The sequence below is a fragment of the Acetatifactor aquisgranensis genome, assembly GCF_943193215.1.
Taxonomy (GTDB): Bacteria; Bacillota; Clostridia; order Lachnospirales; family Lachnospiraceae; genus Acetatifactor; species Acetatifactor aquisgranensis.
This window is the reverse complement of the sequence record NZ_CALPDH010000016.1, coordinates 57,672-115,342: the sequence shown is the minus strand read 5'-3', so window position 1 is coordinate 115,342 and position 57,671 is coordinate 57,672. Positions and strand designations below refer to the sequence as shown.

At 53.9% G+C, this 57,671-nt stretch carries 47 protein-coding genes (2 of these 47 cut by a window edge); 40 read left to right on the top strand and 7 right to left on the bottom strand.

What is annotated here, in order from left to right:
• Positions 1-366: the 5' portion of a bacteriohemerythrin gene (locus tag NFS35_RS14980; protein ID WP_251207929.1), read on the bottom strand. It extends 39 nt beyond the left edge of the window; the window shows 366 of its 405 coding nt (coding positions 1-366); it begins with the start codon at positions 364-366; the stop codon falls past the left edge of the window.
• Between the two features lie 119 nt (positions 367-485).
• Here NFS35_RS14980 and ptb point away from each other — a divergent pair, with 119 nt between their 5' ends.
• From ptb to dcm, 6 genes are all read left to right on the top strand, one after another.
• Positions 486-1,562, top strand: a complete 1,077-nt coding sequence (ptb, locus tag NFS35_RS14975) for a phosphate butyryltransferase (RefSeq protein ID WP_330640247.1) — start codon at positions 486-488, stop codon at positions 1,560-1,562.
• 23 nt (positions 1,563-1,585) lie between these two features.
• Positions 1,586-2,653 carry a butyrate kinase gene (gene buk, locus NFS35_RS14970; RefSeq protein ID WP_251207927.1) on the top strand — a complete coding sequence of 356 codons (1,068 nt, stop codon included), beginning with the start codon at positions 1,586-1,588 and terminating at the stop codon, positions 2,651-2,653.
• 295 nt (positions 2,654-2,948) lie between these two features.
• Positions 2,949-3,803, top strand: coding sequence for a TrmH family RNA methyltransferase (locus tag NFS35_RS14965; protein ID WP_251207926.1), 855 nt, complete (start codon positions 2,949-2,951; stop codon positions 3,801-3,803).
• Positions 3,800-4,495 carry a polysaccharide deacetylase family protein gene (locus NFS35_RS14960; RefSeq protein WP_251207925.1) on the top strand — a complete coding sequence of 232 codons (696 nt, stop codon included), beginning with the start codon at positions 3,800-3,802 and terminating at the stop codon, positions 4,493-4,495. Before NFS35_RS14965 ends, NFS35_RS14960 begins: the two co-directional genes overlap by 4 nt.
• The gene (locus NFS35_RS14955) at positions 4,495-4,947 is read left to right on the top strand and encodes a very short patch repair endonuclease (protein ID WP_251207924.1); all 453 of its coding nucleotides are present in this window, start codon (positions 4,495-4,497) and stop codon (positions 4,945-4,947) included. Before NFS35_RS14960 ends, NFS35_RS14955 begins: the two co-directional genes overlap by 1 nt.
• A gap of 47 nt (positions 4,948-4,994) precedes the next feature.
• Complete coding sequence (gene dcm / locus NFS35_RS14950; RefSeq protein ID WP_251207923.1) at positions 4,995-6,404, top strand: DNA (cytosine-5-)-methyltransferase; 1,410 nt, start codon at positions 4,995-4,997, stop codon at positions 6,402-6,404.
• Positions 6,405-6,571: 167 nt separating this feature from the next.
• Here the strand turns inward: dcm and uxaC are convergent, their stop codons facing one another.
• Together uxaC and NFS35_RS14940 are read right to left on the bottom strand one after the other, a co-directional pair.
• Positions 6,572-7,981, bottom strand: coding sequence for a glucuronate isomerase (gene uxaC / locus NFS35_RS14945; RefSeq protein ID WP_251207922.1), 1,410 nt, complete (start codon positions 7,979-7,981; stop codon positions 6,572-6,574).
• Between the two features lie 57 nt (positions 7,982-8,038).
• Positions 8,039-9,046: a LacI family DNA-binding transcriptional regulator gene (locus NFS35_RS14940; RefSeq protein WP_251207921.1), complete on the bottom strand. Its 1,008-nt coding sequence runs from the start codon at positions 9,044-9,046 to the stop codon at positions 8,039-8,041.
• Between the two features lie 504 nt (positions 9,047-9,550).
• Here NFS35_RS14940 and NFS35_RS14935 point away from each other — a divergent pair.
• The 9 genes from NFS35_RS14935 to NFS35_RS14895 all read left to right on the top strand — a co-directional run bounded on the left by NFS35_RS14935 (position 9,551) and on the right by NFS35_RS14895 (position 20,485).
• Entirely contained in the window at positions 9,551-11,272 is a 1,722-nt protein-coding gene (locus tag NFS35_RS14935; RefSeq protein ID WP_251207920.1) for a tagaturonate reductase, read from the top strand.
• The gene (locus NFS35_RS14930; protein ID WP_251207919.1) at positions 11,257-12,942 is read left to right on the top strand and encodes a UxaA family hydrolase; all 1,686 of its coding nucleotides are present in this window, start codon (positions 11,257-11,259) and stop codon (positions 12,940-12,942) included. The genes NFS35_RS14935 and NFS35_RS14930 overlap by 16 nt, the downstream gene beginning before the upstream one ends.
• A 77-nt stretch (positions 12,943-13,019) precedes the next feature.
• Positions 13,020-14,414, top strand: coding sequence for a family 4 glycosyl hydrolase (locus NFS35_RS14925; RefSeq protein WP_251207918.1), 1,395 nt, complete (start codon positions 13,020-13,022; stop codon positions 14,412-14,414).
• Between the two features lie 316 nt (positions 14,415-14,730).
• A complete protein-coding gene (locus tag NFS35_RS14920) occupies positions 14,731-15,609 on the top strand; it encodes a PHP domain-containing protein (RefSeq protein ID WP_251207917.1) in 879 nt (292 codons plus the stop codon).
• 127 nt (positions 15,610-15,736) lie between these two features.
• On the top strand, positions 15,737-16,513 hold the full coding sequence (locus tag NFS35_RS14915; protein ID WP_251207916.1) for a hypothetical protein: 777 nt from the start codon (positions 15,737-15,739) through the stop codon (positions 16,511-16,513).
• Positions 16,514-16,602: 89 nt separating this feature from the next.
• Positions 16,603-18,204: an O-antigen ligase family protein gene (locus NFS35_RS14910; RefSeq protein ID WP_251207915.1), complete on the top strand. Its 1,602-nt coding sequence runs from the start codon at positions 16,603-16,605 to the stop codon at positions 18,202-18,204.
• The gene (locus NFS35_RS14905) at positions 18,191-19,039 is read left to right on the top strand and encodes a class B sortase (protein WP_251207914.1); all 849 of its coding nucleotides are present in this window, start codon (positions 18,191-18,193) and stop codon (positions 19,037-19,039) included. The genes NFS35_RS14910 and NFS35_RS14905 overlap by 14 nt, the downstream gene beginning before the upstream one ends.
• A gap of 112 nt (positions 19,040-19,151) precedes the next feature.
• Positions 19,152-19,988, top strand: a complete 837-nt coding sequence (locus NFS35_RS14900) for a sugar phosphate isomerase/epimerase family protein (protein WP_251207913.1) — start codon at positions 19,152-19,154, stop codon at positions 19,986-19,988.
• 59 nt (positions 19,989-20,047) lie between these two features.
• Positions 20,048-20,485 carry an RbsD/FucU family protein gene (locus tag NFS35_RS14895; protein WP_251207912.1) on the top strand — a complete coding sequence of 146 codons (438 nt, stop codon included), beginning with the start codon at positions 20,048-20,050 and terminating at the stop codon, positions 20,483-20,485.
• A 44-nt stretch (positions 20,486-20,529) separates the two neighbouring features.
• Here the strand turns inward: NFS35_RS14895 and NFS35_RS14890 are convergent, their stop codons facing one another.
• A complete protein-coding gene (locus NFS35_RS14890; RefSeq protein WP_251207911.1) occupies positions 20,530-21,345 on the bottom strand; it encodes a helix-turn-helix transcriptional regulator in 816 nt (271 codons plus the stop codon).
• Positions 21,346-21,542: 197 nt separating this feature from the next.
• Here NFS35_RS14890 and NFS35_RS14885 point away from each other — a divergent pair, with 197 nt between their 5' ends.
• The 6 genes from NFS35_RS14885 to NFS35_RS14860 all read left to right on the top strand — a co-directional run bounded on the left by NFS35_RS14885 (position 21,543) and on the right by NFS35_RS14860 (position 29,737).
• Entirely contained in the window at positions 21,543-23,321 is a 1,779-nt protein-coding gene (locus NFS35_RS14885) for a glycoside hydrolase family 43 protein (RefSeq protein WP_251207910.1), read from the top strand.
• Positions 23,322-23,486: 165 nt separating this feature from the next.
• Positions 23,487-24,635 (top strand): glycoside hydrolase family 88 protein, encoded by a 1,149-nt coding sequence (locus NFS35_RS14880; protein WP_251207909.1) that lies wholly within the window; start codon positions 23,487-23,489, stop codon positions 24,633-24,635.
• A 171-nt stretch (positions 24,636-24,806) separates the two neighbouring features.
• A complete protein-coding gene (locus NFS35_RS14875) occupies positions 24,807-26,003 on the top strand; it encodes an alpha/beta hydrolase family protein (RefSeq protein ID WP_251207908.1) in 1,197 nt (398 codons plus the stop codon).
• Positions 26,004-26,032: 29 nt separating this feature from the next.
• A complete protein-coding gene (locus tag NFS35_RS14870; RefSeq protein WP_251207907.1) occupies positions 26,033-27,424 on the top strand; it encodes a glycoside hydrolase family 28 protein in 1,392 nt (463 codons plus the stop codon).
• Positions 27,425-27,819: 395 nt separating this feature from the next.
• Positions 27,820-28,779, top strand: coding sequence for an ABC transporter permease (locus tag NFS35_RS14865; RefSeq protein ID WP_251207906.1), 960 nt, complete (start codon positions 27,820-27,822; stop codon positions 28,777-28,779).
• Between the two features lie 25 nt (positions 28,780-28,804).
• Positions 28,805-29,737 (top strand): carbohydrate ABC transporter permease, encoded by a 933-nt coding sequence (locus NFS35_RS14860; protein WP_251207905.1) that lies wholly within the window; start codon positions 28,805-28,807, stop codon positions 29,735-29,737.
• A gap of 92 nt (positions 29,738-29,829) precedes the next feature.
• Here NFS35_RS14860 and NFS35_RS14855 read toward each other — a convergent pair whose 3' ends face one another.
• Positions 29,830-32,154, bottom strand: coding sequence for a helix-turn-helix domain-containing protein (locus tag NFS35_RS14855; RefSeq protein WP_251207904.1), 2,325 nt, complete (start codon positions 32,152-32,154; stop codon positions 29,830-29,832).
• Positions 32,155-32,458: 304 nt separating this feature from the next.
• On the opposite strand from NFS35_RS14855, the gene NFS35_RS14850 reads away from it, so the two are divergent.
• The 13 genes from NFS35_RS14850 (at position 32,459) to NFS35_RS14795 (ending at position 47,387) form a co-directional block, all read left to right on the top strand.
• Positions 32,459-34,192 (top strand): extracellular solute-binding protein, encoded by a 1,734-nt coding sequence (locus NFS35_RS14850; protein WP_251207903.1) that lies wholly within the window; start codon positions 32,459-32,461, stop codon positions 34,190-34,192.
• Between the two features lie 120 nt (positions 34,193-34,312).
• The gene (locus NFS35_RS14845) at positions 34,313-37,879 is read left to right on the top strand and encodes a hypothetical protein (RefSeq protein ID WP_251207902.1); all 3,567 of its coding nucleotides are present in this window, start codon (positions 34,313-34,315) and stop codon (positions 37,877-37,879) included.
• Positions 37,880-38,066: 187 nt separating this feature from the next.
• On the top strand, positions 38,067-39,650 hold the full coding sequence (locus NFS35_RS14840) for a transglutaminase domain-containing protein (protein WP_251207901.1): 1,584 nt from the start codon (positions 38,067-38,069) through the stop codon (positions 39,648-39,650).
• A gap of 200 nt (positions 39,651-39,850) precedes the next feature.
• Entirely contained in the window at positions 39,851-40,588 is a 738-nt protein-coding gene (gene cuyB, locus NFS35_RS14835; protein WP_251207900.1) for a cysteate racemase, read from the top strand.
• Positions 40,576-40,707 (top strand): hypothetical protein, encoded by a 132-nt coding sequence (locus NFS35_RS29020; protein WP_275564691.1) that lies wholly within the window; start codon positions 40,576-40,578, stop codon positions 40,705-40,707. The genes cuyB and NFS35_RS29020 overlap by 13 nt, the downstream gene beginning before the upstream one ends.
• Positions 40,708-40,709: 2 nt before the next feature.
• The gene (locus NFS35_RS14830; protein ID WP_251207899.1) at positions 40,710-42,224 is read left to right on the top strand and encodes an amino acid adenylation domain-containing protein; all 1,515 of its coding nucleotides are present in this window, start codon (positions 40,710-40,712) and stop codon (positions 42,222-42,224) included.
• 134 nt (positions 42,225-42,358) lie between these two features.
• Positions 42,359-42,607, top strand: coding sequence for a hypothetical protein (locus tag NFS35_RS14825; RefSeq protein ID WP_251207898.1), 249 nt, complete (start codon positions 42,359-42,361; stop codon positions 42,605-42,607).
• Between the two features lie 31 nt (positions 42,608-42,638).
• The gene (locus NFS35_RS14820) at positions 42,639-42,869 is read left to right on the top strand and encodes a phosphopantetheine-binding protein (RefSeq protein WP_251207897.1); all 231 of its coding nucleotides are present in this window, start codon (positions 42,639-42,641) and stop codon (positions 42,867-42,869) included.
• Between the two features lie 27 nt (positions 42,870-42,896).
• On the top strand, positions 42,897-44,486 hold the full coding sequence (locus tag NFS35_RS14815) for an MBOAT family O-acyltransferase (RefSeq protein WP_251207896.1): 1,590 nt from the start codon (positions 42,897-42,899) through the stop codon (positions 44,484-44,486).
• Between the two features lie 186 nt (positions 44,487-44,672).
• The gene (locus NFS35_RS14810) at positions 44,673-44,969 is read left to right on the top strand and encodes a type II toxin-antitoxin system RelB/DinJ family antitoxin (protein WP_251207895.1); all 297 of its coding nucleotides are present in this window, start codon (positions 44,673-44,675) and stop codon (positions 44,967-44,969) included.
• Positions 44,970-44,975: 6 nt separating this feature from the next.
• Complete coding sequence (locus NFS35_RS14805; RefSeq protein WP_251207894.1) at positions 44,976-45,395, top strand: putative toxin-antitoxin system toxin component, PIN family; 420 nt, start codon at positions 44,976-44,978, stop codon at positions 45,393-45,395.
• A 72-nt stretch (positions 45,396-45,467) separates the two neighbouring features.
• Positions 45,468-46,517, top strand: coding sequence for an SGNH/GDSL hydrolase family protein (locus tag NFS35_RS14800; protein ID WP_251207893.1), 1,050 nt, complete (start codon positions 45,468-45,470; stop codon positions 46,515-46,517).
• 204 nt (positions 46,518-46,721) lie between these two features.
• On the top strand, positions 46,722-47,387 hold the full coding sequence (locus tag NFS35_RS14795; RefSeq protein ID WP_251207892.1) for a hypothetical protein: 666 nt from the start codon (positions 46,722-46,724) through the stop codon (positions 47,385-47,387).
• A gap of 168 nt (positions 47,388-47,555) precedes the next feature.
• Here NFS35_RS14795 and NFS35_RS14790 read toward each other — a convergent pair whose 3' ends face one another.
• Together NFS35_RS14790 and NFS35_RS14785 are read right to left on the bottom strand one after the other, a co-directional pair.
• Positions 47,556-48,194: a helix-turn-helix domain-containing protein gene (locus NFS35_RS14790; RefSeq protein WP_251207891.1), complete on the bottom strand. Its 639-nt coding sequence runs from the start codon at positions 48,192-48,194 to the stop codon at positions 47,556-47,558.
• Positions 48,195-48,352: 158 nt separating this feature from the next.
• A complete protein-coding gene (locus NFS35_RS14785) occupies positions 48,353-49,210 on the bottom strand; it encodes an AraC family transcriptional regulator (protein ID WP_251207890.1) in 858 nt (285 codons plus the stop codon).
• 307 nt (positions 49,211-49,517) lie between these two features.
• Between NFS35_RS14785 and NFS35_RS14780 the strand changes: the two genes are divergently transcribed.
• From NFS35_RS14780 to NFS35_RS14755, 6 genes are all read left to right on the top strand, one after another.
• Positions 49,518-50,810: an ABC transporter substrate-binding protein gene (locus NFS35_RS14780; protein ID WP_330640243.1), complete on the top strand. Its 1,293-nt coding sequence runs from the start codon at positions 49,518-49,520 to the stop codon at positions 50,808-50,810.
• 28 nt (positions 50,811-50,838) lie between these two features.
• Positions 50,839-51,705, top strand: a complete 867-nt coding sequence (locus NFS35_RS14775) for a carbohydrate ABC transporter permease (RefSeq protein WP_251207889.1) — start codon at positions 50,839-50,841, stop codon at positions 51,703-51,705.
• Positions 51,702-52,547: a carbohydrate ABC transporter permease gene (locus NFS35_RS14770; RefSeq protein WP_251207888.1), complete on the top strand. Its 846-nt coding sequence runs from the start codon at positions 51,702-51,704 to the stop codon at positions 52,545-52,547. The genes NFS35_RS14775 and NFS35_RS14770 overlap by 4 nt, the downstream gene beginning before the upstream one ends.
• Before the next feature lie 175 nt (positions 52,548-52,722).
• Positions 52,723-54,936 carry an alpha-galactosidase gene (locus NFS35_RS14765; RefSeq protein WP_251207887.1) on the top strand — a complete coding sequence of 738 codons (2,214 nt, stop codon included), beginning with the start codon at positions 52,723-52,725 and terminating at the stop codon, positions 54,934-54,936.
• Between the two features lie 344 nt (positions 54,937-55,280).
• The gene (locus NFS35_RS14760; RefSeq protein WP_251207886.1) at positions 55,281-57,455 is read left to right on the top strand and encodes a glycoside hydrolase family 95 protein; all 2,175 of its coding nucleotides are present in this window, start codon (positions 55,281-55,283) and stop codon (positions 57,453-57,455) included.
• A gap of 51 nt (positions 57,456-57,506) precedes the next feature.
• Positions 57,507-57,671 carry the 5' end (the start) of a family 78 glycoside hydrolase catalytic domain gene (locus NFS35_RS14755; protein ID WP_251207885.1) on the top strand. It continues 1,755 nt past the right edge of the window, so 165 of the gene's 1,920 nt are visible here — the first part of the coding sequence; its start codon is at positions 57,507-57,509; its stop codon lies beyond the right edge, outside the window.

Genomic DNA, 57,671 nt, shown 5'->3' with positions numbered 1-57,671 from the left:
TATATGGTCTATGAGCCAGGTAATCAGGAAGCCCAGGAGCTTCTCGACGATTTCGTTCTGATTGTCCACATCCTCCAGGCAATCGGGGTCAAACTGCATCAGATTGTCTTCGAATTTGCGGTGCAGAACCATATGGCTGTCAATTTCGGCGTAATGGATGCTTCTCATGAAAGCTTCCTCGTGAGCGAAATGGGTCTTGGTGTAATCGATGAGCTCGGAAATCAGGCTGTTGAGTTTTTCCGTCTTGTCGTAGACAAGGGGGTCGGTGAGCAGGTCCTGGGTCTCCTGGGCCAGCTCGAACAATCTGGAGTGTTCCTGATCGATGGATTCGATTCCCGTAAAGTATTCTGGTTTCATTTCGTACATAATTACATCTCCTTTTTTCGTATGGTGAAATTTAGGCTTTGAATCCCATACATCAGTTTACTGCTTTTCCGCGGTATAGTCAATGGCTTTCACTCTTGCATTTTGCGGGTCTGTGTGCTATGATTCTTAGTAACAGAAGCAATGAACCGAGCTTTTCATCCAACCGGAGCAGGTATCCGGTTACTGTTTTGTGTCCGGAAGCAGACAGTTCTTACAGAACACAATCAGACAAAAAGAACATGCCCCGTCAGGGCAGAAAGGAAGAAGACAAGAAAATGAAGCAGGGTTTTGATGACATTATGGCAAGGGTCAAGGAATGCGGCAAGAAGACATTATCCGTATCCGTGGCACAGGATTCCGCGGTTCTGGAGGCCGTGAAGGAGGCGAAGGCAAGGGGGATTGCGGACGCGATCCTGGTAGGCGACGAGAGTAAGATTCGCGGGATAGCCGCGGAGATCGGCATGGATCTGACAGATTATGAAATCATCGACGAGCCGGATATGATCGCGGCTTCTCTGAAGGCCGTGAAGCTGGCCCATGAGGGCAGGGCCGATATGTATATGAAAGGAGTCATCGACACCAAGGACTTCCTGAAGAGCGTCCTGGACAAGGAGGTAGGCCTGCGCACCGGAAAGCCCCTGTCCCATGTGGCGGTGTTCGAGGTTCCCGGCATTGACAGGCTGCTGTTTTTGACGGATGTGGCTTTCATGACCTACCCTACGCTGGAGGACAAGGTGCATATTATCGAGAATACGATTCCCGTCTGCAACGCCTGCGGCATCGATACCCCTAAGGTAGCGCCTCTGGCAGCGGTGGAAGTGGTGAACCCGAAGATGCCCGCCACCGTGGAAGCGGCGGAACTGACCCGGATGTGCGGGGAGGGCCGGATAGCCGGCTGCATCATCGACGGCCCCCTGTCCCTTGACCTTGCAATCGATCCGGAAGCCGCGAAGCACAAGGGAGCCACCCATCGGAAGATTCAGGGAGACGCGGACGTGCTTCTCTTCCCGGACATCCACGCGGGCAATCTGGTGTACAAGGCCATCGTACATATGGTGGATATGAGAAACGGCTGCATCCTTACGGGCACCAAGGTTCCCGTGATTCTCACCAGCCGCTCCGATACTTTCGAGACCAAGGTGAACTCCATCGCCCTGGCGGCAGTGGTGTCCGAGGAACTTCAGAAGAAAGCGTAATTATAAATCAGGAGGAAGAGAAGATGTCCATTAAAAGCTTGATCATTAATCCGGGTTCCACCTCCACGAAAATCGGCGTGTTCGAGGACGAGAATCTGTTATTTGAAGAGACGCTGCGGCATTCCACTGAGGAAATCAGCCAGTATGCCACCATTGTAGACCAGAAGGATTTCCGCAAGAAGATTATCACGGATCTGCTGGAATCCAAGAATTTCGATTTAAAGAGCCTGAACGTAGTGGTAGGCCGCGGCGGTATGCTGAAGCCTATCTGCGGCGGTACCTATGCCGTGACCGAGGAACTGCTGGCGGATCTGAAAGTCGGCGTACAGGGACAGCACGCCTCCAACTTAGGCGGTATCCTGGCAAAGGAAATCGCGGATTCCATCGGCGTACCCGCCTATATCGTAGATCCCGTGGTGGTGGACGAGCTGATGCCCATCGCCAGGTACTCCGGCGTGCCGGAACTGCCCAGAGGCAGCATCTTCCACGCTTTGAACCAGAAAGCAGTGGCAAAGCGCTATGCGGCGGAAATCGGCAAGGACTATGAGTCCCTGCGCCTGATCGTGGTCCATATGGGCGGCGGTGTATCCGTGGGCGCCCATGAGAACGGAAAGGTCATCGATGTGTTCAGCGCCTTTGACGGAGACGGCGCTTTCTCACCTGAGCGGGCAGGCGGCGTGCCATGTGGAGCGCTGGTAAAGATGTGCTTCTCTGGCAAATATACCGAGAAAGAAGTATACGGAAAATTGATAGGAAAAGGCGGATTTAACGCATATCTGGGCACCAACGATATGCGGGAGGTTACGAAGCGCGCCAATGAGGGCGACGAGAAAGCGGCGGAAGCCAAGGAAGCTTTCCTGCTGCAGGTGTCCAAGGACATCGGTTCCATGGCCTGCGTGCTCAACGGCAAGGTCGACCAGATTATCGTCACGGGCGGCATCGCTTACGGCGCCGATGTGGTGGCCGTACTGAAAGAGCGGGCGGAATGGATCGCGCCTTTCACCGTATATCCCGGTGAGGACGAGCTGCTTGCGCTGGCACAGGGTGCTCTGCGCGTAATGAATGGCCGGGAAGAGGCGAAAACCTATTAGGAACTGTCGGAAAATAACTGATGCAACTTCTTTAGAAGAAAGCCCAAAAATCCAAGGAAAACGGCTAGAAACTCGCATCAGTTATTTGTAGACAATTCCTTAATGCGCCAATGGAATTGCAGTGATTCTGTTAAGAGGGCATTTCAGATGACTCAGGGGCTGTTGCATGGAGCGGTATCTATCTGCTTTCCAAAATGTGACAGCCCTTTTTATGACAGGCCGCAGACTTCCCCGTCTTTTTCCGGACGGAGAGGAGACGGGCGGAAACCGGCCGGAGGCGGCGAAGAGGACAAGAATGGCAACGACGGATATTTATACACGGAATAACATATATCAGCATTTTCAGGTGCTGAAGACCAACCGCAACAAAAGGTACAAGGCCGGGGAATTTTTTGTGGAAGGGGTCCGCAGCATCAATGAGGCGGTGCGGCAGGGATGGCATGTGAAGTCCTTTTTGTTCGGGACAGGCAGGCTTTCCGACTGGGCAGACAATCTGCTGAAGACGGTGAGCACAGAAGTGAACTATCGTTTGACGGCAGAACTGATGGAGGAGCTCAGCGGCAAGACGGATACTTCTGAACTGATGGCTGTCATTGAGATGCGGGAGGACAAGCTCAAAGAGAGCTATCTGTCCGAGAATCCTTTCATCGTTCTCTTTGACAGGCCTTCCAACAAGGGAAATCTGGGCACGATGATTCGTTCCTGCGATGCCCTTGGGGCGGATTTGCTGATTATGACCGGACACGGCGTGGATTTGTATGACCCGGATGTGGTGGTGTCGGCCATGGGTTCTTTTTTCAAGCTGCCTGTGGTCAGAGTTTCGGACAACAATGCGCTGTGGAATTTCGTGGCGGATGTCAGAAAGAGATATCCCGCTTTTCAGATAATCGGGACTACGGCGCATAAGCAGGTTCCGGTCTACGGCGTGGATCTGACCGCGCCTGTGATGCTCATGATCGGAAATGAGACCATGGGGCTGAACCAGAATTTTAAGGACATGTGCGATGTCCTTTGCACGATTCCCATGGCGGAGGATTCCTATGCCTCCTCCTTTAATGTGAGTTGTGCGGCATCTGTGATGATGTATGAACTGACGAGACAGAGAAGTGCAAAAAGACCCGCCGGGGCGGGCGGAAAGGAGACGATATGATGGAATGGAAAAAGGCGCTTACCTTCAGCTACGACGATGGCGTGACCCAGGACAAGCGGCTGATAGGGCTTTTGAACAAATATGGAATGAAAGGAACTTTCAACCTGAATTCAGAGCTGCTGGGAAAAGACGGCTATCTGATCAGGGAGGGTGCGCATGTCGATCATATAAAGGTAGACCCTGCACAAGTGCGGGATATCTATGCCGGGCATGAGATTGCGGCCCATACCCTGACCCATCCGAATCTGGCAGAAGTGGAGGATGACGAGGAAATCGTGAGACAGGTGGAGCGGGACCGGGAGAATTTAAGCCGGATAGCGGGATATGAGGTAGTCGGCATGGCATATCCGGGAGGCGGCGTGAACTTTACGCCTCATGTGGCCCGGCTGGTGGAGCAGCGCACGGGGATTCAATATGCACGTACTACAATAGCGTCTTACAACTTCGACAGACAGGATGATTTGTATCAATTCTGTCCGACAGTATACCACATCATGGAGCCGGATAAATTGTTCGAGCTGGGAAAGCAGTTCCTGGAACTGAAGCCGGAGAGACAGCAGATTCTGTATGTCTGGGGACATAGTTACGAATTTGACTTCAGGAATGCCTGGGAGCAGTTTGAGCGTTTTCTGGAAATGATGTCGGGACGGGATGACATATTCTACGGTACCAATCGGGAAGTGCTGCTGTAATGCGCACATTTAAGAACGTCACTGAGACGAGAAGCAAGACCATGAGCCATATCCGCGGAAAGGACACTTCCATCGAGGTGGCTCTGCGGAAGGCTCTGCGGGAAAAGGGCTATCATTATCGAAAGAATTACAAAGCACTGCCTGGCAGTCCCGATATCTGTCTGACGAAATACAAGCTTGCCATTTTCTGCGACAGCGAGTTTTTCCACGGAAAGGACTGGGAAGTGCTGAAGCCCAAAGTGGAAAAAGGAAATAATGGGGAGTATTGGGTCAGGAAGATTCAGGACAACATAGAGCGGGACAGTGAAATCGACAAGCGCCTGCTCTTCATGGGATGGACAGTGATACATTTCTGGGGAAAGGATATCCTCAAGAAGACGGATGAGTGTGTCCGGACCATAGAGGAAGTCATCTTCGACATCCGGCTTGGGGAGGCAGACGGAGAAGCGTGACGGTCCTGAAAGCGTGATGCGATAGAAAAAGGAAAGGAAATGTTCCGATGGAGAGGACGGTCTGTGAACTGTTTGCAGGAGTGGGCGGATTCCGATGCGGCCTGAACGGCATTCGGACGCCGGAGGATATGAGAATGGAAGGGGGGCATTCCATAGGAGAGAAATGGCGGACAGTGTGGTTCAGCCAGTGGGAGCCCGCGGAAAAGAAGACCCAGTATGCCCATGACTGCTATGTGTATCACTTTGGGACATGTCTGGACAATGCCGGTCATGACACTACAAATGTAGATATCGAAGAGGTGGACAAAAGCCTGATACCGGATTTCAATCTATTAGTTGGCGGTTTTCCGTGTCAGGATTATTCCGTGGCTTCGTCTTTGGCTACATCCAGGGGGCTGGAGGGAAAGAAAGGCATTCTGTGGTGGTCGATCCGGGAGGTCCTGGAAGTCAAGCGTCCTCCCTTTGTGCTGCTGGAAAATGTGGACAGGCTCCTGAAATCCCCGGCCAGTCAGCGGGGCAGGGATTTCGGCATCATGCTGGCCTGCTTCCGGGATGAGGGGTATACGGTGGAATGGCGTGTCATCAACGCGGCGGACTATGGGCTTCCGCAGAGGCGCAGGAGGACTTTCCTTTTTGCCTGTAGAGAAGATACGGTTTATTGTGGCAGACAGGAGAGGGCCGTGGGCTATGAGCGTTCCAGGGCAGATGAGGAGGCACGCAGGGACAGCGCAGCGGCTGTGATATCCAGAGAGGGTTTCTTTGCCGGGACATTTCCGGTGGGTTCCGTGGAGCCGGGGCAGGTCAAAATGAGGGAGCTGCCGGTAAGCATTGGGGAGCTGTCGGCATCTTTCCAATTCGGCTTCGAGAACGCGGGCATGATGAAAGACGGCGTCATCTATACGGCGAAGACCGTCCCGGAATACCAGGGGAAACGGATGACACTGGGGGATATCATGGAGTCCGGGGATGTGGAGGAGACATACTTTATACCGGAGGAGAGGCTGTACTACACTTCCCCGGAGATTACCCGCAGCGATGAGTCCGTGCAGAGCCTTTCTAAGGAACAGAGGAATACCTGGCAGTATCAGAAAGGGGCCAAAAAGCTTCTGCGGAAAGCGGCTAACGGGCATTCCTATGTCTTTTCGGAGGGAGCGATTCCCATGGTGGACGAGTACGACAAGCCCGCCCGGACCATGCTGACCTCCGAGGGGAGCTTCAGCAGGACTACTCATATCGTAAAGGATAAGCGGACGGGAAGAATCCGGCTTCTGACAGCAGGGGAGACAGAGCGGATTCAGGGATTTCCCACAGACCACACGAAGTACTGCCTGACAGAGGGAAAAGTGGTGGAGATGCCGCTGAACAAGCGCAGGTTCATGATGGGCAACGCGCTGGTGGTGGGGCTGGTGGAGCGGATGGGAGAGGCCCTGGAGAAAATATTCGCGGACGAGGATTAGAGTGGTAACTTACCCGGCGGGACTGATGAAGGAATGTTAATACAGGGTGCAAGACCTTTGGTGATTTGACAAAGGTCCTGCACCCTGTTTTGGAGTTGCTATTCAATCAAGGTTACTGCGGATTAGCCTGTTGTGTCAGAGACGGCTGCTGGTACAGTTTGCGATTCCTAAATATCAAACTTAAAATACCTCTTTGCATTGTAATAAGAGATATCCTTGACGATTTCGGACAAAGTATCCATATCAGCCGGGAAGCCGCCGCCTTCTACCCAGTAGCCGATGAGGTTGCAGAGGACTCTGCGGAAATACTCATGCCTGGTGTAGGACAGGAAGCTTCTGGAATCTGTGAGCATTCCCACGAAGCCGGAAAGGTTGCCCAGGTTCGCAAGGGAAATCAGCTGCTCCCGCATGCCTGTCTTGTGATCGTTGAACCACCACGCGCTGCCCTGCTGAACCTTGGCCACGGCGCTGGAGTCCTGGAAACAGCCGATGATGGTGCCGATGGACTGGTTGTCGTTGGGGTTCAGGCTGTACAGGATGGTCCTGGGAAGCTCGTCGGTCTTGCAGAGAGCGTTCAGGAAATCCGCCATCTGCGCGGAGGGAGCGTCGTTGTTGATGCAGTCGTAGCCGGTGTCAGGGCCCAGCAGCCCGTACATTTTGGTATTGTTGTCGCGCTTGCAGCCAAAGTGGAGCTGCATCGCCCAGTCAAGTCTGTGGTATTCTCTGCCCACGAATACCATGAAAGCCGTCTTGAACTTCAGCTGTTCTTCCCTGGTGGGAATCATCCGGTTCAGTCTCTTCAGGAAAATGGCCTCGATTTCGTCATCGCTGGCAGGATAGTACATGACATATTCCAGGCCGTGATCGGAGACATTGCAGCCCATGGAAGCGAAATACTCCATCCGCTGCTTCAGGGCGGCTTTCAGGGCGGCGAAACTGTTGATTTCGCTTATGCCGGTGACTTCGCAGAGCTGATCCAGATAGTTCAGGTAATCCGGTTTCTCGATATTCATGGCCTTGTCAGGCCTCCAGGCGGGAAGCACCTTTACGTCAAAGGTGTCGTCCCCCGCGATTTTCTTGTGCCATTCCAGGGAATCGATAGGATCGTCCGTGGTGCAGATCAGGGTCACATTGCTCTGCCTGATCAGATTGCGGGCGCTCATGGAGGGCTCAGCCAGCTTTTCATTGCACAGCTTCCATACTTCGCCTGCCGTCTTCTTGTTCAGCACGCCGTGATAGCCGAAGTATCTCTGCAGCTCCAGATGGCTCCAGTGGAACAGGGGATTGCCGATGGCCTTGCCCAGGCATTCCGCCCATTTGCAGAATTTCTCATAATCGGAGGCGTCCCCGGTGATATATTTCTCCTCCACGCCGAAAGAGCGCATCAGGCGCCATTTGTAATGATCGCCGCCCAGCCATACCTGCGTGATATTATCGAAACGGCGGTCTTCCGCAATCTCTTTCGGATTGATATGGCAATGGTAATCCAGTATTGGTGTGTTTTCCGCATAATCGTGGAACAGCTTTTTGGCTGTCTCCGATTCCAACAGGAAATCCTTGTCCATAAATTCGTTCATGTTCTTTTCCTCCATTCATGATTTTGATTTTATATCGATGTTTTTTCGTTCCATGGGTTACTTGCGGGTGGTGCCTCTTCTTATGATTTCGCCGGAGAAGACGGTCTTCTTCGGCATCTCTCTTTCCTCCAGGATGCCCAGCAGAGTGGTGATCAGGTGCTGACAGAGGGTCTCCAGCTTATTGTCGATGCTGGTCAGTTCCGGTTCGCAGCATTCGGTGAGCATGGAATTGTTGTATCCTATGACGGAAAAGTCCTCCGGAATCCGATACCCTGCCTCCGCGGCGTATTTGACGGCGGCAAGCGCCAGCGTGTCATCCGCGGCAATGACGCCATGGAACCGGGCGCCTTTGTCCCGTACTGCATTCAGATGTCTGACCATGGCGTGGATATCCTCATGGGAGCCGCGATAGAACTCTGTCAGAGGCTCCTGCCCGGGATGTGCCTCCGCCATTGCAGCCCGGAAACCGGCCAGTTTTTTCTTACCGCTGTAGGACTGGGAATTGTAAAAGTACAGGATGTCCTCAATGCCGTCGGAGAGCATCTGCCGGGTGGCCTCGTACATGGATGTGTAGTCATCGGACATGACGCTGTATACATTGGGCGCGTCCATGGAGGCATTCAGCAGCATCACCGGAATCTGGGCGGCGGCTTCCGCGATGTACCTGTTGTCCTGATCCTTTTCGTAGACGAAATTGGAGCCCGCCAGAATGATGCCGTCTACCTTTTTCGTAATCAGCAGATTCATGGAGGCCGTTTTGGAGGCCAGCTCATAGCCTGTACAGCACAGCAGGCTGTCGTAGCCGCTGGCCCTAAGCTTCTGCTCGATATAGTAGACTGCCTTGGCAAGGTACAGATCGGAACTGTCCGCGCACATGATACCGATGGTCTTCATGGTATTCAGCCCTAAGCCTCTTGCGAAAGCATTGGGAGTGTACCCGTACTGCTCGATGACATCCAGCACCTTTTGTCTGGTCTTCTCGCTGACGCTGCTGCTGCCGTTGAGCACGCGGGAGACAGTAGCGATGGAGACGCCGGCCTTTTCGGAGATATCGTAAATCGTCATTGGTCTTCCTCATCGGCACAGGAATCTATATAAACGGCATTTATACTGCTTAACAGTTAAAATTTCCGAGTAACCTGACCACATAACGCCGGCCACATACGTTTAACCAATGCGGTATGGTGAATTCTGGCATTATGCAGTATAAGGCAGAGAAGAATCCTGCCCCATTGCATGGCCCCGTGCCGGACGCGATGCATACTGGCGGTCACAAAAAACTACCATGCAACCAGACTCGCGAGAGGAAGATTCTGCGGATATGGCGGAAAATCCCACCGCTCGTGAGTGTAAGTAGTTTCAAAAAAGTCCTATTAAAATTATAGCAAATGCAGCTTTTTTTGCAAGATATTTTTTTAACAAATAGATTTGATTATTGACGTAAAAAATATTTGGATGTATGATAGGAAATGTAAGCGCTTACATAGCGATGAACATGGAAGAAAAGCATTCCATGGAAGAAAGGTCATTCCATGGAAGAAAAGCATTCCATGGAAGAAAGGTCATTCCATGGAAGAAAAGCATTCCATGGAAGAAAAGCATTCCATGGAAGAAAAGCATTCCATGGAAGAAAAGCATTCCAGGGGGATTCGGACAGGAGGCAAAGCTATGGAGATTTTGGGGAAAGCAATGACGGGAAAAAAAGAAAGGCCTGTCAAAGTGGTGCAATTCGGGGAGGGCAATTTTCTCCGAGCCTTTGTCGACTACATGATTGACATTGCCAACGAGCAGGGAAAATTTGACGGGGATATCGTGCTGGTGAAGCCCAGAGAATCCGGAGACCTGGAGAAGTTCCACAGGCAGGACTGCCAGTATACCGTGTCGCTACGGGGAATCGTTGACGGCGAGGCAAAGGTCTGTAACAGGCAGGTTACCAGCATTGCGGATGCCGTGAGCGCCTATGGCGAGTATGAGAAATTCATGAAGTTGGCCGAACTGGATGCGCTGCGGTTCGTGGTGTCCAATACCACGGAGGCCGGCATTGTGTTTGATGCCGGAGATAAATTTGAACAGAATCCTCCCAGGACATTTCCGGGCAAGCTGACGAAGTTTCTGTACCATAGATATGAGACTTTCGCGGGAGATAGGGGCAGGGGACTGGTAATGCTGCCAGCGGAGCTGATAGATGACAATGGCGGTGTGCTGAAGAAATGCGTCCTGCAGTTCATAGAACTCTGGAATCTGGGCGATGGGTTCAGGACTTGGGTGGAGGAGGCATGCATCTTTACTTCCACGTTGGTGGATCGCATCGTCACGGGATATCCCGGGGACACGGAGCAGGAGCAGTGGGAGGCGCTGGGGTATGAGGACCATATCATGGTCGTGGGGGAGCCCTTTGCGCTGTGGGTCATTGAGAGTCCTGAGGACATCAGCGGGGAATTTCCCCTGCCGGAGGCGGGGCTCCCTGTGATTTTTACGGAAGACCAGAAGCCCTATAAGCAGAGAAAGGTGCGTATCCTCAATGGCGCCCATACCTCTTTTGTGCTGGCCTCTTTCCTGTGCGGCTATGATACGGTAAAGGAATCCATGGAAGACAGGGATATTCGGGATTTTATGGAGAGGACGATTTTTGATGAGGTGATTCCTGCGCTGACGCTCCCGGAAGAAGAACTGGAGGAGTTCGCCAAAGCGGTAATCCAGCGTTTTGACAATCCTTATGTGAAGCATTCGCTGCTTTCTGTTTCTCTGAACTCCGTGTCCAAGTGGCGGACCAGATGCATGCCAAGCCTTTTGGGGTACGTGGAGAAGTTCGGCAGGCTTCCGCAACGGCTGGCCTTTTCTCTGGCGGCGCTGCTGGCGTTTTATGGCGGTTTGGAAAGCGGGTTTTCCAGGGAAGAGAGAGACTTTGGGGGAGAGGAGCGTCCCACAGAGGAGATGTGTCTTATGGAAGAAAGACATCCCAGGGAGGGCGCGCCTTCCATGGAAGAGGGACGTGTTAAGGAGGATGGATTCTCTGCAGAAGAAAGGCGTTTTCCGGAAATCCGCGGCGGAGCGCTTTTAGCCCATAGGAATGGGGAAGAGTATCGCATCATGGATGACATGGAGGTGCTGGAATTTTTCCGGGATAACTGCGGGAAGGGCAGCAGAGAGTTCGTGGAAGCATTTCTGGGGAAAGAGGAGTTCTGGGGGCAGGATTTGAACCGGACAGAAGGATTGACTGATACGGTCAAGTATTTTCTGGATGATATCAGAGAGAATGGCATGAGGGCGGCATTATGCAGAATTTCATAAAGATACACGAGAAGGATAATGTGGTGGTGGCACTACAGGATATTCCGGCCGGAACAAGGCTGGACATTTTGGCAGGCGGGAATGCTTTAGAGCATGAGGGAATCCTGAAAGGAAAAGGTGCTTTGGGGCAGGAGGACAGCCTCAGAGAGGAAGCAGAGGGCAATCTGCCGGAAGGTGGCGGCAAGATTTCGGTTATCGCGCGAGAGGAGATTCCCGCCGGACATAAGATGTCAGTCTGCGATATTCTCACAGGGGAAGAGGTCATCAAGTATGGCTATCGCATCGGGAATGCAATGGCGGATATCAGGGCGGGTGACTGGATTCATACCCACAATTTGAAGACAGCATTGGGGGATTTGCCGGAATACTCCTACGAGCCTGTCTTCGGAGAGGCCGAGGTGAAAGAAAGCACGAAAGGAACAGAGAGTGAAAGGATTTCTGAAGGGGTGGGCGAAGATACATTAGAGTCGTCTTTCATGGGATACAGGCGTCCTGACGGCAAGGTGGGCATCCGCAACGAGATTTGGATTATCCCTACGGTAGGCTGTGTGAACAATGTGGCGTCCGCAATCGCGAAGAAAGCCAATGAGTGGCTTTTGGCAATGCCGAAAGGGACGCCATACCAGCCCAAAGGAACAGCAGTGGATGAAGTCATCGCTTTCCCCCACCCCTACGGCTGTTCCCAGATGGGGGAAGACCAGGAGCATACCCGGAAGATTCTTGCCGATCTGATCAGCCACCCCAATGCCGGAGGTGTGCTGGTGCTGGGACTGGGCTGCGAGAACAGCAATATTCAGGAACTGAAGCCTTATCTGGGTGATTACGATGAAAACAGAGTCAGGTTTCTGGTATCTCAGGAATGTGAGGACGAAGTGGCGGAGGGTCTGGAAATCATAGGGAGCCTTATCGAGCAGGCATCCTCATTCCGGAGAGAGCCTGTCAGCGTGAGCGAACTCGTAATCGGCCTGAAATGCGGCGGCAGCGACGGTCTGTCCGGCATCACGGCGAATCCGCTGGTAGGGCGCTTCTCCGACAGGCTGGTATCCCGGGGAGGAACCACTATCCTCACCGAGGTGCCGGAGATGTTCGGTGCGGAGACCATCCTCATGAACCGCTGCGCCAATGAGGAACTGTTCCGCCAGACTGTGGATTTGATCAATGATTTCAAGAACTATTTCAAAAGCCATGGCCAGACCATTTATGAGAATCCCTCGCCGGGGAATAAAAAAGGCGGGATTTCCACGCTGGAGGACAAGTCCCTGGGCTGTACCCAGAAATCAGGAAGCGCCCTGGTGCGGGGCGTGCTGCAGTACGGCGAGAAAGTGCAGATTAGGGGACTGAATCTGCTCAGCGCGCCGGGAAACGATTTGGTGGCATCTACGGCGCTGGCCGCCGCGGGAGCGCATATGGTGCTGTTCACCACAGGGCGGGGCACGCCTTTCGCATCGCCTGTGCCCACGGTAAAGATTTCCACTAATTCCGCTCTGGCAGAGAAGAAGTCAAAGTGGATTGACTTCAACGCGGGTGCCCTGGCGGAGGATGGCTGCATGGACAGGGAGACGGACAGACTGTTTCGCTATGTGGTGGAGGTGGCCTCCGGCAGAAAAGTCCGCAGCGAGGAGGAGGGCTATCACGATATGGCGATTTTTAAACAGGGAGTGACTTTGTAGGGAGGTTGTGTATAAAGAAATCCATGAGTTCGTTAAAGGACATGATTATAGAATCACAGAAAGGGGCAGGTGTTAATATGAAGTACAATGGCAACAAAGTGGAAGACATCAAAATCGCCTATTTGGGCGGCGGCTCCAGAGGGTGGGCCTGGGGGCTGATGAGCGACCTGATGACTTATGAAGATATCAGCGGTACGGTGTATCTGTATGACATCGACATGCAGGCGGCGAAGAACAATGAAATCATCGGAAACAAATTCAATCATGCCCTGGGAGCCAGGACCACATGGTATTACGCCGCGGTGGAGACTTTGGAGGAGGCCCTGGCGGGGGCTGATTTCGTCATCCTGTCCATCCTGCCAGGCACCTTTGACGAGATGGAGTCGGACGTACATGCGCCAGAGAAGTACGGCATCTACCAGTCCGTGGGCGATACCAGCGGCCCCGGAGGGATATTGCGTGCCATGCGCACCATCCCCATGTACGAGGTCATCGCGGAAAGCATCAAAAACCGCTGCCCGAAAGCCTGGGTCATCAACTATACCAACCCCATGACCCTCTGCGTGAAGGCCCTCTACCGGGTATTCCCGGAAATCAGGGCTTTCGGCTGCTGCCACGAGGTGTACGGAACCCAAAGGTTCCTGGCGGAGGTGGTGGAAGAGGTACTGGGCGTCCCGGCGGTGGAACGCCATGAAATCAAGGTCAACCCTGTGGGAGTGAACCATTTCACCTGGCTCACGGAAGCAAGATACCGGGATGTGGATCTGTTCCCGGTTTACCGCACATACTGTAATGAGCACCCGGACGGCCGGGGCGGGGAAAGCCCCGCGGACAATAACTGGATGAACAATGCTTTTGCCTGCGACGAGAAAGTGAAGATGGATCTGTTCCGGCGGTTCGGATGGATCGCGGCGGCGGGGGACAGGCATCTGGCGGAGTTCTGCGAGGGGAAATGGTATCTGGAGAGCCCGGAGCGGGTAAAAGAGATGCACTTTGGGCTGACGCCTGTGTCATGGCGCAAGGAGGATCTGGAGATGCGCCTGGCACGGAGCGCCCGGCTGGTCAGCGGGGAGGAAGAGGTGGAGATAAAAGGCACCGGCGAGGAGGGCGTGAACCAGATTCGGGCCCTGCTGGGTTTGACCGAACTGGTCACTAATGTCAACATCCCCAACCAGGGCCAGATTCCCAACCTTCCTCTGGGGGCGGTGGTGGAGACCAATGCGGTGTTTCGGGCGGGCAGCCTGACACCGGTCTTCGCCAGGGAGATTCCGCAGTCCGTCTATCCGCTGGTGGTCAGAATCTGCGGGGAGCAGGAGATGCTGTCGGATGCAATCGCCAGACGGGATGTGGAGGGAATCTTCCGGGCCTTTGCGAACGACCCGCTGGTGACCTGCGGCCTGGCGGACGCGAGGAAGCTGTTTGAGGAGATGTGTGAAAATACAAAGGCATATCTGACGATGTATGGGATATAGCTCAGATTTTCCAGAGCTCTGCCGCTAAGTTAGTGCGGATTTTTTGAATGCCGGAAAAAACGAGGTTGCTATACCCCCGGAGTTCCCGGATGTCATGCGGGATAGGGGCCAGGCTGTCCGGAACTATAAAATGATGAGGTCTTCTTTCAGGCGGGGGCTGCCGCAATAAGGATGCGAAAACCCCTGCAGTTTCCGCGAGAGTCCGCGGACTGCGGGAAAAAAGAAAATGATTCTTGAAATCCCTACAAGCTGAGAGTATACTAAAAACGGCGACCAAAGGGAAAGCGGCAAGGCGCAGAAAGGTGTTGACGAAATTATGATGACAGACATGTTCGGGCAGATTAGACTGAAGGTGAACCTTCATCTCCATACCACGGAATCCGACGGCCGGAAGACGCCGGAAGAGGCCTCGGCCATATACCGGGAGGCAGGCTATGACATCATCGCGGTGACGGATCACTGGAAATACAGGGAAAGTGGGGCAATCGGCGGCCTGCGCATCCTCTCCGGGGCGGAGTACAATGCGGGAGGCGGCAACGGCGCGGAGGGCGTGTTCCATATCCTGGCGCTGGGCTGTAGCCGGGAACCGCGTATCCACAGAGAAGCCGGGCCCCAGGCCATAATCGATGAAATCAATGGCTGCGGCGGCATGGCAGTGCTGGCCCACCCGGCGTGGTCGCTGAACACGGTGGAGCAGACGAAGGGGCTGGAGGGAATCGGGGCCACGGAAATCTACAACACGGTATCAGACGCGGGGGAATCCTCCCGCCCTTATTCCGGGGATTTCGTGGACGCATCGGCCTGCAGGGGGCGGCTGTATCCCCTGATCGCCGATGACGATACCCATTATTACAACGGAGAGGATGAGACGTCCTCCTATATCATGCTGGCCTGCAGTCCGGAGGCCTCGGATGCCGAACTGCTGGAGGCGATTCGGAGAAAGGCGTTCTACGCCACCCAGGGCCCGGAAATCCATCTTCTCCGGGAGGGGAACCGCATCGCCGTGAGATGTACCCCGGCTGTCCGCATCTCCTTTTTCTCCAATGCGGTCTGGGCCAGGGACAGGTGCGTCCGCGGCAGCAACCTGACGGAGAGCTCCTGTGAAGTCCAGTCTTTCGAGACATTCATCCGGGCGGAGGTGACGGACGCGGATGGAAAGAAGGCCTGGAGCAATACCATAGATTTACGGCAATAGACGAAATAGAATATATTTCTTCCTAAATTTTTCCAAAAGGCTTGACTTTTTTCCGGGGGGGTAAAATAAATATATAGTAGGGCATGTTCCCTATATCTATTATTATTATTCCAGGAGGGAAAGAAAAATGAAAAAACGTGTACTTTTAGCCTTGACAATGGCGATGGCAACGGCTGCAATGTTCGTTTCTCCGGCCATTGCTGACATCACAGGTCTGCCGAGCATGGTAGTATCTGCAACCAGCAATAACACCACTGTGACAACGCCCGGAGCGTCTTCAGAAGGAGAGGCGACGGCTTCTGTTGTGACTACATCTACCGGAGCCACAGTGGAGAGTTCAGTCGTGGTAAAGAATACGATGGGAGTTGCAGCAGCGGTTACGACATCTGAGAATGTCCTGTTCAGAGCAGCCGGACTGAATGCGGGCGAGTATGTAGTTCCTACTTTTGCCGGAATGGCTGGTGAGGCGGCTTACAGGATAATCAGCGATACAGCGCTGCAGTTAGGTACCAGCGATTTCTATGCATTCGATCTTACGATGCAGATTTATGGAAGAAATGTTGAAGACGCCAAAGTGACTCAGCTGAGCGCTCCTGTTAGATTTGTCGTAGCAACCCCGTATGACGGAAATGTATACGATATGGCGGTTATCCGCATCCATAATGGCGTTGTGACGATTCTGCCCGATTTGGACAGCGATCCTGCAACAGTTACATTTGAGACTGACAGGTTCTCTGCTTATGCAATAGCTCCTGTTGCCAAGGGTTCGCTGAGCAGTCTTTCAAAGGATTCCGTTCCCAAGACTGGTGATGAGTTGCCTGTAGCAGTGCCTGTTACCGCTACTGTATGCCTTGCAGCGGTTGCTATGACAGTAGTTGCCCTGAATAAGAAGAAAAGAGCATAATCTTTTTAAATAGGCAAGGCTGTGAATGGAGGAGGAAAGTCATCTTTCCCCCTCCATTTTTCGGTAGAAGAGCCTGGAGGATGGGATAAATGGAGACGAAATATGCAGGTTTTCAGAAGATGGTTGCGTCCGCATATCTGTTGTTGATTTTTGCGGCGCTGCCGCTTTATATGAAAGACGGCTTCTATATGCTGGCCGATGCGAAATACCTCTTTTTCCGGAGTGTATCGCTGATTTTTCTGCTGTTGTGGTTGGCCGGTGCCGCTGTGCGCGGCATTTACAGGCGGCGGCACGGGAGGTGTTCCCTGAGGAAGAAACCGGGGGAATGGAGCGAGATATGGGGCATGTATTCCGGAACAGATGTTTTTGCAATCTGCTTCGCAGTGTTTTCCATGCTGTCGTATCTGTTCAGCGCCTACAAGGACACTGCGCTCATAGGCTTCTCCGGCTGGTATATGGGGCTGCTGACACAGCTTTTCCTGGTGGGGGGATATTTCCTGGTGAGCAGATGGTACGAGAGGGAGAAAATGATTTCCGGCATTGTCTGGCTCAGCATGTCCGCGGTGTGCCTGCTTGGGGTGCTGAACCGTATAGGATACGACCCCCTGGGTACATTTGAGGGGATGAACTGGTGGGAGTGGAACCGGAGGAACCTTCTTTCTACCGTTGGGAATATCAATTGGTACTGCGGCTATCTGGCGGTGACAGTTCCGCTTCTGCTGTATTGCTTCTGGGCAGGGGAGGGATGGAAACGGATTCCTGCCTGGGCTGCTGCCTTTGTTGGAATAGGCGCAATCTTTCTGCAGGGGAGTTCCAGCGGATATATAGCCATGGGGGCAATGTATGTCGTCCTCCTGCTGGCCTCTCTGAAGGATATGAGAGCGTTTTTGCGTTTCTTGGAGACTGCGGTATTGGTGCCGCTGCTTTGCTTCTTGATGTGGCTGACCCGGCTGCACTTGATACTCACCTATGACATGGAGGAGACGATTGAAAAGGTAATCACGCCTGTGTGGGGGATTCCTCTGGGGATACTGGGGGCGGGAATCGTGGCGCTTCGGATGATTTACAGGAGAACGGGCAGAAACTGGCTGGAGAATGGAAGGGTGCTTAAGGGTGTGCTGGTGCTGGGAGTGGTGCTGGTGCTTGCCGGTGTGCTGGTACTTGCGGGATGTCAGGTATCAGATTCTGTCTGGCATTTTTTTGGAAGTTCCGGATTTTTGCGGTTTGATGCTGAATGGGGTAGTATGCGGGGAAAACTCTGGACGGCTGTATGGAATGGATTCTGCAGGACTGATTTTGTGCGAAAGCTATATGGTGTGGGTCCGGACTGTTTTGCGCGCTATTTCTATGAGGTCGAAATGATTGACATAGAGACAACCGGGAAATGGATGGAGGCGGTATATGCCAATGCGCACAATGAGTGGCTGAACATGCTGGTAAATGAGGGAATTCTTGGATTGATGGCTTATCTGGGCTTTTTCCTCTCGGCATTTCGCAGATTTTGGAAGAACAGCAGAGAGAATCGGAGGATGATGGCTGGTATGATGGCTGTGGGCGCCTATGTGGCGAATCAGTTTTTCAGCTTTGGACAAGTGGTATCTACTCCGCTCATTTTTCTGGTAATTGCGGTATGTGAGAATGAGTGCCGGAGAAAAGAAACCGAGAAAGGGAATCAAGATGGAAGAGAATAAGGAAAATGCAGGTACAGATAAGTGGAAGATAATCGCGGTTGCAGGCCTGGTTGTGGCGGTGGCAGCAGCAATCGTGATGATATGTCTGTTGCGTAACTTTTATGGTCAGGAGATGGAGTCAGAGACTAAAATGGAGGAATTGAGGGTAGAACTGGAACCTGAAAGTATAGCGGAACCCACAGAAGAACCAGAGGTTCAGCCATCTCCGACTCCTGCGCCTCTGGAGAAGAATCCTTATGCAGATCTTTTTCTGCAGAACGGGGACATGGCGTTTTGGCTGGTGGTAGATGGGACGGCCATTGACTATCCTGTCATGCAGACTCCGGAGGATGAGAATTATTATCTGAACCGTGATTTTTATGGAAATGAGGACAAAGCAGGCTGTCTCCTTTTAGATGTTGATAGTCAGCCTTTTGGAGAAAACCAAACCACGAACCTCATCATTCACGGACATAATATGAAAGCGGGAACCATGTTCGGAGGCCTGATGCAATATGAGGATGAAAATTATTGTGCAGAGCATAAGCATATGGAAATCTATACAAGGACGGATAAGAGAGAATATGAAGTCATATCTGTCTTTTACAGTCAGGTTTATTATCCTACGGATTTAGTATTCAAGTATTATAATTTCTTCAAGGCGGACAATGAGATGGAGTTTGACTACTTCTATGACAATATAAAGGAAATGTCATTGCATGATACAGGAGTGACAGCTGAACTGGGAGATCACTTCCTGACGCTGTCCACCTGTGCCTATCATGTGGAGGACGGACGGTTCGTGGTAGTAGCAAAAGAAATAAACAGGGAAGAGAAATACGAGTCTTTGGACTGAGTGTTATGGGTGAAAGAAAAATTGCTTGATTTATCCGTAAAAGCGTATTATCCTTTTTACAGGAGAAATAACTTGTCACAGGAAATATCGCTAAAAAACGGAGGAATGAATCATGCAGTTAGGAATCAGATTACATGACACGACGAAGCTGCCTTTCGAGGAGCGTATCGCAGATGTGCACAGGCTGGGTTTCGCATGCGGCCATCTGGCCCTGTCGAAGGCAATAGATGAGTTTCCCACCACGGATGAGGCTCTGACGCCGGGACTCGCTATGTACATAAAGAACGTGTTCGCCAGGAATCAGGTGGACATCGCCGTGCTGGGATGTTATTTAAATCTGGCGAATCCCAATAAGGAGCAGCTGGCAGAGACGGTCCGCCATTATCTGGCGCATATCCGATTTGCGTCATGGCTGGGCTGCGGCGTGGTGGGAACGGAGACCGGCGCGCCTAACGAGACCTATACTTTTACGCCGGAGTGCCATACGGAGGAGGCGCTGCAGACTTTTATAGAAAATTTAAAGCCTGTCGTGGCATACGCCGAGAAGATGGGAGTGGTGATAGGCATCGAGCCGGTCTACCGCCATATCGTGAGCACGCCCGGGCGGGCGCGGAGAGTGCTGGACGAGATAGCTTCTCCGAATCTGCAGATCATCTTCGATCCTGTGAACCTGCTGGATGCGGCAAATTATGAGGAGAGGGATTCTGTCATAGGAGAGGCCGTGGAATTGCTGGGATCCGATGTGGCGGTGGTCCATCTGAAGGACTGTGTGCTGCGGGACGGAAAATTAGTCTCTATGGGATGCGGACAGGGAGAGATGGACTACAGACCTATCCTGAAATTCATGAAAGAGCACAAACCTTTCATCCATGCCACGCTGGAGGACACAAGGCCGGAGAACAACCAGAGAGCGAAACATTACATCATGAGGATGTATGAGGAGGCATAGGGGCGGATATAGAAGATGAGGGCTGTTCAAGTCACTGCCCAAATAAGGAGACAGATAGTATGCTGAAAGGAATTCCCAAAATCTTATCCCCGGAACTGTTGAAAGTGCTGTGCGAGATGGGGCACAGCGACAGGCTGGTCATCGCCGATGGCAATTTCCCGGCAGAATCCATGGGGAAGGATGCCATTGTCATCCGCATGGACGGCCATGGGGCCTGCGAAGTGCTGGAGGCGATCCTGCAGCTGTTCCCGCTGGATACCTATGCGGAGCATCCCGTGAACCTGATGCAGGTCATGCCCGGGGACATGGTGGAGACGCCCATCTGGAAATCCTATGAGAAAATCGTAGGAAGCGCAGACGACCGCGGAGCCGGCGCAATCGGACAGATTGAGCGCTTTGCTTTCTATCGGGAGGCCAGGAGCGCGTATGCCATCATCGCTACGGGGGAGCGCGCCCTGTATGCCAATATCATGCTGCAGAAAGGCGTGGTAGTTTAGAGGGGGCAGCCCAAAGCGCTGTTGCGTATGGCGATATAGCAGAGTCAGTAGAGCGATACCCGCTCCCCGCCCTGCCTGCGATGACTCTCCCGGTACTGGCTGGGGGTCATGCCGGTCTGCTTCTTGAACTGGCGCATGAAGTGCAGCTCATTGTCATAGCCGCAAAAAGAGGCAAGGGAGGAGATGGACATCTCCGAAATGCACAGATAGAGCTGGGCATGCTTTATCCGGGCCTGTATGATGTCCTGGATGCAGGTGGTTCCGAAAAATTGTTTATATAAGTGCTGAAAATGGGATATGCTTAGGTGGAGCCTTTGGGCCAGCCGGGGTGTATCCCATTTTTGATAGGGGGCATTCAGAATCTCCATGCGCAGCTCATTCATGGGATAATAATATTTATGGTTCATATTGCCGTCAGGGACCGTTTGCAGCTGGCTGGCCAGGGAATAAAGCAGTGCATGCATCAGGGAATCTGTCACCTGACGGCTGTGGGAATGGGCAGACAGTTTTTCCTGTACAATCAGCCTGACATAATCCGTCAGCGTCCCCAGAAAGGGAAGCGTAAAGGGGCGGCCGACAGGAATTGCAAGTTCATGGAGCAGATTCGCGTCCTCCCCATGCAGCTCGAAGTGAATCCAGTCATCATTATAGTGGGAATTCCTGCAACCATAATGGACAGGGGAATGCACCCCGTAAATCATTACCGTGTTCGGCGGGAAATCCTTTATCTTTCCATTGACTTCAAAAAAACACTCCGTCTTGATGAACAGTAAAGCATAATCCTCATAACCGCCAGGATAGGAACGGTTGAATGCCATTTTATGCATGGAGTCATAGCCGCATAGATTCACTGTAATCATGTCAGCCTCCTTATCTCCCCGCAGCCGCGGGCAATACCTGGACGACGTCCCGTCTCCTGCCAAAAGCACCAGGGACAGCACCCTGATGATGATTCAAAATACAGAAAATGTCAGTTGATTACATTTTATGAAATAGAAAAAAATATGTCAATATGATAGAGTGTAAGAAAAGAAGAATTACAGAAGGAGGAATCTCCATGATTCACAATCCCATCCTGCGCGGTTTCCACCCGGATCCCTCGATTATCCGGGTAGGAGAGGACTATTACATCGCCACATCCACCTTTGAATGGTGGCCGGGAGTGCGCCTCCATCATTCAAAAGATCTGATTCACTGGAATCTGATAGAATATCCCCTCACCCGAACTTCCCAGCTGGATTTGCGGGGAGTAGGGCCTTCTCAGGGGATATGGGCTCCCTGCCTGACTTACGACAAAGGCATCTTCTATCTGGTCTATACGGTGGTAAAGGCTTTCTACTGCAACATGTACGACACGGAAAACTATCTGGTGACGGCGCAGGACATTCACGGCCCCTGGTCAGAGCCGGCGGCGCTGAACAACTTCGGCTTTGACCCCTCGCTGTTCCACGATGACGACGGCCGCAAATACATGGTCAGCATGGTAACGGACCACAGAGTGCCGAAGAAATATGTGGGGCGGCTGGTGCTGCAGGAGTTTGACGCGGCCAACAGACGAATGACCGGGCCGGTCAAAGATATCTACCGGGCGGACGGCATCTTTCTGGAGGGGCCTCATATTTTCAAGCGGAATGGCTGGTATTATCTATTCAGTGCGGATACCGGCACAGGGGAGGCTCACGGACAGACTATACAGAGAGCCAGGGATATCTGGGGGCCTTATGAGATGTACCGGCCGGAGGACACATACAGACAGGAGGGGGAGGCGTACTCAGTATTGACTTCCCGCCATCACGAGGATATCCTGCTCCAGAAAGCCGGGCATTGCGATTTGGTGGAGACGCCGGAGGGGGAATGGTACGCGGTGCATCTGTGCGGCAGGGCCTCAGAAGACCGGAATCCGGAGGATGCGGAGCGCTTCGCCGGGGCCAGGCGCTACATGCTGGGCAGGGAGACGGCCATCCAGAGGATGCACTGGACCCGGGACGGGTGGCTGGAGCTGGCGGATGGCGGCAACGTGCCCAGGGAGACGGTGGAGCCGCCGCGTTGTGGGAATGTACCCTGTGAGGAGGCAGAACCGCTGGATCGCATAGACTTGCCCGGGAGTACAGCAGGGATATCAGGACATGGAAACATGGTTCGGGAGAGTGCTCCGCTGCGGACGGGTACCATGCAGGATTCGGCTCAAGATGCAAAGTTCGCGGAGCATGATTTTACAAGAGATGACTTTGATATGCCGACTCTGCATCTGGACTATCAGTCCCTGCGGATTCCCCTGGACGGACATTACATCTCCCTGACGGAGCGCCCGGGATGGCTTAGGATGTATGGGAGAAGCGGCCTTTCCTCTCGGTTTTCACAGACCCTGATCGCCAGGAGAGTGACGGAATACCATATGGATGCAGGGTGCTGTGTTGCGTTTGAGCCAGAAGTCTTCAAGCAGATGGCAGGGCTGATTTTGATGTATGATACGGACAATTACCTGTATCTGCACATCTCCCGTGACGAGGATGTGGGAAAATGCATCACCCTGCTGAGGGCGGAGAACAAAAGGTACGAGTATCTGACGGACTATATCCCGATAGAAGAGAACCGCGATATCGAACTGAAGCTTTCGCTGCGAGGAACTTGGGTGCAGTTCTTCTGCGGATTCCGCGGAGAGGCCATCCAGCAGACAGGCCCGCGCATCAATGGCAGCTTTCTGTCGGATGAAGCCTGCACGGAGGGGTGGTTCACCGGGGCCATGGTGGGAATCTGCTGTCAGGATTTGACGGGTTTCGGAAAATATGCGGATTTTGACTGGTTCGAAGTGCAGGCCGGTCAGGTATTGAACTGAAAGGATGCCATGCACGAAAGCGCATGACGGAACCGTAACAAAAACAGCTCCTGCCCAACTGGCGCCCGGAGAAATTATCGGCTGCACTATAGACGGGAATTGCTCTGTCAGGTCATGGCACCGGATGGGCAGGAGAGGAATTAAAAGAGGAGCAGGAGGTAAATCATGCAGCGTTACGAAGAATGGGCGGATACCATAATCGAAAAAATACGCGGAAAAATGGAATGGGTCAGTGAAAAGAACAAGAATAAGATCCCCTACAGGACCGACGGGAACGGCGACTATGACGACAGGTCAGACCCCGCAAAGGAGTGGCGCATCGATGACGGCCTGAACTGGTGGACCAACGGCTTCTGGGGCGGCATTATGTGGCTCTTGTACCAGGATACGGGCGAACAGAGGTATGCTGAGATCGCCCGCGTCTCGGAGCAGAAGATGGAACAATGTTTCCGGGATTTCTACGGCCTGCACCATGACGTAGGATTCATGTTCGTACCCACTGCGGTGGCGGACTACCGTCTCACCGGGAATCCGGGCTCCAGAAGAACCGCCATGCACGCGGCCAACCTGCTGGCGGGGCGCTTTAACCCTGTGGGGAAATTCATCCGGGCATGGAATGATCTGGAGGAGGACACCAGAGGCTGGGCCATCATCGACTGCATGTTCAACCTCTCTCTCTTGTACTGGGCCAGCGAGGAGAGCAAAGACCCCAGATTCCGCCAGATCGCCATGATGCACGCGGACACCGTGCAGAAGAATTTTATCCGGCCTGACGGCTCCGTATGCCATATCGTGGAGTTCGATCCGGAGACAGGCAGGATGCTGCGAAGCCTCGGCGGCCAGGGCTGCTGCGAAGGCTCCGCCTGGACGAGAGGCCAGGGATGGGCGCTGTACGGTTTTACAATCAGCTACCTGCACACAGGAAAGCAGGAATATCTGGATACGGCAAAACGTGTGGCGGATTACTGCCTGACGCATATCCCGGAGAGCGGTATCATCCCTGTGGACTTCTGCCAGCCGCCGCAGCTGGCCTATGAGGATTCCTGCGGAGCCTGCGTGATTGCCGGAGGCCTGCTGGAACTGGCGAAGAATCTGCCGGAGGGAGAACGGGAAAAATATGAGGACGCGGCAATTAAGATTCTCCGGGCCATAGCGGACAGCCGGGCGGACTTCGGCGAGACCTGCGATGCCATTGTGCTAAACTGCAGCGGCGCCTACCATTCCCCGGAGCATCATTTCACCATGAGCTATGCGGACTATTATTTTATAGAAGCCGTCTATAAGGTGAAAGGCACAGGCAGTCTGTTGTGGTAATCCGCAAATTATATACTCGGTGACTGAATCTTGCACACAAACCAGATAAACGGCACGACTTGCTGAGTTTAACGGCTGGCAGGAATTAAATGCCGTTTATACAGATAAAAATTCCGCGAAGCGGGAACTGTGCATCAGCAGTAGGAACAGCAGCGGAGAAAGGAGACAGGAATGGCCGGGATGTATTCTTATAAAAAATTCTTCCAGAATCTGTATGCCGATATGGGACAGCAGTATAAGTTTCAGGCGCAGACTCCGGAGGAAATCACGCAGTGGAAACAGGAGTTTAAACAGGCGCTGAAAGAAACGCTGGGGCTTGACATACTGGAGGAAATTAGCGCCAGATGGATAAAGCCTGAAAAGCAGCCGGAAAGCGGGAATGGGATGGGGACTATGGATTCCTTTCCCTGGCCGGTGGAGCAGCTGGAATGTGTGGAGGAAGAGGGCTATACCAGGTACAAATTCCGGATGGAGACCCTGCCCCAGGTATACATGCCTTTCTACATGCTGGTGCCGGAGGGAGCATCCGCACAGAAGCCATGCAGGGCAATGATAGCCATTCCGGCGCACGGAGCCAATAAGGACACCGTAGCAGGCGTACCTGCGGGCAGAGCTGTCCGGGAGAAGCTGTCCAGGTCTCCCAAAGAGGCATACGGCCTTGCTCTTGTCAAAAGAGGCTATGTGGCGCTGTGTCCTGACCCGCCGGGGTATGGGGAGAGGACAGAGCCTCTTTCAGGGGAGGCAAAGGCGTTCGCGCCGTCTTCTTTGGAAACCACAGATAAGGAAACTGTGCCAGGTACCGTAGATGGAGAGGACTCGCCAGGCGACGATTCTCTGGGATGCTCCTGCAAGGATTTGGCCCAGACGGCAGAAGCTTTTGGCCTGAGCCTGACGGCCCTGGAGATATGGGATTTGATGCGGCTGACAGACTTTGCGGTGAAACAAAAAGAAATAGACGGAAAACGGATTGGATGCATGGGCTTTTCCGGGGGCGGACAGTACGCCATGTGGCTGGCGGCCATGGATGACAGGATGCAGGCAGCGGTGGTCAGCGGCTATGTGCACGGATATTATGACAGTATCCTGGATGTGCACCTGTGTCCCTGCAATTATGCGCCAAGGCTCTGGCGGCTTGGAGACATCAGCGATATCTGTTCCCTGATTGCCCCCAGACCTCTGTTCGTGGGGAATGGCCTTGCGGATCCGCTGAACGGATACCGCGGAATCGCGGGGCCCGGGGAGCAGGTGGACAGAATCAGAGAGGCTTACCGGCTGTACGGTCAGGAAGAGCGGCTGGCGCATGTAACGCCCGAGGGCGGCCATCAGTGGTATGGGGAATGCTACGACTTCCTGGATGAGATGCTGTGAAGAGCACAGGGGAAAGGCAGGGCGCTTGTATGGATAAATCATATTCAGGCGGAAAAGGACAGGATGTTATATTTGATGTAAGGCGATACGGGGCGAAAGGAGACGGTGCCGCCAGGGATACGGCAGCCATCCAGCGCGCCATCGACGAGTGCGCCCGGGCAGGCGGCGGGACAGTGCTTTTGGCAGGCGGCGTATTCTTGTCGGGCGGCCTGTATCTAAGGTCCAATGTGATGCTGGAAGTGTCGGTTTCAGCTACGCTGCTGGCAAGCGGAGATATCGCGGACTATGGGACGGACACTCATCACAACCGCTATCGGAACGAGGAGGCGCTGGACAGATGTTTTCTGTTCGCGGCGGACGCGGAGAATATCGGCATCGTGGGATATGGCCGGATTGACGGCAATGCGGAGGCCTTTCCCAACGAGGGAAGCATTTACAGGCCCATGCTGTTACGCGTGCTAAGGTGCAGGCACATTTTCGTGGAGAATGTCCGGCTCCACAATGCGGCGGCCTGGACCACGGCTTTTTTGGACAGTACGGATATCCGGATCCGCGGTGTTGACATCCGAAACGAGCGCAGATACAATGGGGATGGTCTGGATTTTGACGGATGCAGCCATGTCTTTGTGTCCGACTGCCGCATCCGGGGAACAGACGACAATCTGTGCCTGCAGTCTTCCTCAAAAGAGTACCCGGTGGAAGATGTGCATATTGTGAACTGCGAATTCACTTCCCTGTGCGCCGGCATCCGCATCGGATTGAAATCCATCGGCAGCATAAGCAATGTAGTGATTTCCAACTGCACTTTCCGGGACGTCTGGCGGGAGGGTATCAAGATAGAATGCAGCGAGGGCGGCAGAATCTGCGATATCGTGGCGCGGGGAATCACCATGAAAAATGTGTCCAGGCCGGTGTGGATTCTCCTGAACAACCGCTTCGAGCCGGAGGACTATGGAAGTTCCCTGGAACTTACCGAAATACCGTCAATCGGCACTCTGCGCAATATCCTGATATCCGATATGACGATTACGGATGAACGGGAGATGGAGCATACCCATTATCGTTTTACGGACGATTGTATGGGGAGCCCGCGCTTCGGCGGCATGCGGATAGACGCGGAGGAGAATCATCCCATTGAGAATGTGATTTTGAAAAATATACTCTATACCGCCATTGGCGGCGTGAAGAAAAGCGAGATTCCCTCAGAATATCCCAAAGTGCCGGACAGGAAGAAAGAGGCAGAGGGAATCTTTTCGGAGAATTACTATCCTGACTGGAGCCGCGCGGTATTCCTGGATTGCCGGAATGTCAGGAACCTGATGTTGGAGGATTGGATTCTCCACAAAAAAAGGCCGGACGAAAGGGAAAGCGTCATCGTGGAAAAATGTACGGTAATACGGCAAGATATCAATGAAATATAGACAGAAAAAGGAAAGGAAAAAACATGGGACTGGAAAAAATCGCGAAAGGAATCTGGAAAGGGCGTATGGTACCGCTCCTATGGGGGCAGCGACCAGGAGGCAGTCAGCCATCTGGCACAGGGTTTCCGGGAGGAGAAGAGGCCCGTGGATGTGCTGGGTCTGGAGCCCGGCTGGCATTCCCACAGTTGAGAGGGAACGTTATCGGATTATACTGCCGGAATCATAGTCATTGTTACATTTTATACCAATCCATTAACTTTTAAACCGTCAAAACAGAGAGCACCTGGCGATATGAATTTTGATTCTGCCGCAGGTGCTTTACTTATTGGATTTTATTCTGCGGAAAAATGTTCTAAAATAGGCCTTAACATTTATGAAAGAAAGAGGGAAAGAGTATGAAATCTGCTACGAAACAATCAAAAAAGAAAAAAGGCGGCTTTCTGGCGGGACTGGCTTACGACATCAAGCATAATCCTTATCTGTGCCTGCTGTGCCTGCCGGCCATTCTGTGGTTCTGTATCTTCGCATACAGCCCGCTGGTCTACCTGCTGACCGCTTTCAAGAAGTACCAGCCCACACAGGGACTGTGGGGAAGCGAATGGGTGGGGCTGAAGAACTTTCAGGCTTTCTTCGGCTCGGATGCGTTTTTCCGCGTCACGTTCAACACGATTTTCCTGAACGCCCTGTTCATCGTGACTTCCATGGTGGTCTCCATCTTCATTGCCATCGCCCTTTCGGAGGTGGGCAACAAGATGTTCAAAAAGATTACCCAGTCTGTAGTCATCCTGCCCCACTTCATCTCCTGGACCGTAATCGCCCTGCTGTGCGAGGCGCTGCTGAAGACCCAGAACGGCTTCATCAACAATTTCCTGACCTCCATAGGCCTGGAGAAAATCAACTTCTATCAGGACGCCGGCGTATGGCCCGCGCTGCTGGTGTTCCTGCGGATCTGGCAGGGGGCGGGCTACGGCTCCATCGTATACCTGGCCACCATAGCGGGCCTGGATCAGGAAATGTTCGAGGCCGCCAGAGTGGACGGCGCCACCAGGGGCCAATGTATCCGCTACCTGACCCTGCCGCTTTTGAAGACCACGGCCATCATGCTGTTCATCATGAATATCGGTAAGATTTTCAACGGCGATTTCGGCATGATCTACAACCTGGTGGGGACCAACTCCATGCTGTACCGCACCACGGACGTCATCGACACCTATGTGTACCGCATGCTGGTGGAATCCACGAATATAGGCCAGTCCGCGGCGGTGAGCTTCTACCAGTCAGTCATGGGCTTCGTCATCGTCATGGCCACCAACGCGCTCACCAGGAAGCTGGATCCGGATTCCGCTTTATTCTAAAAAATACTTTATTCAGGAGGCTAATATGGCAAAACAAATTTCCGATGAAACATATGCTGCAAAATCAAAGATAAAAATGACCACAGGGGACAAAGTCCTGAACGGATTCTTCTATCTGTTCATTACCCTGTTCTCCATCGCGTGCCTGATTCCTTTCATTCTGGTGGTGTCCTCCTCCCTGACGCAGGAGCAGACCCTGAACCAGTACGGGTATTCCCTGTGGCCCGGAGAGTTCTCGCTGGATGCCTACAGGCTGGTGACAGTGAGCTCTGACATCCCCCAGGCATATCTGGTGACTATATTCATCACCATGTTCGGCACCTTACTGTCCATGCTGTTCACCTGCGCCGTGGCCTATGCCATGAGCGTGAAGAACTTCAAGAGCCGCTCCGCGCTGGCGCTGTTCATTTACTTTACCATGCTCTTCAACGGCGGCCTGGTGGCCAACTACCTGCTGATGACCAAGACCCTGATGCTCCAGAACACCATCTGGGTGCTGATATTCCCGGCCATCTGCAATGCATGGAACATCCTGCTGATGCGTAACTTTTTTAACGGAATTCCGGATTCCCTGGCAGAATCCGCCAAGATAGACGGGGCCAATGACATCATCATCCTTTTCAAGATCATCCTCCCCATTTCCCTGCCGGGCATTGCCACCATCGGACTGTTCTACGCCTTAAGCTACTGGAACGAGTGGTACAAATGCCTGCTGTACATCGACTCCAACCACGGCCAGTACTACACCCTGCAGTACCTGATCCAGAGGATTCTGCGCCAGGTGAACTATGCGGCCAGCCAGCCTGCGGAGGCGGTGGGGCTGAACTCCGTGTCCCTTCCCACTTATGCCTACCGCATGGCTACCATCGTGGTCTCCACAGGGCCTATCATATTGCTGTACCCATTCCTGCAGAAGTATTTCGTGCAGGGCCTGACAGTGGGGTCTGTGAAAGGATAGCGAAACAGTTGTAATGTCAAAAAAGTCAGAAAAGCAGCCGCGGGATATTGCAGGAGCGCAATACCGGCGGCTGCCTTTTACCTGTCTTCCGGTCAGTCTTTCTTCATTTTCTTGCGGTAATCCCCGGGCGTCATCCCGGTATGCTTTTTCACAAAGGTGAAGAAATAGTTCTTTGTAGAAAAGCCCAGCTTATCGCTGATTTCCGACAGAGACATATCCGTATTCAGCAGCAGATTGCAGATCAGAGCCAGCTTTTTCTGGGTGATATAGGAGGAGAGGGAATCCCCGGTATTTTCCTTGAACACATTCCGCAGATAATTCACCGACAGATGGACATGGTCTGCAAGGAATACCACCGATAAGTCGGGATTGTAGAGATTGTCCTCTACCAGGCCTATGATTTCGCCTATCAGTTCTTTCTTGCCGGAGTCGGCTTCCTTGGTCTTGGACAGCTGCTCGATGTCGCCTGCGCACCTTTCCGCCAGACGGATTTCTATGGCATTCAGGGTGCTCTGCTCCAGAGACTTGTAATCCCATTCACCGTCTGCCGCGATATAGTTCATCAGCTCCAGGCGCTGGAGGGAAGTGACCAGCTGCAGAATATGAAAGAGAATCTGCTCAATGCGGTAGGTGCGTATAGCGGCGACGAAATCATGCACATATCGGGAGGCGGTCTCCGGGGAAAGGGATTTGACGGCATTGAGCAGGGAATCGCTGATTTCATAAGGATAGAGCTGCTCCAGGGCAGGAGTCAGCCGCAGATTGGCGGCTGCAAGGATGGATCCGTTCCCTGTAACGAAACGCCGGGAGAAGGCCTCGTAAGCGCTCTGATAAGATAATGACAGCTCTGTCAGTTCTTCCACAGTATCTCCGATTCCTGCGGAGAAAGTAATCTTATAATGCTTCAGAATGAAGCTCTGGGCCTCCTGCAGAAGCCGGATGATTTCTTCCGTGTTGGGCTCGTTGAAGTTCAGCAGGAAAATGACGAAAGGCGATTCTGTCTCGATATGCCGTGCAATGACCGTGGAGGACAGCAGCTCCTCCGTCACATTCTGGACCACATACTTTAACAGGCTGGTCTCGGCATGGACTCCGGACTGATCGGATGTGAAAGAATCGATTCCCAGCAGCAGGATCAGGTTGTTCTTCTCGCCCAGGCTGGCATTCAGCGCCTCCAGTTCCGCGGAGTACTGGCCAAAGGCACCGGAGGCGTCCGTCAGCAGGGATTTTAAGAGCTTTTTGCTCTGCTCTTTCATATAGGCGTGGCTGACCTGCTGAAGGTCTGTGTTGATGTTCAGAATCTTCCGGTAAGCCTGGGACAGATAATCAAAATCATTGCCTGGCGCCGGCGATTTGTCATCTGACAGAGCGGATTCCTCAGGAGACAGCACCGGATGGGCGGCTATGTAAGTCTTCAGCTGTCTGAGAGGATTGTAGATGATCCAGCTCAGCAGGAAGGACAGCGTAAGCCCGATGGCCAGGTAGATGGCGGAATAGTGCAGTAAGGTGGAAAGCGTAGAGTTTTCCGGATAAATCTGCATACTGCTCAGGCTGCAGATATATGTGATGCCCAGCCCGATATTCTTGATGTATTTGATGGATTGGGGGGGCTGTCCGGCCGGATGATACAGGAAAGAACCCCGGTTCTCAGCGGACTCCTGAATCTGGCGGTACAGCTCATTGTCTGTATAGTCCGTGCCGAACAGGTCCTGGTCTGAGGCGGACATTACTTTTCCGGCGCTGCTGACCAGAATGATATCGATATATTCGCTGTCGTTCAAAGAGAGCATGCCGCAGTAGGTCTCATAGTCCAGGTTCACCACCATGGCGCCGGCAGGGTTGGAATAGAATGCCATGGAGAGGACAGGAACATCCCGCCGGATGGTGCCGCTGAGATTGCAGTCGATGAACCGTGGATAGCAGAACAGAGGCCTCATGCCGGGAGTCATATCCGCCAGCATCTCGAATACCCCGCTGTCGATATGGTTGTCGATGGAAGTCCGGCCGCTGTGGTCCAGAATGGTCCCTGTCTGAAAATTAATGAAATAGACGGACTGCACCAGCGAACTTGCCATGCGGATATTGTCATGGAGTTCCAGCGCCTCCAGGGCCAGCGCATTATCATAATTATTTCCATACAGAATATTGTTCATAGCTGCCCTGTCCAGGATGGTGTAGCAGTTGTTGATGATATCTTTCAAGGTGGTCTGGTTCACATTGTAGGCCTGGGTGATGGCATAGTCCTGCATGCCTTCCAGTGTGTGGCTGTAGTCCTTGTTCACGAGCAGGAACAGGACGATGGTGAAGAGGAGGAAAATGACGCAGGTAGCCAGGAGATAGGAATACAGAACTTTCTTATAAAAAAGGCTGCTGCGGTATTCCTGGTTCATTGTCTTGACGATGCGTTTGAGGTTCATGGCAGGGGGCTCCTTCCGATGTGGGATAAGTGCAGTTTCTATTATACCTTTTTGAGTGCCTTTAGAGATAGTTCAAAAGTTAATACCTGAAATCTTTAAATATTATACCATTCCCGGATTGCCCTGTACAAGGGGTTTGAATCGTTAAGATACAGAATTTCGTTATTTTGTGAAGTTGAAAAGTCGAAAAAGTGATAGTATCATAAAGACACACCTGCAGGAGGGCGCCCATGCAGGAGGATGCGAATCTGCGGACAGACGCAGATTATCTATCGAAAAAAAGAGAAAGTGAGGAAACATATTTATGAAAAAGAAATGGCTCGCGCTTGCCTTATCAGCAGTGATGGCGGCAGGTACTTTGACAGCATGCGGCTCCGACGGCGGAAATGCCTCTTCCGATAATCAGGACAGCTCACAACAGGAGTCCTCACAGGATTCCCGGGAGAGCAGTGAAGAAAGTTCCGGAGAAAGTTCCGAAGAGAGTTCTGAGGAAAGCACAGGCGGAAGTTCCGCCTCTTCCGGCGAGACAGTGACCATCAAATTCCTGCATAAAGGACCCAAGCCGGAGGGCTGGGATGCGGTCTATGAAAAGTATCTGGAGATGACGAAAGATACCCTTAATATCGAACTGGACATCAACTGGGTAGAGCATGCGGATTACAAGGATAAGCTGAATCTGGAGATTACCTCCGGATCTGAGTGGGATCTGGTATTCGACGCTTCCTGGGTACAGCTGAAGAATCTGGCTCCCGAAGGATATTATGCGGATCTGTCCGGCTACTTCAATAATCCCGAGGAATATCCCGGACTTGCCAGGGCTTTCTCCGCGGAGACCATGGAATCCAATATCTGGTTCGATTCCATGTGCTATATCCCTCTTTATGAGGTATATGGAAACGGTATTCCCTGTATCTGGTACAGGCTTGACTGGGCCAAGGAGTGGAATATCGGCACCGACGGAAAGATTGAAAGCTATGATGATATGGAGAAGTACTGGCAGGCAGCCGTGGACAATGGCAAAATCGGTTATGGCGCCACACAGGCCAGAGGATTCTTCCAGCAGCTGTCCCTCCGCGGCGAAGTGTATCCCGGTTCCGCGGAAGCAGGCCTGCAGCAGTTCTCCGCAGCAGGCCTGACGATCTGGACATATACCAAGGACAATCAGCTGGTAGCCTATGCGGTAGAGGGTTCAGGCGATGAGAACTTCAAGGATTTCCCCGAAGGATGGCAGTATGATTTCGGTATGGACAGATACGAGAAGTTCTCAGAGTGGCAGGATGCGGGCTACATCGATCCAGACTCTTTAAGCTGTACCGATGCGGCTACCCCTTTTGAGAGCGGCCTGAGCGCTTCCTATGTGGGTACCCTGGACGACTATGTGGGTGTAAAGGACATGGAGAAGACTCTGGGTGAGGGTACCGTAGGCTTCTTCGTATACTATGACGGCATCCGGAACATGGAAAAGGGAGCCATCGCAGTGGACTACGCCGGAAACAACGGCCTGTGCGTTCCCGCCAACTCCGACAAGATAGATTCCACCATGAAGTTCCTGGATTGGCTGTTCGGCTCTCAGGAGGCCCATGACCTGTTCCAGTTAGGAATAGAGGGCGTGGACTTCCAGTATGGAGAGACCGAGGGAACCTATGAGACGCTGACTTCCTACAGTTCTGACTTCGGCGGTTACGGATGGACCTGGAATCCGGAATATGCCCTGATTTCCGCGGCATATGACGATGAGGCGCTTGCCTACAGACAGTATGAATACGATCCGGAGAGCTTCAGCTCCCTGCCGATTCTTGGTTTCCATTTCGACACCACGGATGTGGATCTCTCCACGGCAGTGGCTCAGTGTAAGGCTGTGACGGACATGGTTTCCACGGTAAAACTGCACGGAATCAAGACTGACGGCAACGGCGTGTCCTATGACACTATCACAGAGATGCTGAATGCCAATACGTCCTCCGCTATGGAAAACGGCGGACAGCAGGTGGTAGATGCCCTGGTAGAGCAGCTGACCGCGTTCCTTGCAGCAAAATAAACTGTTTCAGATTAGAAGGGCAGCGTGTTTTGTAAAGGCACACTGCCCTTTTTGCCTTACGGAAAGCCCGCCGATGGGCGGACATAGAATCTAAAGTTGCCTTAAGGGGAGGAAAATCAGGTGGATAAGAACAAGGTAAGGGTTGATTTGCTGAGGGAATGGAGACAGGAGAGGCTGGAGGACGGAATCCGCTTTTCCTATCCTGTGCCGGAGAGAGCCAGGGGATTCTGTCCTCGCGGGTTCGTGCGGGAGAGCGACAGCGCGGCTGATTTCGTGGACTGGCAGGGACTGTTCCTGACGGTGCGGGAGGAATCCGGCGCGGCCTGGGAGCGGGAGGCGGCGGAACCGGAAACCCGTGGACATGGGCAGACATTGAATGCTCCGGCACAGTTGTATGTGGCAGTCTTTTTCGCGGAGGAGGAGCCTTTGAGGGCGGAGATTTCTGTGCCTTTGCGGAGCGGGGAGGCGGTTGTGGAAGTTCCTTTTACATATTTCCCGCAGGAAATGGCCAGAGAGAATCGCTTCGAGTTCGTGACGGCTGTGGAGGTCGCGTGGCCGGGGAGCCGCCTGGAGCTGACGGAGTGCGCCATGCAGCGAAAGCCCGGTCTTTCTGTCTGTATGCCGGTGAAAGGGAAAGCGGGGGAGCCCGGTGAGGATATATATTATCGAGGAACCGTATATAACTGTACGTCAACAGAATTGGCGGTGACGGCGGGCCAGGTGTTCGGGGGCTGGGAATCTCTCATAGCCGAAGTATGTCTGGGCCGGGGAGGAAAGGGCGCGGACCCGGCGGATACAGGCCGCTGCATCCTGCTGGCGCCAGGGGAAGGCGCGCCGATTACGGTGACAGTGAGGGTACATGATTACATGGTTTCGGGCGGGCATGAGAACACGGTCATCAGGGTGCGCGGGCAGGGGAGCAGGGGCTCTTTTCAGGACAGTGTGGAACTGAAGACCCTGCGCAGTCTCCCCCATCCCTATCTGTACCACGATGCCGCCGCGTGGCAAAAGACCATGGAAAATATCCAAAGCTATGAGCCTTTCCGTGAGGATTATGAGCATTACCGGGAAATTGCGGACGCGTGGGCGGTGGAGAATCCGCTGCCGGGACGGCCTTTCTGCTATGAGACGAAGACGGAAGAATCTGTCATGTCCGCCGCCTATCTGTACGCGCTGACAGGTGAGCGGGGATACGCGGAGAAGCTGGCGGACTTTTTCCGGCGTTTTTCCAGTCCGGCAGACGGGTATCCGGCAAGGAAACGGGGCTGCAGCCAGTCCTATGTGCAGGAGGGGCATTTCTTCAAGCATCTGGCCGTTGCCTACGACATCGTCTGTGATGCGGGTGTACTGACCTGTGCTGACAAGGAGGCTGTGGAGGAGTGTTTCAGACTGTACATGGAGATGCTGGATAAGCATGTGCGGGACGGGCGTATTTCCAACTGGCTGCTGTCGGAGCTTCAGGGGGCGCTGTTCTGCGCGCTGGCGCTGCAGGATATGGACCGGGCGCTGCGGTTCGTCTTTGGCCGGGGCGGTATCCTGGAACAGTTCCGCTATGGCATTTTCAACGACGGATGGTGGCATGAATGCTCGGTGGGCTATAATACGTGGGTGTCTTCCATCATGCTTCACACGGCTCACGCGCTGGTTCCCTTTGGATACAATCTGGCCCATGCCTATTTCCGGATTCCTTTCAATAAGGAGGTCAGTTCCACCTACCGGGGAGAGGCGCCGAAGGTGGATTTCGGCATGTACAATCAGAAATGGGGCGGGAATCGGAAAGCTGCCGTATGTATCAAGGATATGTTCGATGCCACGCTGCCTTTTCTTGATTACAGGGGCGTGTTGTTCGGGATTGCCGATTCTGATGAGAAGAAACTGTCGGGGGCCCATTTTGGGTCTACTTATGACCTGGCCTACTATTATTATGGGGACAGTCAGTATCTGCCTGTTATCGCAAAGAATGAAGCCGATTGTATTTTCGGGGAGCCCGGGGTGCATATGCAGGCGCTGGCAGGAGAGGCGGCAGCAGGCTGTGTGCCGCCCATGGGAAATGCCTGCGCGGACAATATCGGCCTTGCGCTGCTGCGCAGCCGGAAACCCGGCAGGCAGCAGCGGGAGCAGATTCAGGCAGTGCTGCGTTATGGCTCCCACGGCAATGCCCACGGGCATTTTGATGTGACAGACCTGCTGTCCGTGATGCGATACGGACGGAGCTTCTTCAACCCGGAGAACTGCTGGTGGGGCTATGCCCATTTCATGTACAAATTCTATGTGCAGTGCTCTCTGACCAAGAACATGGTGGTAGTGGACGAGAAGATGCAGAACCCCGCGGATTCCAGGAAAATCCTCTGGCAGAGCGGGGAGGGGCTGCAGGCGGCTGGCATCGAGGTGCGGACGAAGTGGTCCTATCCTCCTTACGGCGGCATGGTCTACACCCAGGACGGGCAGACTGCCACCAAGGAGGAACTGCGCAGGCGGTGCCGGATGAACGGATGCTTCCTGCCCATCCTGGAGGGCGAGCAAAGTCCGGGCTACGGCGAGCTGACCGGGTTCACGGAGCCTGTTTTACAGCGGCGGGTCATGGCGGTGACGGACGACTACATCGTGCTCTTTGACTATGTGAAAGGGGAGAAAGAGCATTGTTACGACAGCCTGATGCAGATAAAAGGCTTTCTGGGCATAGAGGGGAGCAGCGTGAAGCGGACGCGCCACACGGAACAGATGAATCCGAACCCTGTCTCCGATGCCCAGTTCATCACGGACTGTGACTGGTATGAAGTGGATGGGGACAGCGTGGCGCGTTTCCGCACCGTGTTCACGGAGGAGCATGCCGGGGAGAGGCTGATTTGCGACCGGTCCAACTACAATGAACCGGGCATCCTGAACATGGATGTCCACACCGCCTGGCCCAGGCAGACGGAGCAGATGGTGGGCCGGGTGGCAGTTTATGAGGGCTGGGCCGCGGACGGTAACGGCTATACTATTCCTCTGTCCTACCGTGTGGAACTGGACCAAATTACGGCAGATGAGGGCGCGTTTGACGGATGGATTCTGGGGCGGGGCGAAGTGGCGCTGGATGTGAAAGGGGTTTCTCAGGCAGTGCTGTCCCTGAAGCAGGGCGTCATGCACAATGAAATCGGGGAGCCTGTCCGAACGCCCCAGGGGGTATTCTGGGGAGAAATCTGTCTGGAACTGGAAGACGGAAATGTAATCAACCTGGGGCGGATGATGAAAGAGGCGATGGATTCAGGCCGGAGTCCGGAGAGGATCCGTATGGAAAACGTGGATTCCGGCTGCGGAATCGGCAGGGACTACAAGGGCGGCCGGGTAACGATTGTCGGGACGGAGTATCCGTACGCGCTGGGAGCGAGCCCTGTGGATTATGAGAGGGAAAGCCGTATCATCCTGAATCTGGAGGGGCTTGGGGCAGTGCGGCTGACAGCCTGTGTGGGCGTGGACGCTTTCCCGGGGGACGAGTGGCAGAAGCGGAAGACCTACGCTGTCCGGAGCAGGGGAGAACTGGGGCGCTTCGTGACCGTCGTCGAGCCTTATGAGACAGAATCTGCCATCGCCGCAGTGACCGCGGAAAGCCCGGACTGCGTACAGGTGACATTGAAGGACGGAAGCGTACAGACGATTACTCTGACCGGCATGGAAGAGGGACGGCCGCAGGTCAGGCTGCGCTGACAGCACGGTCTACATTCAACTCTTGCTAAGATAGCACCTTCTGTGTTATGATAGGGAAAAGATATCAGGGCTGTCAGGGGGGCGGCCCTGAAAGAACGATACAGGAAAAGGATGCCATCAGGCGACAGCCATGCAAAAAAACAGTGAGAAATCTAATTTAAGACGGAGAGCAGGAAGCGGAAAGCGTATGAAAATCGGGATTATATGCTTGGTGGTTCTTGCTCTCTTTGTGATAGGCGGATGGTTTTACGTAGACGGTCTGGCCTATAAAACCGTGCATGTGGAGGCAGGCATTGAAGTGTCTGCCTCAGACCTTATGAAACAAGCGGACAGCGGGGCGGTCTTCACCCGGGACAGCCAGCCCTTTGACATCGCGGTGCCGGGAGAATATCAGGTGAGGGTGAAAAGCGGCCTGTTCACCCACAGCTGTCTGCTGATTATCGAGGACACCATTGCCCCCGCGGCGGATGCCGTGCCGGTGATGCGGGAAATGGGGGAGGCATTCGGAGCGGAGAACTTTGTGGAGAATATTACGGATGCCACGCAAGTCACGGTCTCCTATGTGACGGAGCCGGATTTTTCCCGGACGGGAGAGCAGGATGTCCAGGTCATTCTGACGGACCGGGGAGGAAACTGGACGGTAGTGGATTCAAAGCTGTTCCTGATCCGGCTGGCGGAGAGCGTGACCATGGAGGCCGGAGGGGAAATGCCGGAGGTGGGCAGCTTCGTGGAAGAGGGAAGAAATGCGATATTTCTGACACGGATGTCGGAAATCGATACCCATAAGGCCGGGGACTATGAAGTGCTGCTGGAGGTGGACGGGGAGGCCTATTCCTCTACCCTGCATGTAGTAGACACCGTTCCGCCGCAGATGGAGGTCCGGGATATCGAAAGCTTTCTCCAGGTGCCCAGAAAAGCGGAGGATTTTGTCGTGTCGTCGGAGGACGCCACGGAGATAACGTTCTCTTTCAGACAGGAGCCGGACCTGTCCCTGGCGGGCACTCAGGAGCTGGAAATCGTCGCCACGGACAGCGGGGGCAATGAAACGGTGAGACAGGCCAATCTGACGCTGCGGGAGGACACCCAGGCCCCTGTCATCCACGGGGCGGTGAACCTGGATTACTTTTTGGGGGAAAGTATTTCCTATCGGAAAAACGTCACTGTCACCGACAACTGTCAGGAGGGCGTGGTGCTGGAGGTGGATACTACCAGCGTGGATTTGAACAAGGAGGGAGTCTATCCGATTACATATACGGCCAGAGACATAGCGGGCAATCAGTCCAGCGCCACGGTGAACCTGACAGTCAGAGACAGGATGTACAGCCTGGAAGAGATGAACGAATACGCGGACGCGGTGCTGGAGGAGATTATCGAGCCGGACATGAGCCTGCGGGATAAGGCATGGGCCATCTACAGCTATGTGCTGGGCCATGTGGCCTATATCAACCATTCGGAGAAAGGGGACTGGATTCGGGCGGCCTACGAGGGGCTGGTGGACGGGAAAGGCGACTGCTATGTCTATGCCTGCACCGCTAAGGCTCTGCTGACGAAGGCTGAAATCCCCAATCTGGATATCAGGAGGGTGCCCACAGGCTTTGAGCACTACTGGAATCTGGTGGACGTGGGGGAGGGCTGGTATCATTTTGACACCACGCCCAGGCCGGATCACCCAACCATTTTCCTGTGGACGGACAAGGAGCTGATGGACTACAATGCGGAACATTACGGCGCATTCAATTATGACCCGGCCCTGTATCCGGAAATCAATTAAAATCGAAAGAAATTTTTAGAAAGAATATACAAATACGAAACAATTTCATGTAGGAATAGGATACAAATTCAGGATAGGATGTCAGAAGAACACAGGGGAGCGCCAGCTGCCCGGAATATCCGGCGAGAGGATGAAAGTGCAAAAAGAAGCGGATACAATAAGGAAGCGAATGTCCGCGGGGCGGATTTGGAGGTACATAAATGAAGAAGTTAGGTGTCATCGGCGGCCTTGGCCCCATGGCAACGGCATATTTTCTGCAATTGCTCACCCAGATGAGTGATGCGAAATCCGATCAGGAACATATGGAGATTCTTCTCCACAGCAAACCGCAGATTCCGGATCGCACCAGATTCATCCTGGGCCAGAGCGGGGAGAACCCTCTGCCCCAGATGGTAGAGATTGGGGTTGACTTAAAGAGTCAAGGGGCGGAGGCCATTGCCATTCCCTGCGTCACGGCCCATTATTTCCAGAAAAATCTGGAAGACGCCATAGGCATTCCCATCCTGAACGCCGTTGAGGAAACAGTGCTGTGCCTGAAAGAGGCGGGAATCAGCAGGGCAGGCATCCTGGCTACGGACGGCACCATTGAGAGCGGGCTGTTCCAGCGGGCGTTCGCGGGCGAAGGGATTTCGGCCATGCTGCCTGACCGGGCAGGTCAACAGGCGGTCATGCAGATTATCTATCAGAATGTCAAAGCGGGGCAGCCTGTGGATTCGGCGGCGTTTTGGCGGGTGGCGGAAGGGCTGTTCGGCCAGGGGGCCCAGGCTGTGCTGCTGGCCTGCACGGAGCTGTCGCTGGTGAAGCGGGACTTTGGGCTGGGGGAGGGATTCCTGGACGTGATGGAGGTGCTGGCGAGAAAGGCGGTTCTTATCTGCGGCCGCCTGAAAGGACAGTATGAATGCCTGCTGCGGCTTCGGGAGGGGCAATGCCCATCTTGAACAGATTCGCAAATTCTGGCGGTCTATGGTATGGCCGGGAAACGGATATAGGAACGCCCATGACCGATGCGGTCAATGGGCAGATCAAGAGACTTTTCTGGAATGATCCGGAGGAATGAAGATGCAGAACAATGTATTGGACTACTTAAATCATATCGTAAAGCAGAAACCCGCAAAGACAGCCTACGCCGACGGCACGGAGGCCTTGAGCTTCCGGGAAGTATACGACCTGAGCCGCAGCGTCGGAAGCTTCCTCCACAAAAAGGGAATCTACAGAAAGCCCGTGGTGGTCTTCATGCGGAAATCCCCGAAAGAGGTGGCGGCCTTCTTCGGCGTGGTGGCAGGCGGCGATTTCTATGTGCCCATCGACGAGGAGATGCTCGCGGGGAGGATCCAGCTGATACTGGACAATGTGCGCTCGCCCCTGATCATCTGCGACCGGGAGACGGAGGAGACGGCCAGGACGTTCCGGATCGGGGAGGGGGAGGTTGTGCTATTCGATGAGATGGCGCAGTGCGGGATTGATGACAGGGCACTGGAGGAGATTCACCGGAATGCCATCGATACAGACCCGATCTACATCGTCTTCACCTCCGGCTCCACCGGAATCCCCAAGGGCGTGGCGGCCTGCCACAGGTCTGTGATAGACTATATCGAGCGGCTGTCGGAGGTGCTGGGCTTCGGGGAGGAGACGGTCTTCGGGAACCAGTCACCCCTCTACTTTGACGCCTGCCTGAAGGAGCTGTATCCTACGCTGAAATTCGGGGCCACCACCTACCTGATTCCCAGGGAGCTTTTCTCCGTTCCGGTGAAGCTGGTGGAGTATCTGAACGCCCACGGAATCAATACCATCTGCTGGGTGGTCTCCGCCCTGACCATGGTAAGCGCTTTCGGCACCTTTGATACGGTAAAACCCAAATTTCTACACACCATTGCGTTCGGCAGCGAGGTGTTCCCGATCAGGCAGTTCCGCATCTGGCGGGAAGCCCTGCCGGAGGCCGTTTTCACCAACCTGTACGGCCCCACGGAGGGCACGGGGATGTGCTGCTATTACCGGGTGGAGCGGGAATTTGCGGAAGACGAGGCGATTCCCATCGGCAGGCCTTTTCCCAACCGGGAGATTCTGCTGCTGACGCCCGAGGGGAAGCGGGCGGAGGCGGGACAGGAGGGCGAGATCTGCATCCGGGGCACGGCGCTGACGCTGGGCTATTACAATGACCCTGAGCGCACGGCGGAGGCCTTTGTCCAGAATCCCCTGAACACGGCCTATCCGGAGCGCATCTACCGAACCGGGGACATCGGACGCTATAATGAGGCGGGGGAGCTGCTGTTCGTGTCCCGGAAGGATTACCAGATCAAGCACATGGGCCACCGCATCGAGCTGGGGGAAATCGAAGTGAATGTGGACATGCTCCCTGACGTCCGCATGGCGGCCTGTATCTACGATACCTGGAAGGCGAAGATCGTGCTGTACTATGTGGGAGACCCTTCTGAGAAAGAAATGGCTGCAGTCCTGAGGACGAAACTGCCCCGTTACATGCTGCCTAACCGGATTATCCGGCTGGAGCAGCTGCCCTTTACGGCCAACGGGAAGATCGACCGGGTGACGCTGAAGAAAATGTATGAGGGGGCGTGAGGCGGGCCAGGCCATAGGCCGGAAACAGAGGTGGGCAGGCAGTCCGCATATTTTGAGGCGCTGAAATGCCTGAAATCGTGTCGGCATCCCACCTATTGACTGACGCCATAAAATGATAAATGGGTAGATTGTATATGGAAAAAGTGATTGAAAGTGTCGGATTAACGCTTCATGGCCTGGATGGACAAAGGAAAGAGATTCCTCTGGAAGTATGGCAAGTTGAAATCATCTGCCAAATACTTGGCCTGACGGTAAAAGTTCCCGACTTGGACGACTACGAAATGTCGCCAAGAGACAGAGTGGCCGAACGAATGGAACTTTATAATAACGCAATGAAAGAGCTGGTTTCCCAAAACAGGGAGAAAGAGGAATTCCGGCAATAAAAAATGAACTGGAAGAAAGGAAATGCCAATCATGGAAGAATTAATGGAGATTTTGAACAATTTACATCCGGACGTAGATTTTGAGACGGAGGAGCGTCTGGTGGACGACAAGATACTGGACTCCTTCGACATCGTCAGCCTGATCGCGGAGATCAATGAGACCTTTGACATCGCCATCACGGCAAAAGACATCCTCCCCGAGAACTTCAATTCCGCAAAGGCTCTCTACGCCCTGATTCAAAAGCTGGAGGAAGAAGCCTGAGGGTTGGGGGCTTAAGAGGAAGCGGTCATGCTTTTTACATCGTATGGATTTTTGGGATTTCTTGCGGTCTTGTTCTTGCTGTACTACATTATCCCCCGGAAATGCCAGTGGGGGCTGCTGCTGGGAGCCGGCTACCTCTTCTATTTCCTGGCGGGGGCGGAATATGTGCCCTACCTCCTGGTGACCACGGTGACGATTTGGTTCGCGGCCTGCCGGATTGAGGACAACGCCGACAGGCAGGCGGCCTACCTGAAGGAGCACAGGGCGGAGCTGTCCAAAGAGGAGAAAAAGGCCTATAAGGACAGGCAGAAAAAGGTGCGCCTGGGATGGATACTGGGGGGAATCCTTTTGAACATCGGTATCCTGGCGGTGCTGAAGTACACCAACTTCGCCATCGCCAACATCAACGGGCTGCTGGGGGCATTCGGGCAGACAGGAAGGCTTTCTTTCCTGACCCTTGCGCTGCCCCTGGGGATTTCCTTCTACACCTTCCAGGCGGTGGGGTATCTGATCGATGTGTACCGGGGGACAGTCCGGGCACAGAGGAACCCTTTCCGGTTCGCCCTGTTCGTGTCCTTCTTTCCCCAACTGGTGCAGGGGCCTATCAGCCGGTTCGGGGATCTGGCGGAATCCCTGTATGGGGAACACAGATTTGACGGAAAAACGGTAAGTTTTGGACTGCAGCGCATTCTGTGGGGCTATTTCAAGAAAATGGTCATCGCGGACAGGATGCTGGTGGGGGTCAACGCCATCATCGGGGACACGGATGCTTATCACGGCGCCTATGTGCTGGTGGGGATGTTCTTCTACGCCCTGGAGCTGTACGCGGACTTCACCGGGGGCATCGACATCACCATCGGAATCGCCCAGACTTTGGGCATCACTTTGCAGGAGAATTTCCAGCGGCCGTTCTTCTCCAAATCTCTCAAGGAATACTGGCGCAGATGGCATATCTCCATGGGCACATGGTTCCGGGACTATATCTTCTATCCCATCTCCGTGTGCAAGCTCATGCAGAAGTTCAACAAATTCTCCCGCCGCCATTTCGGGGAGAAGGTGGGCAAGCGGCTGCCGGTGTATCTGTCTTCGTTCGTGGTCTGGTTCGCCACGGGCATCTGGCACGGGGCCAGCTGGAATTTCATCGCCTGGGGGCTGGGGAACTGGGCCGTGCTGATGGTCTCCGAGACCCTGGAACCCGTGTATGCCAGATTCCACCAGCGCTTCGGGGCGGGCGGGAAGGGGTATGCTGCCTTTGAAGTGGCCAGGACTTTCCTGTTGGTGTCGATGCTGCGGACTTTCGACTGCTACCGTTCCGTGCCGGTGACCTTCCGGATGTTCGGCTCCCTGTTCACGGCCCGGAACTGGAACATCCTGTGGGACGGTTCGCTGCTCTGCTTAGGGCTTACGGCGCTTGACTACGGGATTCTGGCTGTGGGGACATTTGTTTTGGTATCAGTAAGCCTTATCCAGAGAAAGGGCAGCGTCAGGGAGCGGATTGCGGCAAAGCCCTATCCGCTGCGGTTCGCGCTGTGGTACGGCCTGTTCCTGGCGGTGCTGCTGGCGGGAGCCTACGGCATCGGGTATGACGCCAGCCAGTTTATTTATAATCAGTTTTAAAGGGAAATCGATTCCGTTCTGCTGTATCGGGAAATAGGAGAGTGAGAAAATCGGTATTCCAGATAATTTCACTGAAAAAGCATTGATAGTTTTCTGCATAAAGAATATAATATATGACAAACACATGCAAAGTTAATGTAGGGCAAATGCAGAACAAATGCGAAATATATGCGAGGAGGAAACGCCATGACAGAACAGGTTTTGATTCAATTTAGAGCGGACAAAGCGTTGAAACAGGAAGTGACTGAAATATATGAGAACCTTGGAATGGATCTGCCTACAGCATTCCGTATGTTCATGGTTCGGAGCAAAATGGTGCGAGGGCTTCCGTTTGAAGCCACTTTACCTGAAATGCTGATTACAAGGACAGAGGCAAAAAAAGCTTTTCACGAACTGCGAAGACAGGCAGCAGATCTTCCGGAAATGTCGCTGGATGAAATCAATGCTGAAATTTCAGCAGTTAGAGCGGAACGAAACAGGTAGATAGCTATGGAATATTATGCTGTAATTGACACAAATGTACTGTTGTCGGCACTGCTCTCCAAGAGTGAAGATTCGGCTACGGTTAAGGTATTGGATGCCGTTTTTGAAAGGAGAATCATTCCGCTGTATCATCAGGATATCCTGACGGAATACGATGAGGTGCTTCATAGAGAAAAATTCCATCTGCGGGAGGATGCGATACAGGTGGTTCTTGCTGCGGTCAGGCAGTATGGGGTGGAAGTGTTTCCGCAGCCCACAGGAGAAGTGCTGATAGATATGGATGATTTGGTCTTCTATGAGGTGGCCATGGAAAAGAGGGATGATGATGCTTACCTGGTAACAGGCAACCGGAAGCATTATCCATTCCGGGATTTCATCGTAACCCCTGCGGAGATGATAAAAATCATGGAAGGGAACACAGAATGAAAGCCATTCTCATCAGACACGGAAAAGTAGATTATCACTGGAAGATACCAAAAACGGACTGGGTGCAAGAGGATGAAAAAGAATACAAAAGCACAAAAGTGCATAAAAATAACAGCATCGGCATGCATCGTCCTTGCCACATTGTTCCTGCTCCAGCGCCTGCTGGTGCCCAAGTACGTGGACAACGTGGTAGAAGGCGCCTTCATCGCCGAATATTATGAAGAAGAAAAAGACCACAATGTCATCTTCATCGGCGACTGCGAGGTCTACGAGAACTTCTCCCCGGCCCTGCTCTGGCAGGAATACGGCATCAACAGCTACATCCGCGGCAGCGCCCAGCAGTACATCTGGCAGTCCTACTACCTGCTGGAGGACACGCTGCGGTACGAGACCCCGGAAGTAGCAGTGTTCAACGTGCTGTCCCTGCAATACGACCAGTCCCAGCGGGAGGCCTACAACCGGATGACCCTGGAGGGGATGGAATGGTCCCTGCCAAAGATAAAGGCCATCCTGGCCTCCATGAGAGAAGAGGAAAACTTCCTGGACTATGTGTTCCCCATTCTCCGCTACCACTCCAGATGGAGCGAGCTCACAGAAGCGGATATCGAATACATGTTCGATAAAAAGCCCGTCTCCCACAACGGTTACTACATGCGGGTGGACGTGAAAGCGGCCCGGGACGTGCCCGAGGGCCGCATCCTGGGGGACTATCAGTTTGGAGAGAACGCGTGGAAATACCTGGATAAAATCACCGCCCTCTGCGAGGAAAAGGGAATCGAACTCATCCTGATAAAAGCCCCCAGCCTCTACCCCTACTGGTATCCGGAGTGGGAGGCCCAGGTGGAAGAGTACGCCGCGGCCCACAATCTGCGCTACATCAACTTCCTGGAGCTTCAGGAGGACACCGGCATCGACTACAGCACCGACACCTACGACGGGGGCTTGCACATGAACCTGTCCGGGGCGGAGAAGCTTTCCCGGTATCTGGGGAAAATGCTGACGGAAGAGCTGAAGGTTCCCGACCGCAGAGACGAGGCGCACCTTTCCGCCCTCTGGGAGGAGAAAATCGCCGCCTACGAAGCGGAGAAGGAAGAACAATATCGGTATTACGGCATGAAATGAACGCCCGGCAGATGCCTGGCGGACCTGCATGGGGCATTCTCCCATTGCGGGGGACGGCAGTGAGCCAAAACAGACTGGCGCATACCCGCGCCCGCATAAACCTGCCGCGTAGCCCGGCTTGCGGCAGGCGCTGGGCACATAGCGGCAGGGGGCGTCCATCGTGCCTTTCACAGAAACCACAATGACTACAAAGGAGAGAACAAAATGAAAAAGAAAGAAAGTAAAATCAGCACCGTGAAAAAATGCGCCGTGCTTCTGGCGTCAGCCATGCTCCTTGCCACAGGCTGCGGCAAAGGGGACGAGAAGACCATCGACGGAAGCGTCCAGAATATGGAACAGGTGGACATCACCTCCGGGGCGGACGAGGCCGGCGCTCCGGGAGACGGGGAGGCGGCAGACGAGGGGCAGCAGGATTCCGGCCAGGGCGGCACCGGCAGCGCCCCGGCGGCCAACGGCGCCGCCAGCGGAGAGGGATACGCTTTTTCCTACAACGGCACCGTCATTGAAGTAGATGCGGATGCGGCACCCATCCTTGCCGTTCTGGGAGATCCCGTCTCCTATTTCGAGTCCCAGAGCTGCGCTTTCGAGGGAATGGACAAAATGTACACCTATAACAGCTTTGAACTGGACACCTACCCCAACGAGAGCAAAGACTACGTCTCTACAGTCATCCTGAAGGACGATTCCGTGGCCACGGCTGAGGGCATCTGCATCGGAGACTCCCGGGAGAAGCTGCTGCAGGCCTATCCGGACGGCGGCAAGGAGGAAGACGGAATGATAGTCTATGAAAAGGGAAACATGAGACTGTGCTTCATCATCAAAGGGGACGAGGTAGTCTCCATTGAATACAGGAGCACTGTGCTGAATTAGAGATGCCCGAAGTACGCGGCATGCTCGCCCACCGGGCAGAGACTGCCGGGAAATGATGTATGACTGCACCATTTCCCGGCAGTTCTGTTTTCCGTGAATGACTTATCTTCCGGACGATAACAAGCCGGCCGTTCCCCCGGAATCGGGGCATCGCCGTATCATGATTTTTCAGGGAGTCCCGTTATTCCGGGCCTTCCAGACAATGAGGATATCCGCCAGCACGCATACGAAAATATATCCGGCCCAGAAAAGCAGATATGTCCTGACAGAATTCCCCAACAAAGGGAGCGGCGCAAGCTGCCCCCAGAAACCGCCCGCCAGTCCGTCCAGGACATTGAAGCAGCAGGACAGGGGAATAAAAGCCAGGATCCACACATTCGGCAGCAGAAAAGACCGTCTTGCCCTTGCCTTGTCCTTTGTGCCAATAAACTGTCCCGCCAGGAACGTGCCTGTCCCCAGCAGCATGATGACCAGTCCGATTCCCACGGCATAGACCATCTGGCGCTCCAGCCAGATAATGATGGAAGAAACCAATCCGATCCCGTTCAGGATGGTGCCCGCCATAGTGAACAGCATGGCGCTCCATTGCTTCTCGGATTCGCCCACAGGCGGGGTCCCTTTCAGAAGATAATCGGTAGTGGTCTCAAAATAATTGCTCAACAGAATGATCTTCTCGATATCAGGTGTGCTCTGTTCGCTTTCCCACTTAGAAACCGCCTGCCTGGAAACCCCTATTTTATCCGCGAGCTCTTCCTGGGATATCCCCCTGGCTTTCCTCAGGTTCTGTATTCTGTCCGCAATGTTCATACCCGCGACCTCCTTCTGTTTGATGGCAATATAGTAGCAGAAACGGCGGTTGCGATGCCACCATTGTAGGCTTGCAATCCGGCAACTGCCGGTTGCAGCCCTGTTTCATCAGCGCTTTTGCCATCCCATCACAAGGAATTCACAGCTATATCAGCCCCCTACCGAGGACGCTTTCCGGCATGCTCATACCGCCAATCCCTGGGCGAGACGCCATACACATTTTTGAAGGCTCTGGAAAAATGCAGCTGATTGGGATACCCCACCACATTCCCGATATCGCAAATTGACAGGTCTGTCAGTTTCAGAAGCTCCGTGGCCTTGGTCATGCGGTAGGAAATCAGGAACTCCTGGGGAGTCTTCCCCATGCTCTCATGGAAAATCTTCCCGAAATAGCTCCGGTTCAGGCCGCAGGCCGCGGCAATATCTTCTACAGAAATATCGTTCTGGAAATTCTGTTCGATAAAGGAGAAAGCTTCCTTAATATAAAAATCACGCAGACGGCCTCCCTTTACGGTCTGTGGCGCGGAGGAGGAGCGCACCAGGCTGTCCATGAACAGATACAGATGCCCGATCAGGTGGAACGGAGTCTCCTCCTTGTGGTGCACGATATAGAGCATCTCTTCTTTCAGCATTTCGTAGACATCCTTGTGGCGGGCCCTGTACACCGGCTGTGAGGGGGAGAATCCGGCCAGTTCGATGTTCTCCTTGGCCCGCAGCCCGTCGAATTCAATCCACACATACTCCCAGGGGAGCTCATGGTCCGCGATATAAGTGGCTACCTGGTTGGGGAAAAGCAGAAAGCCCTGCCCGCTTTTGATCTGGTATTCGATAGATTCTCCTCTGGAGTTCTCCGCAAAGAGTCTGCCGGTGCCGGACAGACATAAATGGAACAGATAGTGATTCCTTGCAGCCGGCCCGAAAGAGTGGGATGGATCGCACTGTTCCCAGCCAAATTGATAGAGCCCCAGGTCAATAAAATTCTCGCTTGGAAAAACGGAAAAAATTACCTCGCTCATAAAGCACCTCTTTGTGGAATAGTATCTGATAATTTCCGCGCAAGAGTCATGATATCATAGGAACTGCTACGCGAACCCTGTAATCGTGATTATATACCAAAATGCTGACTGACTTCAACAAAATTCTGGAAAAATGGCATAATGGTATAAAACATGCAAAATTATACTATTTTCTGATAGCATAATGGCATGTTATCATATTTCTATCAAAAAAATCCGGTTGAGAGATATCATGGATGAAATCGAAATCCGGATACCAGTGTCTGTCCGGACAGGTGCTGGACTAAAATGAAAAGGAGCGAATGCCATGAATGGAAAGAAGTTTTTCCATGGAAAGAGAACAAAATGCGTGGGAATAGCGCTGTGCTGCATGACAGCCATGCTTCCCGTTGCGGGATGTGCTTCGTCCGGGAACAGCGGCAAGACTGAAATCGAAATCGTCCAGTACAAGCCGGAGGCGGCCAACTACTTCAAGACGGTGGAAGAGCAGTTCAACGCCACCCATGACGACATCCATCTGACCATCAACTCTCCCAATGATGCCACCACCATCCTCAAGACCAGGTTCATCCGGGAGGACTATCCGGACATCATCGGAATCGGCGGCGACATCAACTATTCCTACTTTGTGGACGCTGAAATCCTGACAGATATGTCAGATTATGGCGGGCTGCAGAGCATCAACCAGGGATACCTGGACATTGCCGAGGCCCTGGAGTTTGTGCCTGTGGACGGTACCTATATCGTGCCCTATGTGGCCAACGCGGCGGGCGTGCTCTACAACCGGCAGATGTTCGCTGACCACGGCTGGAAGATCCCGGAGACCTGGGAGGAGCTGCTGGCCCTCTGCGACGACATCCAGGCGGAGGGGATCCTGCCTTTCTATTTCGGCTTCAAGGACACCTGGACCTGTCTGGCGCCCTGGAACGCCATGGCCGTGGAGCTGGCGCCCTCGGACACCACCAAGCAGGTCAACCGCGGCGAGACCACCTTTACGGACCAGTACAGAGAACTGGCGGAGAAATATGTGCAGCTTCTGCCCTACGGCCCCGAGGATCCTTTCTCCTACGGGTACAATGACGCCTGTACCGCCTTCGCCAGAGGGGAATCGGCCATGTACCCCATCGGAAGCTACGCCACTCCTCAGATTCTCTCCGTGAATCCGGATCTGGACGTCGACTCCTTTGTGATGCCCGCCTGCGACAATAAAGACGACCGGACGCTGAATTCCGGTATCGATCTGGGCTTTTGCGTCATGGCGGACTGCCCCGACAAGGAAGCCGCCTACGAAGTCCTGGATTTCCTCCTTGCGGACGAGAACATACAGCAGTACATCGATGACCAGAACGCGGTTCCCTGCAAAAACGGCGATTTCCGGCTGGCCTCCATGCTGGACGGCATGCTGGAGTTCATCCAGACCGGGAACATGACGGATTATCAGGATCACTATTACCCTTCGGAAATGTCTGTGGACGCGCTGCTCCAGACTTTCCTGATTGAGAAGGATGTGGATGATTTCCTGGCCACCTTCGACACCAACTGGCAGAGGTACAACAGGGACATCATCCGCATGGTGCAGGAATATGCCCAGAACCATTAAATCCTGAAGGAGGGAAGGAGTAAAGACCATGAAAAATGACAGACAAAGAACATTTATGCTGATTACCATACCGATTCTGGCCCTGTTCGTCTGCTTCAACACCATCCCGCTGATCCGCGGGGTGATATACAGCTTCACTAATTTCAGAGGCTTCGGCAAATATGACTGGGTTGGCCTTCGGAATTACATCGATTTATTCACGGATGCGCGGGTAGGGAAATCCTACTGGTTCACCATCAAGCTGGCCCTTGTGACCACCGTGGTAGTGAACGTGCTCAGCCTGCTTCTGGCGCTGGGGCTCAACAGCAAGATCCGGGCCAAGGGATTCTTCCGGGGGGCCTATTTCCTGCCAAACATCCTGGGTTCCCTGGTAGTGGGCTACATCTTCAACTACTTTTTTACTTACATCATACCGGCGCTGGCGGACATGGCCGGAATCAAGGCTTTGAGCTCCAGCATCCTGTCCAGCCCCAGCAAGGCCTGGATCGGCGTCATGATTGTATGCGCATGGCAGGCCATCGCCATGAATACCATCATCTACATCTCCGGCCTGCAGACCGTGCCCGAGGACGTGTATGAAGCGGGCGGGCTCGACGGGGCCACCGGATGGAAGCAGTTCAGGTACCTGACGTTCCCGCTGATTATCCCATTCTTCTCCATCAACATGGTGCTGTGCGTGAAGAACTTCCTGATGGTGTTCGACCAGATTGTGGCATTGACCAAGGGCGGCCCTGCCCAGAGCACGGAGTCCATTTCCTACCTGATCTACAATAACGGCATGGCAGGCGGACAGTTCGGGTTCCAGAGCGCCAACGCGGTGGTATTCTTCATCGTGATCGTCATCATCTCCGTTGCCCAGATGAAATTTTCCAGTTCAAAGGAGGAGCAGCTATGAAACACACATCATCCATGGGAAAATCCAACAAAGCCGTCATGGTACTGCTTATCTTAGGGCTGTCCACCATTGTATTTCCGCTGTACATGACCATTGTGATCGCCTTCAAGCAGCCCTCTGAGATGACCAACAGCATCAGCGGCATCCTGTCCCTGCCCAAGACCTGGAGCCTGGACAATTTCCGGGAGGCCATGAGAGTGACGGATTTCTGGCACTCCCTGCAAAACAGCCTGCTGATCTCCATAAGCACCATCGTGCTGTCCGTATTGGTGCATTCCCTGATGGGCTATGCCTTAGGGCGCAATAAGGCCCACAGCAAGTTCTACAGCTTCGTGTACCTGTTCATCGTCAGCGGCATGTTCGTGCCCTTCGCCATCCTGATGATGCCCCTGGCGAAGCAGACGGCGGAGCTGCACCTGGCCAACTGGGTGGGCGTCATCCTCCTGTATGTGGTGTTCTATATGCCCATGAATATCATGCTGTACTCCGGGTACCTGGTGAACATCCCCATGGCCCTGGAGGAGGCGGCCAGGGTGGACGGCGCTTCCACCTGGAGGACCTACTGGAGCATCATCTTCCCCATCATGGGGCCCATGCACGCCACGGTGGCCGTGATTACGGCGCTGGCGGTGTGGAACGATGTGATGACGCCCCTGATCATCATGGCCGGTTCCGGGGAGAACACCCTGCCTTTGGCACAGCTGAACTTCCAGTCCCAGTTCGGGACCAACTATAACCTGGCGTTCGCGTCCTATCTGCTGTCGTTGATTCCGATTCTGATTTTCTATCTGGTGTGCCAGAAGCAGATCCTGAACGGAGTCACCAACGGAGCGGTGAAGTAGGGCTGCGGTTCCGGATTGGGAGGAATTTGGATACAGCCGGGGCATTCCGCGGGAAAACGCGGGGTGTTCCGGCTGGTTTTACTTTTTGCAATCTTGGTGTTGAAAGCGTGTCCGAAATAGGCTATACTGTTGTCTATAATATAGAAAAAAGAAAGGGATAAGCAGAGACAGGGCTATGGCGATAATTTATCAAAGGGATAAAGAGCATTCCGGCTCGAATCGTATCTTTACGATACACACAGCGCATTCCACTTATCAGATGAAGGTGGATGCCTACGGCTTTCTTTTGCATTTGTATTACGGAGGAAAGATATCCGGCCAAATGGAGGAAAGGCTTTCCATGGACTATCTTCTGACGTATTATGACAGGGGCTTCTCCGGGAATCCTGCCGCGGTGGGGTTAGACAGGACTTACTCCCTGGACGCCCTTCCCCAGGAATACCCGAGCCTGGGGACGGGGGATTTTCGCAGCAGCGCTTTCGCCCTCCGGAATGAGGACGGATCGGAGAGCTGCGACCTGCGCTATGTGAGCCATGAGGTGAGGAAAGGCAAATATGGCCTGCAGGGGCTTCCGGCGGTGTACGCCAAAGAGGAGGAGGCGGAGACTCTGGAGATTGTGCTGCGGGATTCCGTCAGCGGCGTGGAGGTCAGGCTTCTTTACGGAGTGCTGGAGAAAGAAGATATCATTACCAGAAGCGCCGTGATCTGCAATGGCGGTTCCGGGGAGATTGTGGTGGAGAAAGCGTTGTCGGCCTGTATGGATTTTGTGGCCGGGGAGTATGACCTGATTACTTTCCACGGGAGGCATGCCATGGAGCGGAATCTGCAGCGCACCCATATTGACCATGGCAGTCAACTGATTGGCAGCCGCAGGGGGACTTCCAGCCATCAGTATAACCCGGCAGTGATTGTAACGGACAGGAACGCCACGGAGGAAAACGGGAACTGTTATGGTATGATGTTCGTCTACAGCGGGAATTTTATGTGCGAGGCGGAGCGGGATCAGTATGACCAGACCCGGGTGATGATGGGGCTGCAGAGCGACCTGTTCCATTATCCCTTAAAGCCCGGGGAGTCGCTTGTGCTGCCCGAGGTGGTCCTGGGGCATACGGACAGGGGACTGGGCGCGCTTTCCAGGATGTTCCACGGTGTGGTCCGGAACCATATCTGCAGAGGAAAATTTCGCGACCGGATTCGGCCGGTGCTTCTGAACAGCTGGGAGGCGTCGTATTTCGATTTCAACGCCGACACCATCTGCGCCCTGGCCGAGAGCGCCGCGGAGCTTGGCATCGACATGGTGGTCATGGATGACGGCTGGTTCGGCAAGCGGGAGGATGACAACAGCGGCCTGGGAGACTGGCAGGTCAATGAGCGGAAACTGGGGTGCACGCTGGGTGAGATGATAGAGCGCATCAACGGATTCGGGGTGAAGTTCGGTATCTGGATCGAGCCGGAGATGGTGTCCGAGGACAGCAATCTGTACAGGGAGCATCCGGACTGGGCGCTGCGGATTCCGGGCAGAGAGCCGGTGCGCGGCAGGAATCAGCTGGTGCTGGACTTTTCCAGGGAAGAGGTGCGGGAATATGTGTTCCGGGAGATATGCGGTGTGCTGGAGCAGGGGAATGTGGAATATGTGAAGTGGGATATGAACCGAAGCCTCTCCGATATCTATTCCGCCCGGAACGCGCAGGGGAAAGTGACCTACGATTATATGATCGGCGTGTATGATTTCCTGGAAAAGCTGATGCAGCGCTATCCTGACATCATGATAGAGGGCTGCAGCGGCGGAGGCGGAAGATTCGACGCCGGGATGCTGTATTATACGCCCCAGATCTGGTGCAGCGACAACACGGACGCGGTGGACAGGGTGCGGATTCAGTATGGCACGTCCTTTTTCTATCCCGCCTCTGCGGTGGGTGCCCATGTGTCGGCTGTGCCCAATCACCAGACCGGCCGCAGGACAAGCCTCCGCACCAGAGGGGTAGTGGCCATGGCGGGGACTTTCGGCTATGAGCTGGATCCCGGGAAACTGTCCCCGGAGGAGAAAGAGGAGATACAGGAGCAGGTAAGGCAGTTTAAAGAATACGCGCCCCTGATTTACCGGGGGGATTACTATCGGCTGTCAGATCCTTTCCGGGAGGCTTTCGGGGCCTGGATGTTCGTCTCCGAAGACAAGAGCAGGGCGTTGCTGAGCGCGGTGATGCTGGAAATCCATGGGAACATGCCGGTGCATTATGTCAGGCTCAAAGGCCTGAAGCCGGACGCGGTATACGAGGATGCCCGGTCCCATAAGCGCTATTTTGGCGCGGCGCTGATGAACGCAGGACTTCCCATACCGATGAAGATGGAAGAGTATGCCGCGTACCAGATGGAGTTGTATGAAATCTGAGAGTCGTAAATCAGGCCATATATGTTTACCCAATGCAGCCTGGTTTCACGGCAAGTGAAATCGCTAAACAGTATAAAATCTGACGTTATGTAGTATGGCAGAAAGCCGTGTCTTCCGGGGCACGGCTTTTGCCAATTTCTTATCATTCTAGTTTTTCAGGCTGTTTATCGGCACCGAAACCGAAGCGATGTGCAGTGTTTCTGTTTCCGCTGGATAAAATAACGGAAATCAGTTGACATTGCCCGGTGAGATGTTAAAATGATTCCAACAGGTGTTTGTAAGAAAAGTTGACTATTCGGCGATGTCCGTCCACGGGCATATGCGCCGAAATGAGGAGGTAAAGGATGGGCAGGAAACTGGAACTGTATTATGCAAAGCCCGCAGGGCGGTGGGAAGAGACTCTGCCTGTAGGAAACGGGAAATTAGGAGCCATGATATGGGGCGGCGCCCGGGAGGAGATGCTGGGGCTGAATGAGGACAGCCTGTGGAGCGGCTATGAGAAAGACAAGGCCAATCCGGGGGCATACGACAGCCTGCAGAAAGTGCGGGAACTGATTTTCCAGGACAGAGTACCTGAGGCGGAAGAGATGATTCGCCGGAACATGATGGGAGAGTTTAACGAGAACTACCTTCCTCTGGGCAATCTGCATATCGTCTATCGGAACCTGGGCGGCCAGGACAAGACTAAGGAGCCTGAGACAGAGAACTACCGCCGCAGCCTGGATCTGGAGGAGGCTATATCTTATGTGGATTTCCGGGCGGAGGGCGTTCAATATCACAGAGAAGTCTTCGCCACCTATCCGGGCAAGGCGGTTGTCATGTCCCTGGAGGCATCCCGGCCGGTGATGGAGCTGGAGATTTTCCTGGATTCCCGGCTGAAGTGCGTTTCGGAGTCGGAGGCAGAAGGCCTGCGGATCCGGGGCAAATGTCCGGAGCATGCAGATCCCTGCTATGTGCGCCGGGGAGAGGAGGCCATAGTCTGGGGCTACAGAGGAATCCGTTTCACGGGCAGAATCAAAGTGCTGGAGAGCGACGGCGAGCTGGTTGTGGCCGATGGCAGGATTCGGATAAAAGGCGCCTCCCGTGCGGTGCTGTCCGTAGAAATGGTACAGCCTGCGGCGCTTGCGGGGGACTATGCTGCCATCAAAGAAACGCACATCACGGATTACAGGAAGATATTTGACAAGGTGGAACTGTATCTGGGAGAACAGATAGAGCTGCCCACGGATGTCCGCCTGCAGAACCTGAAAGACGGCGGCGAGGACAACGGGCTATTCGCGCTGTATTTCCAGTATGGCCGCTACCTTATGATAGCATCCTCCAGAGAGGGGAGTTTTCCGGCCAATCTCCAGGGAATCTGGAGCTGGGAGATGCAGCCCCCCTGGAGCAGCAACTGGACCACCAATATCAACCTGCAGATGAACTACTGGCCCGTCTTGAGCTGCGGGCTGGAGGAGTGCATGGAGGCCTATCTCTCCTATGTGGAGAAGCTGGCAGAGCGCGGAAAGCGGACGGCGGCAGTCAATTACCGCTGCCGGGGAACCGTCCACCACCACAATGCCGACGGGTGGTATGCCACCAACCCGGTGGGCATCGTTTATGGCAATGAGGCGGGGCAGGACGGCAGCGTAACATGGGGCATGTGGCCCATGGGAATGTCCTGGCTGGTGCAGGAATTTTATCGGTATTACGAATACACCGGGGATAAGGCATTCCTGAGGGAGAGAGCCTATCCCGTGTTCAGGGAGTGTGCTCTGTTCCTGGCGGACTGGCTGGTGGAGCATCAGGGCCGGTATGTGACCTGTCCCTCCACCTCCCCGGAAAATGTCTATTATAATGAGGCCGGGGAGAAGTGCTCGGTCACTTATGCTTCCGCCATGGATCTGGAGCTGACAGAGGATGTCTTTTGTCATTATCTATCCATCTGCGAGATTCTGGGGATAGAGGAGCCTCTGACAGAGGAAGTGAAGGAAAAGCTGGGGCGGCTGGAACCTGTGAAACGGGGCAGTTACGGACAGATTCTGGAATGGGCCAGGGAATACCGGGAAGTGGAGCCCGGCCACAGGCATGTGTCCCATCTGTACGGCCTGTTTCCCTCGGAACTGTGGGAGGGAAAGGCGGAAATGAAGCAGGCGGCCCGCGTTTCTCTGGAGAACCGCCTGAAAAACGGCGGCGGATACACAGGATGGAGCTGCGCCTGGATCGTGAATCTGTTCGGTGTACTGGGCGACGGGGAGAAAGCCTGGGAGTACCTGCACATTCTCCTGACAAGGTCCACCTACCCCAACCTCTGGGATGCCCATGAGCCTTTCCAGATTGACGGCAATTTCGGCGGCATTGCAGGCATCTGCAACATGCTGGTGCAGGACAGGGGAGGAGAGGTGAAGCTCCTGCCCGCTCTTCCGAAGCAGTTCGCCTCCGGCTATGCAAAGGGGCTTCGGATAAAGGGCGGAAAAGCGGTAGACCTGGCGTGGGAAGACGGAAAAGTGGTCTCCTCGGAGATTTATCAAAAGAATTGATGACAGGCCACATGGCAGCATAATGAGCAGGAAAGGAAGCGGGTAAATTTTATGGAAAAAGCATTTGAAAATGCGCTGTGGATTTGGTGCAACGCCAATCCCCGGGCGGACGAGTATGGGGAGTTTCTGGATCGGTTCGACTATGAAGCGGGCAATGTGACTTTGCGCATCTCGGCGGACAGCAATTATGCGGCGTATGTGAACGGCGTGCTTGCG

Bases quoted from the DNA above. Each gene is read 5' to 3' on its own strand.
- NFS35_RS14805 (WP_251207894.1), top strand. From the start codon at position 44,976: ATGGAATATTATGCTGTAATTGACACAAATGTACTGTTGTCGGCACTG.
- ptb (WP_330640247.1), top strand. From the start codon at position 486: ATGATTCTTAGTAACAGAAGCAATGAACCGAGCTTTTCATCCAACCGG.
- NFS35_RS14940 (WP_251207921.1), bottom strand. From the start codon at position 9,046: ATGACGATTTACGATATCTCCGAAAAGGCCGGCGTCTCCATCGCTACT.
- NFS35_RS14855 (WP_251207904.1), bottom strand. From the start codon at position 32,154: ATGAACCTCAAACGCATCGTCAAGACAATGAACCAGGAATACCGCAGC.
- NFS35_RS14760 (WP_251207886.1), top strand. From the start codon at position 55,281: ATGGGCAGGAAACTGGAACTGTATTATGCAAAGCCCGCAGGGCGGTGG.
- NFS35_RS14920 (WP_251207917.1), top strand. From the start codon at position 14,731: ATGATGACAGACATGTTCGGGCAGATTAGACTGAAGGTGAACCTTCAT.
- dcm (WP_251207923.1), top strand. From the start codon at position 4,995: ATGGAGAGGACGGTCTGTGAACTGTTTGCAGGAGTGGGCGGATTCCGA.
- NFS35_RS29020 (WP_275564691.1), top strand. From the start codon at position 40,576: ATGCCCATCTTGAACAGATTCGCAAATTCTGGCGGTCTATGGTATGGC.
- NFS35_RS14900 (WP_251207913.1), top strand. From the start codon at position 19,152: ATGCAGTTAGGAATCAGATTACATGACACGACGAAGCTGCCTTTCGAG.
- NFS35_RS14825 (WP_251207898.1), top strand. From the start codon at position 42,359: ATGGAAAAAGTGATTGAAAGTGTCGGATTAACGCTTCATGGCCTGGAT.
- NFS35_RS14810 (WP_251207895.1), top strand. From the start codon at position 44,673: ATGACAGAACAGGTTTTGATTCAATTTAGAGCGGACAAAGCGTTGAAA.
- NFS35_RS14965 (WP_251207926.1), top strand. From the start codon at position 2,949: ATGGCAACGACGGATATTTATACACGGAATAACATATATCAGCATTTT.
- NFS35_RS14800 (WP_251207893.1), top strand. From the start codon at position 45,468: ATGAAAAAGAATACAAAAGCACAAAAGTGCATAAAAATAACAGCATCG.
- NFS35_RS14905 (WP_251207914.1), top strand. From the start codon at position 18,191: ATGGAAGAGAATAAGGAAAATGCAGGTACAGATAAGTGGAAGATAATC.
- NFS35_RS14795 (WP_251207892.1), top strand. From the start codon at position 46,722: ATGAAAAAGAAAGAAAGTAAAATCAGCACCGTGAAAAAATGCGCCGTG.
- NFS35_RS14830 (WP_251207899.1), top strand. From the start codon at position 40,710: ATGCAGAACAATGTATTGGACTACTTAAATCATATCGTAAAGCAGAAA.
- NFS35_RS14915 (WP_251207916.1), top strand. From the start codon at position 15,737: ATGAAAAAACGTGTACTTTTAGCCTTGACAATGGCGATGGCAACGGCT.
- NFS35_RS14930 (WP_251207919.1), top strand. From the start codon at position 11,257: ATGCAGAATTTCATAAAGATACACGAGAAGGATAATGTGGTGGTGGCA.
- NFS35_RS14885 (WP_251207910.1), top strand. From the start codon at position 21,543: ATGATTCACAATCCCATCCTGCGCGGTTTCCACCCGGATCCCTCGATT.
- NFS35_RS14815 (WP_251207896.1), top strand. From the start codon at position 42,897: ATGCTTTTTACATCGTATGGATTTTTGGGATTTCTTGCGGTCTTGTTC.
- NFS35_RS14790 (WP_251207891.1), bottom strand. From the start codon at position 48,194: ATGAACATTGCGGACAGAATACAGAACCTGAGGAAAGCCAGGGGGATA.
- NFS35_RS14870 (WP_251207907.1), top strand. From the start codon at position 26,033: ATGGATAAATCATATTCAGGCGGAAAAGGACAGGATGTTATATTTGAT.
- NFS35_RS14890 (WP_251207911.1), bottom strand. From the start codon at position 21,345: ATGATTACAGTGAATCTATGCGGCTATGACTCCATGCATAAAATGGCA.
- NFS35_RS14875 (WP_251207908.1), top strand. From the start codon at position 24,807: ATGGCCGGGATGTATTCTTATAAAAAATTCTTCCAGAATCTGTATGCC.
- NFS35_RS14910 (WP_251207915.1), top strand. From the start codon at position 16,603: ATGGAGACGAAATATGCAGGTTTTCAGAAGATGGTTGCGTCCGCATAT.
- uxaC (WP_251207922.1), bottom strand. From the start codon at position 7,981: ATGAACGAATTTATGGACAAGGATTTCCTGTTGGAATCGGAGACAGCC.
- NFS35_RS14925 (WP_251207918.1), top strand. From the start codon at position 13,020: ATGAAGTACAATGGCAACAAAGTGGAAGACATCAAAATCGCCTATTTG.
- NFS35_RS14785 (WP_251207890.1), bottom strand. From the start codon at position 49,210: ATGAGCGAGGTAATTTTTTCCGTTTTTCCAAGCGAGAATTTTATTGAC.
- NFS35_RS14955 (WP_251207924.1), top strand. From the start codon at position 4,495: ATGCGCACATTTAAGAACGTCACTGAGACGAGAAGCAAGACCATGAGC.
- NFS35_RS14840 (WP_251207901.1), top strand. From the start codon at position 38,067: ATGAAAATCGGGATTATATGCTTGGTGGTTCTTGCTCTCTTTGTGATA.
- NFS35_RS14765 (WP_251207887.1), top strand. From the start codon at position 52,723: ATGGCGATAATTTATCAAAGGGATAAAGAGCATTCCGGCTCGAATCGT.
- NFS35_RS14770 (WP_251207888.1), top strand. From the start codon at position 51,702: ATGAAACACACATCATCCATGGGAAAATCCAACAAAGCCGTCATGGTA.
- NFS35_RS14960 (WP_251207925.1), top strand. From the start codon at position 3,800: ATGATGGAATGGAAAAAGGCGCTTACCTTCAGCTACGACGATGGCGTG.
- NFS35_RS14865 (WP_251207906.1), top strand. From the start codon at position 27,820: ATGAAATCTGCTACGAAACAATCAAAAAAGAAAAAAGGCGGCTTTCTG.
- NFS35_RS14775 (WP_251207889.1), top strand. From the start codon at position 50,839: ATGAAAAATGACAGACAAAGAACATTTATGCTGATTACCATACCGATT.
- NFS35_RS14880 (WP_251207909.1), top strand. From the start codon at position 23,487: ATGCAGCGTTACGAAGAATGGGCGGATACCATAATCGAAAAAATACGC.
- NFS35_RS14820 (WP_251207897.1), top strand. From the start codon at position 42,639: ATGGAAGAATTAATGGAGATTTTGAACAATTTACATCCGGACGTAGAT.
- NFS35_RS14860 (WP_251207905.1), top strand. From the start codon at position 28,805: ATGGCAAAACAAATTTCCGATGAAACATATGCTGCAAAATCAAAGATA.
- cuyB (WP_251207900.1), top strand. From the start codon at position 39,851: ATGAAGAAGTTAGGTGTCATCGGCGGCCTTGGCCCCATGGCAACGGCA.
- NFS35_RS14780 (WP_330640243.1), top strand. From the start codon at position 49,518: ATGAATGGAAAGAAGTTTTTCCATGGAAAGAGAACAAAATGCGTGGGA.
- NFS35_RS14935 (WP_251207920.1), top strand. From the start codon at position 9,551: ATGGAAGAAAAGCATTCCATGGAAGAAAAGCATTCCATGGAAGAAAAG.
- NFS35_RS14895 (WP_251207912.1), top strand. From the start codon at position 20,048: ATGCTGAAAGGAATTCCCAAAATCTTATCCCCGGAACTGTTGAAAGTG.
- NFS35_RS14850 (WP_251207903.1), top strand. From the start codon at position 32,459: ATGAAAAAGAAATGGCTCGCGCTTGCCTTATCAGCAGTGATGGCGGCA.
- buk (WP_251207927.1), top strand. From the start codon at position 1,586: ATGTCCATTAAAAGCTTGATCATTAATCCGGGTTCCACCTCCACGAAA.